A 56,407-nucleotide genomic window follows, 5' to 3' on the forward strand; every position below is an offset into this window, starting at 1 on the left:
TGAGCGCCAAGCCAACGTTAAGCAAGCCCATCGGTTCAGGTGAGGCGTCGTCGCCCTCCGTCATCTTTCGACGCTTGTGGCCGTATATCAAGCCGCTGCTGTGGGTTCTGATCGGCGCGATCGTCGCCATGGCGGTCAGCGCCGCGACCGACGCGGCCATCCCGGCCTTGCTCAAGCCCTTGCTGGACAAAGGCTTCGGCGCACATGCCAACGACAAGACCAAGTGGTTCGTGCCGGGCGCGGTGATCGGCCTCGCGCTGATTCGCAGCGTGTCGCAATACGCTTCCGGCTATCTGCTGGCCTACGTGTCGAACAAGATTCTGCTCGACCTGCGTCTGAAGATGTTCGACCGCATGATCCACACGAGCGTGGCGTTCTTCCAGCGCGAAACCGCCAGCACGGTGATCAACGCGATCGTCTTCGAGGTGAACCAGATTCTCAACGTGCTGCTGAGCGTGCTGGTCACGCTGGTGCGCGATTCGCTGACCGTCGTCTTCCTGCTGGGCTATCTGTTTTATCTGAACTGGCGTCTGACGCTGATCGTCGCGGTGCTGCTGCCGGCCATCGGCTGGCTGGTCGGCAAGATCAACCGCCGGTTGCGGCGTCTGAACCGCGAGCATCAGTTGCTGACCAATGAGCTGTCGTACATCGTGGAAGAGTCGGTGGGCGGCTACAAGGTCGTCAAGGTGCACAACGGCGAGCAGTACGAGACCGAACGCTTTACGTCGATGAGCAAGCGCCTGCGCGGCTACGCCATGCGCATGACGGTGTCCGGCGGTCTCGCGCAACCGTTGACGCAGTTTCTCGCGTCGATCGCGCTGGCCGTCGTGATTACGATCGCAGTCGTGCAGTCGTCGACGGATCAGACCACCGTCGGTGGTTTCGTCGCTTTCGTCACGTCCATGCTGCTCATTATCTCGCCGCTCAAGCACCTGATGGACGTGAACCAGCCGCTGCAACGCGGCATGACGGCGTGTGAACTGATCTTCGGCCTGATCGACGAGCCGTCCGAGCCGGAAGGCGGCGGCAAGCCGCTCGAGCGGGCGCGCGGCGAAGTGGAGTTCCGCGACGTCTCGTTCACCTACGGCAGCACCGCCACACACAGCCGTCATACGCTCGACCAGGTGTCGTTCAAGGTCGCGCCGGGCGAAATGGTGGCGCTCGCGGGCCCGTCGGGTAGCGGCAAGACCACGCTGGTCAATCTGCTGCCGCGCTTTTTCGATCCGACCGCCGGCGAGATTCTGGTGGACGGCGTACCCATCGGCGAATACGGCCTGCACGCGTTGCGCAGCCAGATCGCGATGGTGAGTCAGGACGTGGTGCTGTTCAACGACACCGTCGCCAACAACGTCGCCTACGGGCAGCAGGCCGATGCCGACAAGGTCAAGGCAGCGCTGCGGGCGGCGAATCTGTGGGACACGGTCGAGGGTATGCCGAACGGCATCGACACGCTGATCGGCGACAACGGCTTGATGCTCTCGGGCGGTCAGCGCCAGCGTCTGGCCATCGCGCGCGCGATCTACAAAGATGCGCCGATCCTGATCCTCGACGAAGCGACGTCGGCGCTCGATTCCGAGTCCGAACGTCACGTGCAGGCGGCCCTCGAAACCTTGATGAAAGGTCGCACGACGCTGGTCATCGCGCACCGTCTGTCGACCATCGAGCGCGCCGACCGGATTCTGGTGATGGAAGCCGGGCGTATCGCCGAGCGGGGCAGCCATCGTGAACTGCTGGCGCAAAACGGCCTGTATGCCCATCTGCACCGGATCCAGTTCCAGCAGAACGCGGCCTGAAAAAAAACAGAAAGATTCGGCAAGACCCGCGCGCCGTTGGCGCGCCCATCCGTGCAGTAGTATTGACGACCCGCTTGCACCGCCCGCGCGAGCGGATCGTGCTGATCGACCTCTTCTCTACGTTTGAACGCGCGCTCGCGCGCCGTCGTCGCCATCATGAAAATCGGCTTGTCCAGTAACGCGCTCAAACACAGCGGCGGCCTCGAACGCTACGCCATGGACCTCGTGCGCGGTTTCGCCGGCATGGGTATCCGCCCAGCGTTCTTTGCGCGGCGCTTCGATCGGTCCGTGCCGGAAAGCCGGCTGGTCGAAGCGCATCGCATCAACGTGTCGTTCCTGCCGGGCAAGCTGCGCGACGGCTGGTTTTCATGGCGTCTGCGCCAGGCGCGCCGGGCCGCCGGTGTCGACGTGCTGATCGGCTGCAATCGGGTCGATTCGTCCGAGATCGCGATTTGCGGCGGCACGCACCTCGGTTTCCTGCGCGCCAGCGGCCGGCCGCAACGCAGCTCCGATAGCTGGCAGATCGCGCTGGAGCGGCGGCAATACGAGCGGGCGCAAGTGATCGTCGCTCACTCCGAATTGATGCACAGCGAACTACGCGAACTATATGGCGTCGCCGACGCGAAAATCCGCGTGCTATATCCGCCGGTCGACGGCGCGCGCTTCACGCCGGTCGATAGCGCGCAACGCGCCGCGCTGCGCCACAAGTTCGGCTTCGCGGATCACGAGATCGTGCTGCTGTTTCCGTCGAGCAGTCACGAGCGCAAGGGTTTGCCGCTGATCGAAGCGGCCTTGCGCGACACCACCTTGCCGGTGGTGCTGGCCGTTGCGGGGCGGCCGCCCGAACGTACCTCGGAGCGGGTGCGCTACGTCGGCTATATCAAGGAAATCGAAGAGGCCTATCGGGCCGCGGACTTCACCATTCTCGCCTCGAAATACGAGCCGTTCGGCCTGGTGGGCGTGGAGTCGGTGATGTGCGGCACGCCGGTGATTTTTCCGTCGAGCATCGGTTGCTGCGACGCGATCGCGGACCACGCGAAATTCGTGTTCGCACCGGGCGACGTCGCCGGTCTGCGCGCGACCATCGAGCGCGCAGTGCAACAGCGGCTCGCCGATCCCACGCGGATGTCGCCGGAGTCGACGCGTCACGCGGTGCTTTATGACACGCGCGTCGCAGGCCACGTCGAAGAACTACTCACGCTGGCGACGGGCATCGCCAGGCGCCAGTAAGGCTGGTTGACCGGCGCGAGGCCGCTCGGGCAACTCCGCTCAAGACCTCAAAACGTCACGCTGACCGGCTCTTCGCATCCACCAGACGCTGGTAGACCGCTTCGGTTCCGTCGATGAAATGCCGGTCGCTGAACTCGTGTTCTGCGCGAAGCCGCGCGCGCTGCCCCATGGCCGCCACTTTGGCGCGGTCGGCCACGATTTGCGCGAGCTGCGCCGACCATGAAGCGGGCGATTGCGCTTCGACGATCCATCCGTCGACACCGTCGTTGATGTTTTCCGGCAATCCGGCGTATCGCGAGACGATCACGGGCTTGGCCATGGCCATCATTTCCCGGCAGGCGAACGACACGGTTTCGATCGCATACGAGAGCACGAAGCCGAGATCGAACGCGGCGATGTACGGCCGCACGTCGTTCACGAGGCCGACCACCGAAATCGCGCTGCGCATATTGAGCCTGTCGATGATGGCCCACTGCTCAGGCGACGGCTCCGGGCCCACCACCACCAGCTGCACCTGGTCGCGCAACGGCGCGGGCAGGGCCGCGATCGCGGCGACCATGTCCATGCTGCCCTTGTACCATTCGAAGCCTGTCACCGTGCCGATGATCAGCTTGGCGGCGTTGTCGTCGCCGACGATCTCGCGACGTCGTTGCAGGACCGTTTGCTCGCCGGGCGGCGAGAAATGCGCGATGTCGATGCCGTTCTTCACGACCGTGACGCCGCACCCGCCGTAAGGCGTGGCGCGCATCATGGCAGCGGTGAAATCGGACACGGCGATTACGTGATGGGTCGCGAGCCGGGCGCGGAGTTTGTTCGCCAAGCCCCGGCCGACGGCAATGGAATTGTGTTTCGTGAACACGATGCGCGGTTTTCTACGTCCGAGGCCTGCCGTCGCGATCATCACCAGCCGATGGTCCGCGGAGCCGTTCACGTGCACCACGTCGATATGGTCCTGCGTAATCAGTTGACGCAGACGGCGGGCCGCGCGCCCCATGCTGCCGAGCTGATTGATCTTGCCCGGGAAATCCATCGGCACCAGACTCACGCCCTGCAGTTCACGAGCCTGTGCATAGAGCGTGCTGGTGACGGGTGTCGCAATCGAGACGGTGTGATGCCGTGCCAAGGCTCTGGCGATGGCGATCACATACGTCACGTGGCCGCCGCCCCTTCCAGAGTGGAAGTTGGTGAGTAAAATCTTCATGGTCTCGAGGCTCGTATCACGCGCCGCTGGTCGGAGCCGTTGTCTGTCCAGCGAGGATGACGCTTTGTTTTAGCGTGTCGGGACGATTCATGACGGCGCCGATCGCTTCGCGTACTTCGTCGATCGAAGCGGGGCGTCCCTCGTCACCCACGGACTTCGACAGGCCCGGCCGGTCGATGCCGAAATGGCGCCGCGACGTGGCCGTGAAAATCATCACGGTGGGTTTTTGCAGCGCGCTCGCCAGATGCACGAAGCCGGTGTCCGTGCCGACGATGACCGCCGCCATTTCGATATGCTGTGCGACCGCCTCCACGCTCAGGCGAGGCAGCACCACGGCGCCCGGAATGCCGTCCGCGATCGCGATCGCGTCCTGGCGTTCCGCCTCGCCGCCCCACGGCAACAACGGCGTGATGCCGAGTGCGGTCATATCGCGGCCGATACGGTGCCAGTGCTCGATCGGCCACTTCTTTTCGGCACTCGACGTGGCGTGGAAAAACAGCGCGAACGGCGCGTGCTTCGCCGCTTCGGGCAGGACGGCGGGCGCGGGGATGCGCAGGCCGAAATCCGGCGCAGTGTCGATCGAATAGCCGAAGGTCTGGCTGACCGTGCTTCTGAGTCCGTCCCATGCATTGAGATCGCCGCGCGGCTCGAAGCGCTCGTTATAGGCGAACGCCGCGCCGGTTTCGCCGAGGTCGGCGTTGCGGTAACCGTAGCGGCGGCGGGAGCGGGCGAGAAAGGCGATGATCGCGCTCTTGTAGACGCCGTGGACGTCGATCACGGCGTCGTATTTTTCGCGACGGAGTTCGCCGATCGATTCCCAGATCGTCTTCAGGCCGGCGAGGCTGCGTTGCTTCTTGAAGCCGCGCAGCGGTGCGCACAATACCCGGTCGATGCCGGGATTCCAGCGCAGGATGTCGGCAAACGCCGCGTCTGCGGCCCAGTCCACCTTGATGCCGGGGAAGGCGCGGTGAAGGTCCGAGACGATGGGTTGACCGAAAACGATGTCGCCCAGTGAAGTGACCTTAACAATTAGGATTCTGTTCATCAGCGCAGTGGGTCGTGCATGTCGGCGGCGGTGGGTCCGGTCGGAACTGCGCCCGTGGTGTCGCCGCATGGCGGATAGGGTCGCTAAAGGTCGGCGTGCAACGCCGTGCATCCGTACGATCGGCTCGACAGAGAATCGGCGCGAGCCAGTGAACAAACGGTCGGGTCGGCGCAATCTCTAATCGGACGATTATACCGGAACGTGATTGTGCGGCGCTTTCGGACCCGCCGTGCCCAGGCGACAAAAAAGCGGGCGTGCGCTCAGGCTTTTCGTTTCAGCCGCTTGAGCCACAACGACGGCGCGTACACGGCGGGGCAGGTGTTGTACACGAACATGCGGATGCGCAAGCCGAGCTTCACATTGCGCGTTTGCGTCAGCAACGCGAGGCGCTGGCCGAGGCCGCCGGCGTTGAACATGGCGTGAATGAACTGCTCGCGCGCCAGCTTCGGTTCGAGCGCCGCACGCATCCGGTCGCCGACGCCGGCAATGTCGGCATCCTGCTGGATCTGCGCGGCCGTCGCGAGCGCGAAGCCGTTGCCCTGGCGCATGCGCGCGACCATTTCGGCGGTGGTCTGGTAACGGCGTTTGCGCGACAGGCCGCCACGCCGATAGCGCACGAGCGGCTCGCGCAGACTCAGCGCGCCGCCCGAGACGATCGCGCGAAACGTCATGATCTGATCTTCGGCCGCCGAGCCCGGCATCATCGGACCGAAGCGTTCGAACAGCCGGTGCGACCACGCGTGCGCCGCGCCGATCAGCCACGGATTATTGGCGAGCCAGTCGTCGATGCCGCGATAACCGTCGAGTTCGGTCGGCGCCATCAACTCGTGCACGTTGCCGGTTTCGTCCATGTCGGCGAGGTCGGTGGCGATCAGGTCGGGCTTCTTGTCGTGTGCCAGCCAGGTGTCGACCACCCGCTCGCAGCGGATCGGCACCGACATGTCGTCGCCGGCGGCGACGAACAGCAGTTCGCCGCGCGCCATGGCCGCGAGGCGCGACAGGTGCGCGCTGATGCCTTCGTTGGCCGCGTTGCGGCGCGTGATGACCTGATGCGGACCGCTATAGCCAAGCGTCGCGGCTTCGATGGCGGCGTAGGTGGCGTCGCTGGAGGCGTCGTCGGAAATGATGATTTCGAGCGGCGAGTACGTTTGGGCGAGCACGCTGCGCACCGCGTCCGCGATGATCTTTTCCTGGTTGAACGAGATCAGCAGCACCGAAACCAGCGGTTTGGCTGGCGAGGAGGACGGCTGGGACGGAACGCTAGGAGTCATGGTGCGATTCGGTTGACGATCATGGCGCGAGGCTTAAGCCGCGCGCGCCAGCTCGCGTTTGCGCGAGTCGATGATGGCCAGGAAAGTGGCGCTCAGCAGCGCGAGCAAGGCCGTCACCATCACCGGCACCAGCACGTCGATGGTGAGTCCGAAGATCAGGGTGCTCGACGAGACGGCCAGGCCCGAATACGCCGCGGCGCGAATCGCCGGGTCGTTGGACAGGCGGTTGCGCCAGAAATAGACCGACAGGCTGAAATACAGCAGCACGAGGCACAGCACGCCGATCACGCCCTGTTCGGCGATGGTCGAGAAGAAGTCGCTGTGTGCGCGCTCGTTGACGATTTCTTTCTTGGCTGCCCCACGTTGCGCGAGTTCGCCCAGCGCTTTCTCCAGCTTGCCTTTACCCACCCCATACACCGGATGTTCGGTGAACAGCTGCCACGAGGCTTGCCACAACTGGAAGCGCAGGCCGACCGAGGTGTTGTCGTCGCCGCGCTCGAACTGCGAGAAGTCGGCGGTGACCGCGTCCATGCGGGTCGCCACACGTCCGGTCGACAGCAGCGCGCCGCCGCCGATCACCAAAGCGAGCCCATAGATCAACAGACGTTTCTTATGCGCGAGCCAGCCGTATTGGGCGCTCAGCATGACCGCGAAGACGGGGATCGCCAGCCAGCCGCCGCGTGTGCCTGACAGATAGGACGCGTAGCCGCCGCTCACGAGCGCCAGTAGCTTGATCGTCAGCGTGCGCCAGTCGCGCGGGCTGTCCCAGCCGAACGTGAAGACCGACAGAAAGGCCAGCAGCAGGGCGGTGTCGCCAAACGGAATCGCGTTCGTGTAGTAGTTGTTCAGGCGGCTTGCGTCGGTCCAGCCGCCGCGCAGTTGATCGAGCAGCGCCCAGCCGCCCACGACGATGGCGCCGGCCGCGCAACCCCAGCCGACCACGCGCAGATTGCGCGACGGAAACTGGCGCAGCAGCAGGAACAACGGCAAGGCGAGCGCGAAGCGGGACAGCGCGTCGAACTGACGCGGTAGCCAGTAGTGCATGAAGAGCTGCTGCAGGCCGACGGCGACGAGCCATGTCAGCATGCCGGCGGTGTACCAGCGATAGGTCCGCAACGCAGTGAAGTAACCGGGCGTGCGCCGGTTGGCGACAGCCGCGCCGAGCGCAAACAGAACCAGCGCGAAAAAACAGTAGCCAGTGCCGCCACGCCACGCGAGGTTGATTGCCGGGGCGAGAAACAGCAGTGCAGTGCTAAGCCAGATCAGGCTGGGGGCAAAAATCATAGGCCAAAAATTCGTGTGAACATTACCGTTCCGGGCTGCCGGTGCCATGGCCGGGCGTCCGGTGCATTACTTTCAAGATAGAGGGCGACGGCGATTATAACCGTGCGGCCAGGTCCGTTACCCGAATTGGGCGTCGGATTAATCGACGGTAAGGCGGCATATCGATGGGACGAGCCACGCGGCGCCGTGATGGTGTTCAGGCGCGGCCAGGCGAGCGCAAGGGCAATGGCAATGGCCCGGTGGCGCTTGGTGGGATGGTTTTGCGCCGGCGCCGGGCGGGCGGCGCCGGGTGCCGTTCAGGCGATGAAGGCCAGCGCCTGCGCATCGCCTCGGATCGCGCCGGCTAAACCCCGCCGGTCACGAGCGGCAACACCGTCAGATCGGGATGGGTGCCCTCGACGATGCTGCGGCCCACGTGCACCCCTTCGTAGAGCGCCTCGTCCCTGCCGGCGAAGCTTTCTTCGCCGTCCGCGTGAAACGGCACAGCGTGACCGGGGATGCCAGGGTCGGCGCCCGGATGACAGACATAGCCGACGTAGGTGTAGCGGTTATCCGCCGCGGCGGCCGCGTTTGCCTCGCTGGGCGCGTTTTTCGGAAACGGCGCCACGTGAATCTCGAAACCTTCGTATTCCACCATCTGCCAGGGTGCGCTTTCCTCGGCCATGGCCGCCTCCGTTCAGCTCGCCTGCCTGACAAAAGTCTAGGTGATTTCGGGATGATGCGCGGCCAAAGACGGCTACGGCAAAACCATTAGGGCTTGACCGCGCCGAGTTGCTTGAGCAGCGTCAGGTTGTCTTCGAGGTGCCGGTTTTCGACGATGCGGCCGTCCGGCAAGGTACGGTCGATGAAAGCCGGCGACAGCGCCTGCTTTGCGTAGGCTTCGTCGCCGGTATTCCAGAAGGCGGCGTAGCGGCGCGCGGTCTGGATTTTCATTTCTTATTTGAAAATGCCGGGCGCCAGGCTTTTTCCGCCGTCGGATAGAATGACGCGCTTTGCCCGAACACGACCCCTCGCCCATGTGGTTCAAAAACCTTCAGTTGCACCGTCTTCCCGCTCCGTGGTCCGTCACCCCTGAACAGATGCAGAAGTGGCTGGCGCCGCACGCGTTCGCGCCCGGCAACAGCGTCGAGATGCAAAGTCACGGCTGGGCTTCGCCGCGCGACGACGACTCGCTCGTGTACGCGCTCAACGGCCAGATGTTGCTGGTGTTTCGCGCCGAAAAGAAACTGCTGCCGGCCTCCGTCGTCACTCAGGTGACCAAGGCGCGCGCGCTCGAACTCGAGGAGCAGCAGGGTTTCAAGCCGGGCCGCAAGCAGATGCGCGAACTCAAGGAGCAGGTCACCGACGAACTGCTGCCGCGCGCCTTCAGCATCCGCCGCGATACGCGGGTGTGGATCGACTGCAAGAACGGCTGGCTGGTGATCGACGCCGCCTCGCAGGCAATCGCCGACGAAGTGCGCGGCCTGCTGGTGAAATCGATCGACCAGTTGCCGCTCGGCACCGTGCGCGTCACGCAGTCGCCGGTGGCTGCGATGACCGGCTGGCTGCTCTCCGGTGAAGGTCCCGCCGGCTTCACGCTCGACCAGGACACCGAGTTGCGCTCGCCCAGCGAAGGCAACGCGACCGTGCGCTACGTCGGACATACTTTGGATGCCGAAGATATGCGCCGCCATATCGAAGCCGGCAAGCAATGCATGCGGCTCGCCATGACGTGGAACGATCGCGTCTCGTTCGTGCTCACGCCGTCGCTGGTGATCAAGCGCATCGCGGCGCTCGACGTGCTGAAAGAAGCGAGCGCCCCCACCGCGCAGAACGACGACGAGCGCTTCGATTCCGACGTCACGCTGATGACCGCCGAACTCGACCGCATGCTGAGCGATCTGCTCGACGCCCTGGGCGGCGAGCAGGGCGCGGCGCTGCCACAAGCCGCGGCTGCCTGAGCCGTCGCGCCAGGCGGAACCCGGCGCGTCGTACACAGCGCGCCGGCGCTCGTCGTGAAAATGGTTAAGATGACGCTGAGCAACGTGCATCGGTCACGGAGGGCTTGCGATGGTTCGCTTGGTCATGATCCTGCTGGGCGTCGACTACCTGCGTACGCGCTGGCGCTCGCTGCGGCTGATCGGCTGCGTGAGTCTGCTGCTCGGGGTGGTGATATTCATCGACGCGCTCGATAGCGCGCTCTATTTTCCGATCACGCCGTTTTGCCTGCTGCTGCTGCTCGAAGGCCTCGCCACGCTGGCGGTCGCCTGGACCGGCATGGGCGGCCAGCGCACGCTGCGCTACGTCAAAGGGCTCGCGTTCTGCGTAGCGGCGGCGCTGATTCTGGTCGGCCATCAGCACGGCAACTTCATTCTGTCGATGATCTTCGGCACGCTGTTCATGGCCGACGGACTGTTGCAGATCGTGTCGGCCCGAGTGGTGCGCTATCGCACCTGGCGGCTCGCGGTGATCGGCGGCGCGGTCGAGATCGCGATAGCGGTTTTCTTCTATCAACCCTATCCCACGCATTACGTCGGCACCATGCCGTACTGCCTCGGCCTCGGCCTGATTTTCGCTGGCTGGAACATGATCCTGCTGAGCACGCGGGTGCGCCGTCTCGCGTCGAATCCCGCCGTGGCCTCGAGCGATCCGAGCGCCAATCGCGCCAACGCATCGGCCAGCGCGGCGGGGCTCGGCCAGGCGGCCGTGCGCGAATGGGACGGTCCGCCCACGGCCGACGAAGCCGCCTTGACCGTGCATGTGTGGACGCCGGTCGGCTCGGCCAAGGGCGAAGCGCGCCGTCAGCTGATCGTGGATCGCTACATCGCGGCGGTGGATCGCAACGGCGTGATCTCGACCGGACATGCCGCGCTCGAATCGCCCGAAGGGGTGTACATCAGCCTGTATCCGGGCGTCGAGATCGACCGCTCGCCTGACGATTTCGCGCGGCTGTTGCGCGCGACCCGCGAGAACGACATACCCGGCATCTTTCAACCCGACTACCCGACCGAATCGAAAGCGTGGTGTCCGTCCACGGTGCAGGTGCGGATCCGCAACTACGATCCGGTGCGCCTGCGCCACTTCTGGGACACCTATCGCCAGGACACCACCTACAACCTCACGCACCGCAACTGTTCGAGCAGCGTTTCGCGCGCGCTGGAGGCGGCGATCGAAGGCGCGTCGGCCCGCGTGTGGGGCAACCTCGGCGGCTGGCGGCCGTTCGTGCGGGTGATCACGACCCCCGAGTTGTGGGTCGCCGCGCAACTGCGCAAACGAGCCGCGACGATGGCATGGACGCCCGGCCTCACGCTCGACTACGCTCGCGCGCTCAGTATGCTGGCCGATCCGCGTCCTTCGGGCTGGGTGAGGATGGCGCGGCTCGCCGTGCGCAGAATGGTTCGCTCGCGTCAGCGATGGCGCGAAGAAGCGCGCCAGGCACCGCTCCCACCGGACAGCGCAGCGGGCCACGCCACCGATACGGTACGCGAATGACGCACACTCGCCGCGCGCGCTGCCCAACTTCGGTGTGACGGTAAAAATGGCTATTGCTTCAACGGCTTGCAGATTTTGCCGGATAGTTATGCACAGCCTTGCGAACATTTTCTGTTGATAACTTCGCCTTGCGTCGTTCTCTGCCAAATGAATGATTTCAACCAATATGGCGGGTGTATGCTGGCTTCGCACGCTTCTTGTCGAAAGCATCCGGTTACGCTGCCGTCACAGCGCCAGCCCATTCAGAATCAGGCCGAAGCCGGGCGCTTGCCGCGCGCGGCGCCAGCGGCCCTTTTACAAGCGCGAATGCACATGGACACGATCCGTCCGGCGACCTCCCGCGGGCGCTCAGATGACTGAGCCGCAACGCTTCACGGTGCGTCACGTCAGCATCTATCGCTATTCGGAGCCAGTGCGTTTCGGCGAACATCGCATGATGTTCCGGCCGCGCGCGAGCCACGATTTGCGCCTCGTCACCAATCAGCTGGTGATTACGCCTACGCCGTCGCGGCTGCACTGGCTGCATGACGTGTTCGACAATTCCGTGGCGGTGGCGAGTTTCGACGGACGGGCGAGCGAATTGCGCTTCGACAGTGAAGTGACGCTCGAGCACTTCGAAACGCCGATGCCCGACTATGCCCTCGAACCGTACGCGACCCACTGGCCGTTCGCGTACACCAACGAGGAAGCGTCGGATCTCGTCAATGCGCGCAGCCGTCAGTATCCCGACAGCGATGTCGACGAATGGGCGCGCCGCTTCGTGCCGCTGCCGGCAATCGGCAAAGCACCCGCCGGCAACGGTAAGGGCGGCACGATGGCACTGCTGCGCGCCATGACGCTCGAGATCAAGAGTTCGTTTGATTACGTACGCCGCACCGAAAAAGGGGTGAACCGTCCCGGCGACACGCTGCGCAGCCGCCGTGGCAGTTGCCGCGATTTCGCGGTCCTGATGATCGACGCGGTGCGCTCGCTCGGTCTCGCGGCGCGCTTCGTGAGCGGCTACATCTTCGTGCCGGAGCACGACGCCACGCAAGGTGGCGGCGCGACGCACGCATGGCTGCAAATCTATTTGCCGGGGGCCGGCTGGGTCGATTTCGATCCGACCAACAGCATTGTCGGCAATCGCCATCTGATCCGGGTGGCGGTCGCCTGGAATTCCTACCAGGCGTTGCCGTTGTGGGGCACATGGCATGGCGCGCCGCATTCGTTTCTCGGCTTGCAGGTCGATGTGAGCGTGACCGAAGGCAAGTGAGCCTGCCGCATATCAATTGAATGTTTCAACGGGACGAGGGCGGCAAGATGAAATTGCGCGTTGGCTACGAGCTGGTCTATGAGTGCGTGCAACCGACGCCGATGATGTTGATGTTGAACACGCACTATTCCCACGCGAAAGAGGTGCTGCAGCCTGATCTGCTGGCGGTGGACCCGGGCGTGCCGATCTTCCAATACCGCGATGGCTTCGGCAATCTGTGCAGCCGGCTGGTGGCGCCGGCGGGCAGGATCGCGTTCTCCACGAGCGCCGTGCTCGACGTGTCGGGCGAGCCGGAAACGCGGGCCGCCGGGACCGAGCAGCATCCGGTGGAGAGCCTGCCGGACGACACGCTGGTGTTTCTGCTCGGCAGCCGTTATTGCGAAACCGATCTGCTGTCGGAATTCGCCTGGCAGACCTTCGGCAAACTGCCGCTCGGGCGCGCGCGGGTCGACGCGATCTGCGACTACGTGCATCAGCACATCACGTTCGGCTACGACTTCGCGCGGCCGACCAAGACCGCGTGGCAGGCCTGGCAGGAGAAACAGGGTGTGTGCCGCGACTTCACGCATCTGGCCGTGACGCTGTGCCGCGCGATGAATATTCCGGCGCGCTATTGCACCGGCTACATCAGCGACGTCGGGCTGCCGCCGCCTTATGCAGCGATGGATTTCGCCGCGTGGTTCGAGGCGTACATCGGCGGAAGCTGGCAGACCTTCGACCCGCGCAATAACGCGCCGCGCACCGGCCGCGTCCTGATGGCGCGCGGGCGGGATGCGGCCGACGTCGCGCTCAGCAATGCTTTTGGGCCGACCCAGTTGCTCAAGTTCGCGGTGGTGTGCGAGCCAGTCTAGGCGGCGTGAAAGGCCGTGTTACTCGCCGAGTGCCAATGCGTGCTTGCGCCGCCAGATCGCCGAAGCGACTGACACGGCCACGCCCATGCCGCCCATTGCGAGCGAGAGCGCCACGATCAGCGGTCCGGTTTGCGTGCGCGCCGAAAAGACGCTGACCAGCAGGCCGGCGAGCGGCTGCGTCATGTTGTTGAGCAGAATCACTACGCCGGTCGTCTTGCCGTAATCCTGCGGAGGAATGATGCGTTGCCGCGTGCTGCGAATGTAGACGTTGAACATCTTGTCGAAGCCGACGATTATCAGGAAGCCGAGCGCGTAGCCCCACGGCGCCGCGCTCGCGCCGGCAATCACACCGCCCAGGCAAATCGACACGAAGGCGACGAGGCCCAGACGCCGGGTCGGCCAGGCGGCGCGCGCGACCATCAGCAGGATCAGCACGGTGGCGACGGCGCCGGCCGTTTGCAGTCCAGCGTAGTAACGGTTCGATTGCGCGTGAATGCCGGTCACCATCGCGGCGGAGGTGGCGAGCGTCACACCGATCACGAGATTTTCAGCGGCGGCCAGCAGGACGACCTGTCTCAGGGCGGGGAGGGCCCAGACGTGGCGCAGCGCGATACGCAACGGCAGCGTCCAGTGACCGGACACGGGCACCGGTGGATCGTCGGCGCGAAAACCGCTGCTGCGTTGCCACAGGAGCAGGGCGCCGTCGGCAAGCAGGAACAGCAGGCCGGTGGCGCCCACCACCCATTCCCAGCGCCACAGACCCAGCAGCAGCGCGGCAAGCACGGGACCCAGCACCATGCCCAGTTGATCCGCCAGCTGCGAGTAGGCGAGCACGCGCTGGAACTGCTGTGTGCTGAAGATGCGCGGCAACATGACCTCGCGCGCGACCAGTCCCTGGCTCGTCAGAACGCCGCACGCGGCCGACAACGCGATCAGCCAGCCAATTCCGCCGAACAGCGCATACGCCGCGACGCCGCCGAAACATACGATCGCCCGCACGGTCTGACTCACGCGCATCAACTTGAGCGGCGAGACGCGATCGCACAGGGCGCCGAAGAACGGGAACACGAGATAGCGCGGCAGCGTTTCGATAAAAAACGCCAGGCCGGACCACGCGACCTGATGCGTGGTCTGGAACACGACGAGCGGCACCAGAAATAGCAGCACCTGATCGGCGAGACGCGCGACGAACAGCGAGCAGAAGAAAGCCTGATGGTTGACGCGCACCGTTGATGTCCCGCCGTTTATGAGTCGAGACCGATCCTATCAAAGATGAGTCGTGCGCGGTCTGGCGGGTTGGTCACCCCCTCAGTCGGCGCGATACGCCGCTTCCAGTTGCGCGACGTCCAGCTTGCCCATCTGCATCATCGCTTTCATCACGCGACTCGCTTTGGCGGCGTCCGGATCGCGCAGCATCTCGGGCAATACGTCGGGGACGATCTGCCACGAGACGCCGAACCTGTCGCGGATCCAGCCGCATTGCCAGGGCGCGCCGCCGTCGCCGAGCTTCGCCCAGAAGCTGTCGATCTCTTCCTGCGACTGGCAATGCACGAAGAGCGAAATGGCCGGCGTGAAAGGAAATTGCGGGCCGCCGTTCAACGCCATGAACTCCTGGCCCTCGATCTCGAACGTGATCGCCAGAACGTTGCCTTTCGGCCCCGGACCGGCGTCCGAGTAATGCATCGTGGTGACGATGCGGGCGTTCGAGAAAATGGCGGTGTAGAAGCGGGCGGCTTCTTCCGCATTGCCGTCGAACCACAGACAAGGTGCGATCTTTTGCATGACGACTCTCCTCCTTGGCGGCGCGGGCCGCGCGTCACTTCATGGCGGCGCCCATGGCCTGCTGGATTTCTTCCGGGCTGAGGTCGCGTATGTGCGTGGCGAGCGACCAGCGATGACCGAACGGGTCTTGCAGCTGCCCGTAGCGGTCGCCCCAGAACATGTCGGTAACGGGCAGAAGTACGGTCGCGCCGGCTTCGACGGCCTGTTTGAAACTGGCGTCCACATCCTGCACGTAATGGTGGACGGTGACCGGCGTGCCTTTCAGCGATGCCGGGCTGAACACGTGATGTTCCGGCCATTCGTCGGTCAGCATCAGCATGGAGTCGCCGATCTTCAGGCAGGCGTGCATGACCTTGCCGTCCGGGCCCGGCAGGCGGAACTGTTCGACGGCGTTGAAGGCTTTGGTGTAGAACGCGATGGCTTCGGCGGCGTTGGCGCAGATCAGATACGGGGTCAGCGAGTGCATCCCGTCGGGGATCGGCTTGACAGCATTGCTGGACATGACGGCGGCTCCTTGAATTAAGAGGTTCGTGAGTGGAAAGACCGGCTCGATGGGCAGGCCTTCAACGTTACGACGAGTCCGCCTCCCCCGGATCGACACTCCGAAAAAAATATTTTCGAGCGACTTCAGCTGGCCGGGTTGTCCTCGTCTGGCGGCGTGCCGGTCCCCAGGGGCGCGCCGAGAATGCTGATCTGGAAAATCGTCGTGCCCGCGAGCGATTGCAACGTCGCATCTTCGGAAATGTGTTCGAACATCGGCAGGATCACCGAGCCGCCGATCACCACGCGCCGGCTGTTGTCGGCGGGACGCAGGCCCCACACGTCCTGATAGACGACCGGCACGGCGAGACCGTTGCGAGTCGTGTTGCCGATATACAGCATCACGTGGCCGCCGATGTAGATCAGCGTGCGCAGGGGCACGCCATGCTGGGTCAGATAGTCGAGCCGCTGCGCCGGCGTGGAGGCCGACAGGTCGGTCATGCGTCCCGCGCTCATCTGCGTCGAGGAATGACGCGGCAGCCAGACGCCGAACGTCGCGAAGATGCTTTGCAGTTCCGAGGAGCAATCGTTGTTGAGGCCGCTATTGCCCCAGCCATAGGGCCGGCCGATCAGCGCCTTCATCAGCATGGCCAGATGACGCGGCGTGGCGGCGAGCGGGGTCGGCGCGATCTGCGTGTCGGTCAGGGCGGCGGTGCGGATCAGCGCCTGGCCGTCGGCATCGCGGGCGGGGACGAGGACCTCGCGGGCGATGGACGTTTCGGTGACAGCTTCCGGTGGATTCGCCGACGAGGCCGATGAGGCCGTCCCAACCGGCGCCGCGACCGAAGCCGCCGACGCAACTGAAGCAACTGACGCAACTGACGCAACTGACGCAACTGACGCAACTGAAGCAAGCGGCAACAACGTGCCGGCCGGCGCGTCGAAGCGGAATACACCGCGGCTGTCACGCACGGCCACCGAGGCCACCGTCACCGCGCCCAGCGAGCGGGCGGCCGCCGCTCGCCAGGTGTCGACGAAGCGCGCATCGGTCATGCCGACGCCGTCGCTGCGCACCCAGCCCTGGACATCGGGCGTCTGCACGTATTGCCACGCACCGTCCACGCTGCTGCCGAGCACGTATAACGGCGTGCCCGGCCGCACGGCGGAAATCTGCAGGTTGTCGAACGGATAGCCTTCGCCGGCGAGACGGTGGTCGTAGAACGATGGGTCGGTGGTCGGCAGTTCGCGCACCATCAGATTGCTGGTGGCGATGGCGCGGCGCTCCGGCCGGTAGACCGGCGCTTCGTTGAATTGCGCGGCATTGACGTTGTGCGCGATGGCGTCGATCCACCCCTTGTCGTGGGGCCGGAAGTTTTCGCCGTAGCCCAAGGCGGCGCCGCTTTTGCCGGTGTTGTCGAACTTGTCGAGGCGGCGCTGCTGCAGCGCCACGATTTCCGTGCCCTGTTGGCGATAGACGCGCATCGTCACATAGGCGGCGTTCCACGGCGACGGCGCACTCGTGCCGGTGCCGAAATAGCGCGCGAGCAGGGCGCTGAAGTGGGCCTGTTGGTCCGCGGGACTCAGGAACGGCTTGTCGTAATCCGGACTGTCGGGTTCGAGCCAGTGATCCACGTTCTGGTCGTACCCGGCGATCGGAAACAGCGTGACGGTGTCGAGTGGCGCTCGGGTTTCATGCGGCGGCGCCGGATTGCCACACGCGCCGAGGGTTGCAACAGCGGCGCACAGCGTGACGGCGCGGCGCACCGTCGACCAGCGGGCGGCAAGGCGGGAGAGGACGGCAACGGGCATGAGATTCGGCGAAGTAGGTCCAGGGCACGATGATACGGCGTCGGCGGATTGTGCCGTATGTTGTGCCAGCGCCTCGTTACGAAAATCTATATACGACGTTTATGTGGTTTCATTGAGGTCTGTCGTCATCTCACATTCTGGAGACCCTCATGCAAACGAGCGCACGCAATCAATTCGCAGGCGAAGTCATCGAACTCAAGCACGGCGCCGTCAACGACGAAGTCACGCTGCGCACGCAGCAAGGTCTCGACGTCGTCGCGATCATCACGCACGGCAGCGCGGCCTCGCTCGGTCTCGCCGTGGGCAAGAAGGCGTTCGCGCTGGTCAAGGCGTCGTCGGTGATCGTGATGGTGGACGTGTCGAGCAATCAGGTGTCGGCGCGTAACTGCATCTCCGGTACCGTTTCGGCAGTCACGAAGGGCGCGGTGAATTCGGAAGTGTCGATCAGCGCCGGCGCTGCGCAGATCGCGGCGATCATCACCAATGAGAGCGTCGACCGGTTGGGCCTCGCGAACGGCAAAGCGGCCACGGCGATCTTCAAGGCGTCGAGCGTGATCATCGGCGTCGAGTGATCGCCGTGATGGCCGATCCGTTGGCGTCGTCTCGCGCCGGGCAGCGGAGGTGACGGCCTCGAACGGAAAGAGGGCGCGGCCTGAAGGAAACGGCTGCTTGCTTTAAAATGCACGCCTCGCGGTCCCTCTTTCCGCTTTCCTCACGGACGCCGTCATGTTCGAAGTTTCCACTTCCTCGCATCTTTCCAAAGCCGCGCAGTACGAAGAACTGGTCGCCCAGGCGCGCTCGCTGCTCGCCGACGAATCCGACTGGATCGCCAACGCCGCGAATTTTGCCGCCTTCGTGTTTCATTCGCTCAGCGATCTGAACTGGGCAGGCTTCTACTTTCACGACGGCAAGGAACTGGTCGTCGGACCGTTCCAGGGCAAGCCCGCCTGCGTGCGCATCGCGCTCGGCAAGGGCGTGTGCGGCACGGCCGCGCAAACCCGCCAGACGCAAGTCGTGCGCGACGTGCACGAGTTTCCCGGTCATATCGCCTGTGATTCCGCGTCGCAATCGGAAATCGTGGTGCCGCTCGTTGCGCCGGACGGCACGCTGATCGGCGTGTGGGACGTGGACAGCCCGAGCGTCGCGCGCTTCGACGAAGCAGACGCGAAGGGCATGGAAGCCTTGTGCGCGGTGTTTATCGAAGCCGCGTTGCCGCGCGTCGCCTGAACGCTCACGCCTGAACGGCATGGCGAGGGTGCGGCAGCACCCTATGTCTTTCCCTGCATAGACTAGATGCCTTTCAGGGGATGGGTCGGCGGACCTCATCCCGCTATCGTTGTCTTCACGCGCTCAGTACGCCATTCGAGCGCGACGAACCCCCACCAGGTTTTGGAGACACGCATGAGTTCCGCCACCGCTTCTGCTTCCGCCATCGCTGCCACCGCGCCGCTCACGTTCCAACGTTCCCCCGCGCTGCCCCGCCATTGCACCTTCGATAGCCACGACTGGGAGATTCTCAGCCGCTACTGGCATCCCGTCGCATTCGCCGCAGAAGTCGCCGACAAACCCGTCAGCGTGACGCTGCTCGACGAGCCGCTCGTGGTGTTCCGCTCGAACGGCCAACTGGTCAGCGCGCGCGATGTGTGTCCGCATCGCGGCGCGCCGCTCAGCCAGGGTTGGGTCGATAACGGCAACATCGTCTGCCCATATCACGGCCTTGCTTATGGCAGTGACGGCAAGTGCAAACACATTCCCTCGCAAGCGGATGGCACGATTCCCGAGCGTCTGAAACTCGTCACGTATGCCACCCAGGAAGCGTATGGGCTCGTATGGGTCTCGCTCGGCGGCGGCGCGGAAGCGTTGCCCTCGTTCCCGTCTTGGAACGATCCCGACTTCCAGCAGATCCTGCCGCCGTCGATCGATATCAACGCGTCGGCGGGACGTCAGACCGAAGGCTTCATCGACGTCGCGCATTTCGCCTGGATTCACCACGACAGCTTCGCCGACCGTCACAACCCGGTGGTGCCGCAGTACTCCGTCGAGCGGCGCGAACGCGGCATGCAGGCCGAGTACGTGAGCACGGTCAGCAATTTTCCGAAGTCGATGCAACACCGCGCGCCCGAGGGTTATCTGTGGCGCCGCACGTTCGAAGTGGACGTCCCGTTCTTCGCGCGTCTGACCGTGCAATTCCCCGAAAACGGACGTCTGTCGATTCTGAACGCCGCGAGTCCGGTGTCGGCGCGCAAGACGCGTCTGTTCGTGCCGATCGTGCGCAACTTCGACAAGGATCTGCCGCTCGAGGACGTCTATGCATTCAATCGCCAGGTATTCGAAGAAGATCGCGCCATCGTCGAGCTGCAATGTCCCGAAGATCTGCCGATCGATCGCGCGGCGGAAGCGCCGATTCTCGCCGATCGTTCGTCGGGCGCCTATCGACGTGCGCTGGCCGAGATCGGTCTCGGCCAGGCGTATGTGCGTTGACGCGTGTTGGCGCGTGCGGCGAACTGGATTCGGGAGAGAAGTCATGAAAGTATGGGAATGCGTGATCTGCGGCTTTCGCTATGACGAAGCCATGGGCCTGCCCGAAGCGGGCATTGCAGCGGGGACCCGCTGGGAGGACGTGCCGGACGACTGGTTGTGTCCGGACTGCGCGACCGGCAAGCACGACTTCGAAATGCAGGTGATCGCATGACGGCCGCTCAGGAGGAGAATGGCGCGGCGCCGGTCGTGATCGTCGGCACGGGTATGGCGGGCTACACGGTGGCGCGCGAACTACGCAAGCTCGATAGCGTCGTGCCGATCGTGATGATCAGCCGCGACGGCGGCAGCTTCTATTCGAAGCCGATGCTCTCGAATGCGCTGGCGATGAAGAAAGAGCCGCAAGCATTGGCGAGTTTCGATGCGATGGCGATGGCGGCGCAACTGGGCGCGTGGATTCGCGTGCGACAGGAGGTCGAGCGGATCGTGCCGGCCGAGCACACGCTGGTGGTCGATAACGCCTTGATCGGTTACAGCAGACTGGTGCTGGCGACCGGCGCCGACCCACGCCGCTTGCGACTGGAAGGCGACGGTGCCGCCGACGTCCTGTCGATCAACGATCTCGACGACTACGCGCGCTTCAGGCTTGCACTGACGCGCTGCCGCTCGGTGGCGATTCTGGGCGCCGGGCTGATCGGTTGCGAGTTCGCCAACGACCTCGCCGCCGCCGGTTACGCGGTGCATCTGATCGATCCGGCGCAGACACCGCTCAACCGTCTGCTGCCGGAGCAGATCGGCGAGATTTTTGCGCGTGCGCTCGGCAATGGCGGCATCCGTTTTCATCCGGGCCGCAGCGTGAATCGTATCGACCGTTCGTCGGATAGTTACCGGCTGAGTTTCAGCGAAGGCGAGCCGATCGACGCGGACCTGGTGGTGTCCGCCATTGGACTCGCCCCGCGCACGTCGCTCGCGGCGGCGGCGGGACTGGAGATCGAGAATGGCATCCGTACCGACGCCTGGTGCCGCACGAGCGCGCCGGATATCTACGCGCTCGGCGACTGCGCGGCGATCGAGGGCAAAGTGCAACCGTACGTCTTGCCGATCATGCATGCCGCGCGAGCCCTGGCGCGCACCCTGGCCGGCGAGCCTACGCGCGTGAGCTTCCCGGTGATGCCGGTCACGGTGAAGACGCCGGCGAGCCCCGCCGTCGTCGTTGTGCCGGAAGGCGAGGGCGCCTGGTCGATTGAAGCCGACCCGGATGCCTCGGTCCACGCGGCACGTGCTGTCTGCGTGCATCCCACGAATGAACGGACTGTGGGCTTCGCTCTGCTCGGTGCGGCGGTGGCGGGCAAGGCCGACCTCGTCAAAACAATGACGGCCGCGCCGCTCGCCAATTCATAACAACGCAGATCAGGACATGCTTTCCGTCTGACCGACCTCATCTGTGATCTACCGGTGTCCGAAGGGACCTGTCACCTGCAAGACCACCGCTGATTGCATTCGCGCCACAAGCTCCCGCTCGTGGCGTTTTTTTTGATCAGGAGGACAGATCTTTGGCGACGCCCGCGATCAGGCGGCGCAGCCACACCGCGGCCACGCTGCGGTGCGTGCGATCGTGCCAGAGTTGATAGTAGGTGAGCGCGCGCAGTTCACCGGGAACCGGCTCGATGCGCAAGGGCAGCAGTTTGGTGTAATGCGTGGCGAGTGCACGCGTGGTGGTGAACAGCAGGTTCGAGCGCGCGAGGACGTAGGGCGCCATGCCGAAGTAGGGCAGCGTCGTCGTGACCGTGCGCGACAGGCCGTTGCGTGCGAGTTCGACGTCGACGGTCCCCCAGGCGGTCGTGTTGTACGTGGTCACGGCCAGATGATCGGCTTCTTCGTAGACCGGCTGGGTGAGCCGCCCTGGCTTGATCGGATGGCCGTTGCGCAGCAGGCATACCAGTTCGTCCTTGCACAACGGCTGCAAGTGCAGATGCTCCGGCGGCGTGCCCCAGTTGCCGATCACCAGATCGAGAAAGCCGCTTTCCAGCCCATGTTCGTAGCCGCCGTCCACCATCATCAGATGCCGGAACTCGAGCTTCGCGTGTGGTGCTTCACGATGAAAGGCGTCGACTACAGCAGGCACGAAGAACGCGTCGAGGTAATCCGGCGAGCCGATGCGGAAGGTCTGGCTCGTGCTGGCCGGATTGAACGAGGTGGTGGGATGCAGGATCGCCGCGATGTGGCTCAGTGCCTGCGCGGCGGGTTCGATCAAGGTCAGTGCATGCGCGGTCAGCACCATCCGGCTGCCGCTGCGCACCAGTAACGGATCGCCCGTCATGTCGCGCAGCTTGCGCAGCGCCACGCTCACGGTCGGCTGCGATTGTCCGAGCAGGGTCGCCGTACGCGACACGCTGGACTCGGTCAGCAACGTGTGCAACACCTTCAGAAGGTGTGAGTCGATGATTTCCTTGGACATGAAAAACAGCACTCCATTTCGCGCGAAGCCGTGCGGCGGAGCGGCGGTTTTAATCGGGGAACGGTGTTCGAAATATATTCACGGATATAGCGGTCGTCAATCCGGCGTGGCCCTGTGTGGGCAACGCGAAGGCCTGTGTGGATTGACTCATGGGAGGTTGAATATCCTGGCCATAGAGCCCGAGGTATGGCGCGCACGCGGAGACGTCGTTGATCGGGGATTGGGGATTACACCGAGAGAAACGCAGGATGCGAAGAAAGCGCCGCTGCCGCGGTTGAGCGAGGCGGGAAAGCCGCTATCATAAGCGGGGTTTTCAGCACGGTATGGCCGCCCTACCGGAGCGAAAAGCGGCAGGGCAGAACGTGAGCGCCCCGGCGTCGAAAACCCAACACTCGCTGTCAATACTCAGGACACTCAAAGGCCGGCGCGATGCACCCACCACTCTACGCCGAAGCGCAAACGCGCGACGCCGCGCTGGCGTCGGCGCCGTACGCCATGTTCGTCTGCACCGCGGATGGTAGGTTCGAAGCGGTCAACCCGGCTTTCGAAAAGCTGACCGGCTACGCGGCGGAAGAACTGTTGAGCCGGCGTGATCTCGAATCCCTGCACGATCCGGCCGAACTCGGCAAGCGCCGCGCCGAATGGCCGCAACTGTCTGCCATCACCTCGCGCTACGAGGGCGAGTGGAACTTCGTGCGGCGCAACGCTACGTCGGTTCGTATCGTGCTCGCGCTGGCGCCGCTCGTGGACGACCCCGCGCAGCGCAGCCCGCGTACAAGCGGCGCGGCCCGCTATGTCGGCATCGCCATCGACATGACCCGCTATGCGCAGTCGGAAGCGCGCCTGTGGTACCTCGCGCATCATGACGGCATCACCCGTTTGCCCAATCAAACGCTGTTTACCGAACGGCTCGAACTGACGATCGCGCGATGCCAGCGGGGCGGCTCGGGCTTCACCGTGCTGATCGCCGAGCTCGATCATTTGCGCAAGCTGCGTGATGCGCTCGGCCTGCACGCGGCCGAACTCGTGTTGCAGATCGTCGGCGAAAGGCTGCGCGGGCTCTTTCCGAACGACGGTACGATCGCCTCGATCGGCGGCACGCAGTTCGCGCTGTTGATCAACGAAACCGGCGCGGCGGCCGATGCTTTTGCGGCCGAGGCGCTCGAGCGCATCGCCGAATCGATCGATTGCGCCGGCACGGCGTTGAACATTACCGCGAGCATCGGCATGGTGGCCTATCCGGCCGACGGCAACGACGCGCCGACGCTGATGCGCCGCGCGGGCGTCGCGCTATCGGCGGCATCGGGGGTGAGCGGCAATGCGGTGCGGCGCTTTTCCACCGCGCTCGAAGGCCGGGCTGCACGCCGCTTCGAACTGGCGACGCTGCTGCGAGATGCGCTCGAGCGTCAGCAATTGCACCTCGTGTATCAGCCGCAGGTCACGCTCTCCAATGGACGCATTGCTCAAGTCGAGGCGCTGCTGCGCTGGAATCATCCGCAGCGTGGTTTGATCAGCCCGGTCGAATTCGTGCCGGTCGCGGAGGAGTCGGGGCTGATCGAACGGATCGGCGAATGGGTCATCCGCACGGCGTGCCGGGACGCAGGCAAGTTGCTGCGGCTCACCGGTCACTTGCCGCGCATTGCCGTGAATGTATCGCCGCAACAATTCCAGCGCCACGATCTGTTCGAGACGATTCGCGACGCCCTCGAACAAGCCGCGCTCGACCCCTCGTATCTCGAAGTGGAGATCACTGAAGGCGTATTGCTGGGCGACACCGACCAGGCGCTGCAGACGCTGCATGCGTTGCGCGATCTGGGCGTCGAGGTCGCGGTGGACGACTTCGGCACCGGCTATTCGAGTCTCGCGTATCTCACGCGCTTCCCGCTGAATCGCCTGAAAATCGATCGCTCGTTTGTGATGCGCATGAGCACCGATCCGCAATGCGCGGCGCTGGTGGGGGCGATCATCGCCATGGCGCATGCGCTCAAATTGCGCGTGACGGCCGAGGGTGTCGAGACGGCCGAGCAGGCTGCGCAACTGGAAGCGCTCGGTTGCGACGAAGCGCAGGGCTTCTGGTTTTCTCGCCCGATCACCGCGGCGGCATTGCGCAATCTGTTGCGGCCGTTGGGCGCGAGCTAGCCGCTACGAACGAACCCGCATCACTTCAATCGTCGAGCCGACGCAGCGCGTCGCCTCGGTGCACGGCATGCTTGCCGCTTTTCTCGCTTTCCACCTCGTAATGCGGGTCGGTCGTCGTCGCCGCGACGGTGTGGCCATCCACGCTTGTATGCGTAGAAATGACACGCACGATCTTGCCCTGCGTGGGACCTTGCGGCGTATTCCAACTGACGCGATCGTGTAATTTCAGGGATGAGCTCATGGGGCACTCCTTGCGCTGAGCGGCTCGACACGCCTGTCGGACAAGCCATCCGGCGATTAGCAAGCCGCGTGCCGGCCGCACGCAACGAGAAAGGCGGGAACGCATCCTGCTTGTATGCATCAGAATCTTATTGCAACGGAAAACGCACACTCACATGAACGATCTCCTTGCGCGTCTCTTTCACTTTCAGCCATCGTTGTTCGTCACGTTGACGCACGATGTGCTTCATATCGTGCTGGCTGTGGCGATCCTATGTGTCGGCTGGTGGCTGTCGAACCGCGTCGGTTCGATGTTCGCGAGGGCGCTTGCGCGCACGCACGCCGACCCCACGCTTGCGCCGATGCTCGCGGCCATGAGCACCTGGGCCGTACGGGTGCTCGTCTTCATTGCGGCGCTCAGCGAAGTGGGTATCGCGACGGCCAGCGTGCTCGCGGTGCTCGGCGCGGCAGGTCTGGCGATCGGCCTCGCGCTGCAAGGCACACTGCAGAACATCGCCGCCGGCATGATGCTCCTGATGCTGCGCCCGTTTCGCGTCGGCGACGTGATTGAAGGGAGCGGCGCGGCCGCCGGTATCGTGCGCGAAGTGGGTCTGTTTACCACGCGCATCGAGCGCGGCGACGGCAACGCGGTGTTCGTGCCGAACAGCCAGATCTGGAGCAATCCGGTGATCAACTACAGCAGCGGCGGTACCCAGCGCATTGAGGTCGAAGTCGATCTCGCGCAGCGCAAGGACGTCGATGCGGCTATCGGCGAATTGAAGAAGGTGGTGGCCGACGAACCGCGCGTGTTGAGCGGCTCGACGCTCGCGCCGGTCATCACGGTGGCCGACTATCCGGACGACGGCGGCGCAAAACTGCGCATCGCTGCGTGGGTGCGCACGCCCGACGCGTCGCTCACCAGCGGCGACCTGCAGGAGCACGCGCAGAGCGCGCTGGAGCAGGCCGGTTGCGCGGTGGCGGCCTAAGCTTTCCTTCGATCGCGCCGCTGCGCGAGCACCTTTATAATTGAACTCTGCTCCATCATGTCGAACAGGACTCGCTTGATTCCCACACCTGAATCCGCCACTCGTCTGCCGGGTGAAGCAGACACCGGCTCCGGCGTCCTCAACGCGCTGCGCGTCAGCACGGCGGAGCGTCATGAACTGCTGCACGAGATCATGCCGTTGTCGGTCGAAAGCGTCGCGCTGCGCGATTACCTTGCGCATCTGGCGATTCTGCGTGCCTGGCTCGAGCCGATCGAGACGTGGTTCAAAGGCTTTTGCGATGGGCCGCAATCGGCGACGCTTGCCGCGCGAATGAACCGTCTCGCACTGATCGACGCCGACCTCTCGCATGGTTCGATCGATCCGTGCGACCAAATCGGCGCGCTGGTGTCGACGGCGGCCGATCACAATTGGGCCGGTGCGCAAAGCGCGGCTTATCGCTGGGGCGTCTGCTATGTCATCGAAGGCTCGCAACTGGGCGGCGCGGTCCTGTACGCCCGCCTGAAAAATCGTCTCGCGCCTCACCCGCTCGGTTTTCTCGACGCGGGCCGCGAGGCCCTCGGTCCGCGCTGGCAAGCCTTCGTCCGCACGATGTCGGCCGAGGTGCAAACCCCCGCCATGATCGACGAAGCGTGCCGCGGCGCGGCCGATGCGTTCGACCGTCTGATCGATCTCGCGCAAGCGCCCACCCGGGCCGGCTGCGCGAACGTCGTTTGAAGCGCGCCGGGACCATGCTCATGGACAGCCTTCACGAGAATCTCGCCGTGCCGCTGCATCGATTCGATGCGGCCAGCGCATTCGAGCTGCTGCCTGATGCCTATCTGATCCTCAATCACCGCTACGAAATCCTGCTGGCTAACTCGCGCTACCTTGCCCTGATGGGACAGTCGTTGTGCGACGTGCAAGGCCGGTCGATTCTCGACGTCAATCAGTTCGGTCCGCCGGAGCAGCGGGAGGCGCGGCGGGAATGGTTGCTCGGCGCCTTGCGCGAGGTCACGGCGGGCGATGCAAAATGGTCGCCGATGTTTCGCTACGAGATGCCAGGACAACGTACCGGCGGCGCGGATGGCGAGGCTGCGAGCGAGCCGGCTACGCCGCGCTACTGGAAGGTCAAGGCGAGCCTGCTCGACGCGCATCACGGGCAAAGCGGCACGATCGCTTTGCGCGTAAGCGAAGTGACCCGACGCGTCTCCGATTACGAGCGCGAACAGCGCGAGCGCGCCAAGCTACGCTCACAAGCCCAGTTGCGCCAGTTGCTCGCCGACGAAGCCAAAGCTCAACTGCGCGAACATCAGGAACGTTTCCAACTCGCGCTGGCTTTCTCGCAACTGGGGGCGTGGGAGCTCGATCCCGCGACAGGCGCGATCGAATGCACTGAGCAATGCAAGACCAATCTGGGTTTGGCACAGAACGCGACGCTCACCGAGCAGCGTCTGTTCGGCGAAATCGTGCATCCCGAAGATCGTGCCCGTTTGCGCGACACGATGAACCGCGCACTGGCGGCACGCGAGCATTTCGAGGTGGATTACCGGGTCGGTTGGCTAAGCGGGGAGATTCGCTGGATTCTGGTGCGCGGCGTCGGACGCTTTCTGGTGGACGGCACCCTGAGTTCCATCAGCGGTTTCACGCTCGACATCACGGCGCGCAAGGAAGCCGAACTGGAGCAGCGCGAAATCGCCGCTGCCGAGAAGCGGGCGCGCGAACACAGCGAGCGTCTGACGATGGCGATGGATCATTTCGTGACCACCGTCAGCCATGAATTGCGCTCACCGCTCTCGGCGATCATGTCGTGGACCGATCTGTTGCAGCGGGCAGCGGACCCTTCGCATCTCGCGCGTGCTACCGGCGTGATCAGCCGCAATGCGCGGCAACTTTCGCATATGGTGGACGATCTGCTCGACAGCGGCGCAATCGTGACCGGGAAACTCTCGGTGAGTCTGCAGCCGGTCGATCTGGGTGCGCTGGCGGGCATCATCGCCGAAGACATGCGCATGCATGCCGAAGCCAAGGGCTTGCGGCTGATTGCGGACGATCTCACCTCCGCCACGGTGCTCGCCGACGAAAACCGCATTAAGCAGGTGGTCTGGAATCTCGTTTCGAACGCCGTGAAGTTCAGCCCGCAAGGCACGATCGAACTCTCGGTGCGGCCCCACGGCGAGTATGTCGAGCTGGCTGTGCGCGATACGGGAATGGGGCTGGACGGCGCCTCGCTGGAGCGGATTTTCGAACGCTTCCAGCAGTTCGGTGCCGAAGGGTCGGGGCGCGTGGCCGGGCTGGGCCTCGGTTTGTGGCTCGTGAAAAATCTGGTGGATCTGCACAACGGCACGATTGCCGCCGAAAGCGCCGGCTTGGGGCAAGGCGCCATTTTCCGGGTGCAACTGCCGGCTTACCGCTGAACGCGGCCGCAGCGAGCCGGCGCGTCCGGCCGGCGGCAAGTCGAATCGTACTGCGGACTCAACGTGGGTAGGGCGGCGGTTCGTTAAGGACCGCCCAGAACATGCCGAGGTCGTTGATCGCGGCCATGAAGTCGTCGAACGCGACGGGCTTCACCACGTAGGCATTCACGCCGAGATCGTAGCTGCGCAACAGATCCGTTTCCTCGCGCGACGAGGTGAGCATCACCACTGGAATGCGCTTGAGCTGGTCGTCGCCGCGCACCACTTTCAGCACCTCGTGCCCGTCGATCTTCGGCAGCTTCTTGTCGAGCAGAATCACGGCGGGATTTTCTTCCGTGCGATCCGCCCAGCGTCCCTCGCGACGCAGATATTGCAACGCCTCTTCGCCGTCGCGCACCGATACGACCGGATTGGCGAGGCGCGTTTTCTCAAGCGCGATCAGCGTGAGTTCCACGTCGTTAGGATTGTCTTCCACCAGCAGGATCGGTCTTAGCACGCTCTTTCCTCAGTTCGATTCATCTTTTGATTCCTTCGGCACCGGGCGAAAGCGCTTGCCCGGCAACAAAGCTGTCAGTCTCGCCACAGCCGCGGCAGCGGATTCTTCGCCTTGACTCGCGTCGGCAACGAACACGCGGGGCAACGAAAAATAAATGGTTGCGCCCTGATCGGTTTCGCCGACGGCCCAGGCTTTGCCGCCATGACGCTCGACGATACGTTTGACTCCCGCAAGCCCGATGCCCGTGCCGGCAAAATCCTCACTGCGATGCAGGCGCTGAAATACGCCGAAGAGTTTGTCGACGTAACGGGGATCGAAACCCACGCCGTTGTCTTTGACGAAGAACACGTCTTGACCCAAGAGTTCGTTTTCGCCCACGTAGCGGCCTATTTCGACCACAGCCTGCTCGCGCGTCGAGGTGAATTTTACTGCGTTCTCGATCAGGTTGCGCAGCACCACGTGCAGCAGAACGGCGTCGGCGGTGATGCTGCCGAGCTCGCCGATGCGCCACTCGATCTTGCGCGCGGCGGCGTCCTTCACCTCGTCGGCGATCAGCGCGTTGGTCATATTACGTAGATCGACGGTCTGTGGATGCAGCGCAGCGCGTCCCATCTGCGAAAACGCGAGCAGATCGTCGACCAGCTTGCCGCCGAAGGTGGCCGACGAGATGATCCGATCGAGGAAATGGACGGCGCGCACGGACAGGCGCTCGCTTTCCATTTCGCGCAGCAAGTCGGCGAATCCGACGATGTGCCGCAACGGCGCGCGCAAGTCATGCGACACGGTGTACGAGAAACCTTCGAGTTCCTTGTTGGCGCGGCCGAGTTCGAGCGCCAGTTGCGCCAGTTCTTCCGCGCGGCGCAGCACGATGCCGAGCAGCGCCGTGCGGAACTCGACGGCGATTTCGAGTTCGGCGGGCCGCCAGGCGAGCGAACGGCCACGCACGGTGTCGGTCCACACATCGAAGCTCTGACGCGGCGAGAGGGAGTCGGACAGGGCCGCCAGTTTCGCGCGCGGATCGCCCGCCCACTTGATGGTCTGCACGACCTCCGCGCGAAACCACAGCACGTAGTTGCGGAACAGTTTCGAAATCGACACCGCGAGCAAGCCAGCGTGACGCGGATTGGCCGGCAGGACAGGGCAGGTCTCGCCGAGTGCGTCGGTGTCGAAGCTGTCATCCACCCTGGTGTCGAGCCATTCGACCAACGTCGCCACTTCCGCTTCCGGCGGCGTGGCGCCGACCAGCAGAATGCGGCCGTCGAACACGATCGCCGCGCCGTCCGACGCGGTGAGCCCGAGCAGATCCTTCGGGTCGTTCGCCAGCGAATCGGCGAAGCTCTCCGAATTGGCCATCGACGCGAGCAGGCGCGCGAGCGTGTCGCGCAACTCGAGCCGGTATTGCGCTTCGGCGTAATCCTCTTTCGCTTCGATTTGCAGCGACAGCATTTGCGCGATGTGTTCACACGCGGTGCGCACTTCGAACGGCGGCACGCGGGCGCTGTCGTGGTGGCAGGAAATCAGGCCCCACAGCTTGCCGCGCACCACGATCGACATCGACATCGAGGCCAGCGTGCCCATGTTTTTCATGTACTGCACGTGCACCGGCGAGACACTGCGCAGTGAGGCGTAGGTGAGGTCGGTGGGCTTGCCGGTCGACGGATGCAGCGGCGGCACGAGCGGCGCGGACCGATAGTCGGCGTCGGCGATCAGGCGGATGCGATTGCGCACGTAAAGCGAGCGCGCTTGCGCGGGAATGTCGGAGGCGGGGAAGTGCTGGTCCGCGTACGACGCATAACCCGGCTCGATATGCTCGGCAATTACATGGCCGCTGCCGGTGGCGTCGAAGTTGTAGACGAGCGTGCGGCCAAAGCCAGTGATGCGCTGCACTTCGTCGGCGGCGAGCTGCGCGAGACCCTCGATGCTCGCGACGTCCTGCAGGCGGTTGATGAAGGTGCGCACCAGCGGATACATCGACGCGAAGACGTCGAGCGTGCCGCGCGCCGGTTCCAGTTCGACAACCGCGATGCCCTGATGACGATGCACGATCACCGCAAACGGCCGGGCGTGCGCATCGGCTCCGTTGGCTTCGTGCGCACGCGGGTCCTCCATTGAACCGACGTAAAGCGGAATGCCGTCGTCCTGATGCGCGGCCAGCGCCGCGACGATGCGCGCGGCCCATTCAGCGCCGACGATGTGGGCGATCGGCTGGCGCAACGCCGCCTCGGCGGGTGAGCCGGTCAGCGCCGCGACGTTGGCGCTGACTTGCAGCAGGACGCCGTCGGTGTCGATGCTGAACAGAAAACCGTGCGGCTGGATGCCGCCAGGAATATGGATGGGTTCTCTTGCGCAATCGGCCTCGATGCTCGACGGCGCAGAAGTGATCAAGTCTGCCATGCGTGCTCCACGAACGGTACCCGAGCATTTTCGCATAGGGCGCGCGGGCTCGTTGGTCGGCGGCCTGTCACGACGCCGTGTGCCGGCAAGGTCGATGCCGTGAGCTACGATCGAAGCGGATGGGCAAGAAAAAAGCGCACCATTTCCTCCGCCGCGTCCGGGCCCGACGGGTCGGTGTAGGAGCCGCGCGAGTTGCCGCCCGCCCACGCGTGACCCGCACCGTGAATCGACCAGAGCTCCGCTTCGACGCCGTTCGCCGCGCTCAGGTGTTGCCGCGTGTAGCCGCGCCGGCCGCTCGCGGCTGGCGTCGCGTGTGGCGCGAGCGTGGCGCCGCCGCTGTTGAAGGGAGCAACGAGTTCGATTGCGTTCGACGGATGGACGGTCGTATCGGCGTCGCCGTGAAACACGATGAGCGGTCGTTGCGGCGTGACGGCGGCACGGGTGCGCGAGGCTTTGCCACCCTTCATCGCGGCCAGCGCCGAGGGCAGGTCCTTCGCGCATCCGCAGGGCAGGCCGGAGTGCACGCCTGCGGCGGCGTAGAGCTCGGGCGACGTCTTGAGCATGATATCGGCCATGGCGCCGCCGGCCGAAAGACCGGCCACGTAGACCCGCGCCGGGTCGACGCGATAGCGGTCCATCACCTCGCGCGTGATGCCTGCAATCAACGACGCTTCACCCTGATCGCGCTGCTGGTCGGCAGGCTTGAACCAGTTCCAGCAGGTCGACGGATTGGCCGCCTGCGATTGATTCGGATAGACGACGAGCAAGCCGTGACGCTCGGCCAACTCGTTCATTCGCGTGCCGGCCGCGAAGTCGTCGGCGTTCTGCGTGCAGCCATGCAGCATCACGACGAGCGGCAGCGGCTCGCCCGTGTAGACGGCCGGTACGTAGAGTTTGTATCGACGCTGGCCCGCGTGGTTGCTGAAAGTGTGCGTGCTGAAAGCGCCGGGCGTTTCGGCGTCGATCGTCTGCCCGGCGTTGCCCGTGTTGCCCGTGTCGTCGGACGAGGTGTAGGGCGCCGTGCTGTGTTGCGGTTGCACGTGCTGGGTCCACGCGCGGACCCACTCGCGAGCGCCTTCGCTAGCGGCCTGTCCCGGCGATGGGTGTGTCGCGCCCGCCGGTTTTTTGTCGCCGGCCAGCGCGCGTTGAACGGCTGCGGTCGCTTCCTTCGGACCTTGGGTGCGCAATAGCTCGAATGCGTCTTTCATCGACTTCAGGAAATCGTCGTTCATGTTCATGATGGTTCGCGTTGACCTGCATAAGAGGGATTGTGGATGCGGCGCCTGGCGTGTCACCGCTTCAGCCACGGGACGAGTCGAAGCCAGTGGCCTAGCTGATGCGCCCCGCGAGCGCCGCCTTCACCGCCGGTGACGCGTGAAACGCGCCCAGCACCACCACCGATGCAATCGTGGCCGCCGCGAGTTCGGGCGGGACGTCGGCGGCAATGCTGGCGAGGCCGAGCACATGTATGTCGAGTTGCTCGTGCGCCGCCTGGGCTGTCTCCAGGTCACGTCGCGAAAAATGCTGCAGGCCGAGCACCAGGGCGCGGCGCGTCACCGTCTCGGTGACGACCTGCGCATGCACCGCGAGTTGATTGCGGATCGCCGTGCGAATCAGGTCGGTGCGGTTCGAGTAAAAACCCTCTTCGACCAGCAGGTCGATCTGGCCAAGGTCGATCGGACCCAGGTTGATGGTGATTTTTTCGGTTTCGCCGCCTTTCGGTCGAGCGGTGTCGATCAAGCTGACTTTGGGCATTTTTCCTCCCGTTGGCATCCGTGAGCCATCCAAATAACATCCAATGGGATGGTTATACGCCATCGGGCGCCACGTGGTCAATAACGAAAAGCGGGGCGCGTACGTCGATCGCGCCGGGCGGAATTCACGCGGAAGTCACGCGGAAGACTCGGCGCGCTCAACGCACTCGACGCCGCAAAGAAGAGGCGGGCGGGCTTGGCCACGCACCAGGAGCGAGTGAAACGCGCCAGCGCACGCCTTTTGCTTAACAGGTAAATCGTTCGCCCAAGCAGCGATACGCCGACCGGCGCCCAGCCGGCAACCCAAAGCGCACAAGCCCGACCAGCCCAACCAGCCAAGCAGGAGAGAAGCGATGCGAGGAACCCACGCCAAGGCGCGCGTTGCAATTTTTGCCGCGCTGATTGTTCTGCTTACCGCATGCGGCGGCGGTGGCGGCTCGAGTAGCGGCAGCAGCACGGCCACGCCGGCAGGCGGCGTGCATCTGCAGATCGTGTCGTTCGGCGACAGCCTGTCGGATGTCGGGACTTATGCGCCGGTCGCGGGCGCGGTCGGCGGTGGACGCTTCACGACCAATCCCGGCCAGGTGTGGACACAGAATGTCGCGCAGTACTACGGCGATACGCTGAGCGCGGCATTCACGATCGACCTCGCGCACGAGCTGAAAGCGCAAAGCGGTTTTGGCTATGCGCAAGGCGGCTCGACCGTCGCCACGCCGGCGAACCAGTACGACTTCCTGACCGATGTGATCGGCAATGTCGAAATGCCCGTGAACCAGCAGGTCTCGAGCTATCAGTCCGCGCACGGCAGCTTCAATTCCAGCCAGCTGATCCTCGTCTGGGCAGGTGCGAACGACGTGCTGCGCGCCGGTACCTTGCCGGCCGCGGCGCCGACCGTGCAGACGGCGGCGACCACTCTCGCGCAGCTGGTCGGGCAGATCGTCCAGAACGGCGCGACGCATGTGGTGGTGGTCAATCTGCCGAATATCGGCTTATCGCCGAAGGGCCTCGCCGAGTCCGATGGCGGGGCGAATCTGACCCAGTTGTCGCAATTCTTCAACAGCACGCTGAACAGCGCCCTGCAGACCGATGGCCTGCAAGGCAAGGTGATTCAGGTGGATGTTTACGACTGGTTGAACGGCATCATCGCGAACTTTCAGTCGAATGGATTTACCGTGTCGAACACCGCTCAGGCGTGTGATCCGTCGAAAACGCCCGATGACACGTCGTTGCTGTGCTCGCCGTCTACCTACGTGACGTCCAATGCCGACCAGACCTACATGTTCGCCGACGACCTGCATCCGACAACGCATGTGCACGCCCTGTTCGCGCAATACGTGGAGCAGCAGATTGCGGCGAGCGGCCTTGGTCATTGAGATCGCCGCGAGCGGCTGGCGGGTGGCGCGCTAGTCGTTATCGCCGGCGACGGCCGCGCCCGCAATGTGATGTCTGGCCAGCGACGCAGCGACGAAGCCCGACGACTTCATATCGTCGACGAATTTCGACAGGTATGTCGCTGCTGCGTCACCCTTTGCTTTGGGGACGCCCATCGCCTGACGGATCACCATGAAGCGCTGATCCAGCAGCCTCACGCCGCCTGCCTGCGCGGCGTCCTTTTCGAGTTGCTGCTTCACACCGGCCGCGACGTCGAGATGCTGATCCAGAAATCCCTGAACGACGGCAGGTGAAGTGGGGATGCGAACCAGCGTCGCATGATGCAACTCGCGTGTCAGAAACAGATCGTAGGCACTGCCTTTGCCGACTGCGACCGTCACACCGGGTTGATCTACCTGCTCGTTGGTGGTGATCGGCGAGTTGGCGCGCACGAGATAAAAGCCTTCGATCAGCACATACGGGCGGGTGAAGGCGATTTCCTGTCCGCGCTTCGGATCGATGGCGAAGAAGCCGATGTCGGCTTGATCGCGATCGACGTTCTCCACCGAGGCGCCCGCCGACTTGACCGCGACGAGTTGCAGCGGCACACCGAGTCGTTTGGCGAACTCGGTGGCGAGGTCCACGGACACGCCGACTGGTTTGCCTGTCTGCGGATCGAGACTGGCCAATACGGGATTGCCGAGATTGATGGACGCGCGCAGCGTGCCGCCCGGCGCGAACACCGCGGCCATCGATGGATTCGCGCCGCCGGTCTGCGCGAACCCCGACGTCGACATGGACAGCGAGAAGACCGCGCCCGAGGCAAGCGCGGCCGCGAAGGTTTTGATCGTAGCGCTGCGGCGTTTTTTCGTAGCCATCCCGGCCATCTCGGTTGCCTGCGATTAGCGTATCTGAGTGACTATTTCAGCATGAAGAGGATCGAGCGGTGGTGTCGATCGACTTACATCAGCACGATGTCGTATTGCTCCTGACTCAGGTTCGACTCCACCTGCAACGACACCGGCTTGCCGATGAAATCGATCAGCATGGCCAGATGCTGCGACTCTTCCTCGAGAAACAGATCGATCACCTGCTGCGACGCCACCACGCGGAATTCACGCGGATTGAACTGCCGCGACTCGCGCAGAATTTCGCGCAGCACGTCGTAGCACACCGTGCGCGGCGTCTTCACCTGGCCCTTGCCCTGACACACCGGGCACGGTTCGCACAGTACGTGCGCCAACGATTCGCGCGTGCGCTTGCGGGTCATCTCCACCAGCCCGAGCTGCGAGAAACCATTCACGGTGACACGCGTACGATCGCGCGACAACGCCTTCTTCAATTCGCCGAGCACCTGATCGCGGTGCTCGATGTTTTCCATATCGATGAAGTCGATGATGATCACGCCGCCGAGATTACGCAGGCGCAATTGCCGGGCAATCGTGTGCGCGGCTTCGAGATTGGTCTTGAAGATCGTGTCGTCGAAGTTGCGCGCGCCGACGTAACCGCCGGTGTTCACGTCGATGGTGGTCATCGCTTCGGTCTGGTCGATCACCAGATAGCCGCCCGACTTCAGATCCACGCGGCGCGACAATGCGCGCTGAATCTCCGCCTCGATGTTGTACAGATCGAAGAGCGGCCGCTCGCCGGTGTAGTGATGCAGTTTCGACGACACCGCCGGCGTGAACTCCGCGGCGAAGTCGGCGAGCATCTGATACGTCTCGCGCGAGTCGACCTGAATGCGCGAGGTCTCGTCGTTGACGAAATCGCGCAGCACGCGTTGCGCAAGATTCAGATCCTGGTAGAGCAGGCTGGTCGGCGGCATGCGCTGACCTTGCGAAATGATCGTCGCCCAAGTCTTGCGCAGATACGCGACGTCGCCGGCCAGCTCTTCGCTGGTCGCATCTTCAGCGATGGTGCGTACGATGTAGCCGCCTTTTTCATCGACAGGCAGCACGGCAGTGAGACGCGCGCGGACGGCTTCACGTTCGGCCTCGCTCTCGATCTTCTGCGAAATGCCGATATGCGGTTCCTGCGGCAGATACACGAGCGTACGCCCGGCAATGCTCACTTGCGTGGACAGACGCGCGCCCTTGGTGCCGATCGGATCTTTGACGACCTGCACCATCAGCGTCTGCCCTTCGAACACGATCTTTTCGATCGGCTGATGCGGCGTCTGATGTTGCGGCTCGCCCGCAATGCGCGGGTGCCAGATATCGGCTACATGCAGAAACGCGGCGCGTTCGAGACCGATGTCGATGAAGGCGGATTGCATGCCCGGCAACACACGTACGACCTTGCCGAGATAGACGTTGCCGACGCGGCCGCGTGACAGCGTTCGTTCGACGTGAAGTTCCTGGACGGCGCCTTGCTGGACCAGCGCGACGCGCGTTTCCTGCGGCGTGACATTGATCAGGATTTCTTCATTCATGATGTTGTTTTAGAAGTCGATGCGCGCTGCACGCAGGAGGGCAGCGGATTCATAAAGCGGCAAACCCATGATACCTGAATAGGACCCGTCGATATGCTCGATAAACTCGGCGGCGCGTCCCTGTACGCCGTAGGCGCCTGCCTTGCCGAGCGGCTCGCCGCTTGCGGCATAACGTCGGATCGCGTCTGCGTGCAGTGCAGCAAAACGCACCTTCGACACCGACAGCGCCGTGGGCAGCAACACGCCTTGCGCGTCGACCACGGCGACGGCGGTCAGCACTTCGTGGTCGCGGCCCGCGAGGCGGGTGAGCATCGCGACGGCGTCGTCGGTATCGACGGGCTTGCCGAGAATCGCGTCGTCGATCGTGACGGTTGTGTCCGCAACGAGGATCGGCCGCGCCGCGTGAGCGCCTGCAACCAGGCGTGCGCGCGCCGCCTGTGCCTTGGCGACGCAGACGCGCTGCACGTAGTCGCGCGCGCGTTCGCCGGCGAGTTCGACTTCGAGCGCTTCGGCGTCTTCATCGGGACGCGGCAGCAGCAACTCGAAGCGTACGCCGAGCTGTTGCAGCAACTCCTGACGGCGAGGGCTTTGCGAAGCGAGGTAGACGAACGGATGCAACGAGGCGGCAGACGTGGGCATGAACGGATCTCGATGAGGCGAATGGCTCGAGCGTGTGATGAGCGCGCGATGAAGGTGGCAGCCAGCGTCGCCGATGCGGCCCGAAGGCGCAACCGGAAAAACGCTGGGCGCCAAACAAAAAACGCACGACGAGCCGTGCGTTTTTCGTCAGCCGTCCGGTTCGCTCACACGCGATGATAGGGATGATTTTGCGTGATGGTCCACGCGCGGTAAAGCTGTTCGGCGAGCAGCACGCGCACCATGGCGTGCGGCAAGGTCAGGCTCGACACGCGCAACAGCATGTCGGCGCGCGCTTTGAGGTCGGGATCGAGCCCGTCCGCGCCGCCGATCAGGAAGGCCACGTCGCGCCCATCCTGCTGCCAGCCGGGCAGGGCGCTCGCGAGTTGCATGGTGGTCCAGTCCTTGCCGCGTTCGTCGAGCGCGACGATGCGCGCGTTCTTCGGCAACGCGGCTTCGATCTTGGTGCGCTCGGCGGCCATCACGCTTTCCGCCGGCCGCCCCGACGAACGTTGCTCGGGCTTGATCTCACGCAGTTCGATACGCAACTCGGGCGGCATGCGCTTCGCGTATTCGTCGAAGCCCGTAGCGATCCAGTCCGGCATCTTATGGCCGACGGCGAGGATATGCAGTTTCATGACGGAGCCAGGCGCGGACTTTTACGATGAAGCGGCAAAACCGCTTACTTGCGACGTGCGGCCGTCTTGCGCGCAGGCTTCTTCACGGCCGGTGCGGCTTCCTCTTCTTCCTCGTCTTCGTCGGGCTCGCTCGAACGCGCGCCGCCGAACGGGTCCGGCGTGGACAGCTTGATGCGCACCGGCTTGTCGCCCCAGATTTCCTCGAGGTTGTAGTACTGGCGCAGCGCCGGTTGCAGGATGTGGACGACCGCGTCGCCGCAGTCCACCAGCACCCATTCGCCGACGTCGTCGCCTTCGGTGCTGATCACGTCGCCGCCGTTTTCCTTGACGCTGTCGCGCACGTTGGAGGCCAGCGCCTTGGTTTGCCGGTTCGAGGTGCCGCTCGCGACGATCACGCGATCGAACAGCGAGGTCAGGTGGCTGGTGTTGAACACCTTGATGTCTTGCGCCTTGACGTCTTCGAGAGCGTCGACGATCACGCGTTGTAGTTTGCGAATATCCATGGGGTTACCGGTGGTACAGATGATGTTGAAGAATATAGTCCCACACCGCGGTGGGGACATGGCTTGCGGCCCGGGCCTGGCCTTGGTTCTGCGGTTCGCCGCCCGCAAGGGCGAGTCGCTGGCTCACCTGTTCGCGCAGATGCGCGCGAATGTCGGTGGCCGAGACGTTGAACGCGAGGGTCGTATCGATCAGCAAGTGGCCGCAGGGCGTGGCTTGCAGAACGTCGGCGCGGGCCCGGCGCGCGTCGATTTCATGTGCGACCACCGGTGGAATCGACGCGAGGTCGAAACCGGGCCGGGTGGCCGCGCAAATGTGCGCAAACTCGAACAGACTGCGCCAGTCGCGCCATGTGTCGAGATGCACCAGTTGATCCGCGCCGATCAGCAGCGCGATCGAGGCGTCGTCGCCTTCCCGCTCCCGCCAGCGACGCAGCGTGTCGACCGTGTAGGTCGGGCCGTCGTGATCGATCTCGTCGGTCGCGACGGTGACGGTCACGCCCGGCAGCACCAGTTCGCTCGCCGCCGCGCGGGTCATGGCGAGGCGGTGCACGGCCGGCGACACGTCCGACTTCTGCCAGGGCTGGCCGGCCGGCAGCAGCACCAGTTCGGTCAGCCGCAGCACCTCGGCGAAACGCTGGGCGAGCGCGAGGTGACCGTCGTGGATCGGGTCGAAAGTGCCGCCCAGCAGACCGATCCGGCGAGGCAGGGCAACAGGGTGAGCGTTCGGCTTCAGGTGAAGATCCTTTGTCGTGGCTAGCTGTGCGGTGTCGTAAGGGCGAGGCGCCCCTCACACCCACTCGCGCGGCACGAGAAAATCGCTGTAAAGACGCGCTTCCGGCGTGCCCGGTTCGGGCTGCCAGTTGTAGCGCCAGTTCACCACAGGCGGCATGGACATCAGGATCGACTCCGTGCGTCCGCCGCTTTGCAGCCCAAACAGTGTGCCACGGTCGAAGACCAGATTGAACTCGACGTAGCGCCCGCGCCGGTAGGCCTGGAAATCACGCTCGGCTTCACCGTACGGAATGTTGCGGCGCTTTTCGATGATCGGCAGATACGCTTTGAGGAATCCGTCGCCGACGCTCTTCATCATCGCGAACGATTGATCGAAGCCGGGCGCCGAAAAATCGTCGAAGAAAATCCCGCCGATGCCGCGTGGTTCGTTGCGGTGCTTGAGGAAGAAATACTCGTCGCACCAGCGCTTGAAACTCGGGTAGAGGTCCGCGCCGTAGGGCTGCAGGGCGTCGCGGCAAGTGCGATGGAAATGCTGCGCGTCTTCCTCGTAGCCATAATACGGCGTCAGATCCATGCCGCCGCCGAACCAGAACACCGGCTCTTCGCCGGCCTTGGTGGCGATCAGCAGGCGCACGTTCATATGCACGGTCGGGCAGTGCGGATTGTGCGGGTGCAGCACGAGCGACACGCCCATTGCTTCGAAACCACGCCCGGCCAGTTGCGGACGTGCCGCGCTCGCCGAACCCGGCAGCGCATCGCCCGCGACGTCCGAGAAACCGATGCCCGCGCGCTCGAAGAAGTTGCCGCCTTCCAGAATCCGCGTGCAGCCGCCGCCACGCAGTTTTTCGCCGGGGGCGCGCTGCCACGCGTCGGTGGCGAACGGCGTGCCGTCGAACGCGCCCAGCGTGTCCGCGATCTGCGTTTGCAGGCCTTGCAGCCAGCCGCGTACAGCCTGTACGTCGTAGCTCGAATCGGTCATGAATGCAGATGCTGAGGGCGGCACGCTCGTCGTACCGCAGGTTTGTCGTGAAGGGCGAAGGCCGGGTTTTCGTCAGGGTGAGCCCTGCGAAAACGCGGCATGACGGCTTGTTGCGCCGCCGGGCAAGACCAACTGGCCAAGGCAAGGTGCAGAGTCTTACAGGGCGTGAGCCCGTGCCGTGGCGGATCGGATCGGATCGGCTCGCGAGACAGACGCCGGCGCCGGATCGGCCCGAACCCGGCGCGAAAACCCGCAGTGTAGCGCTGTTGGCGCCGCACGCGGGCGGGTAAGGCGGGCTCAGTGCTTGCCGTCGGCCTTGGTGTCGTGCTTGCGGTTCAACGCGCGATAGCCGATGTCGCGGCGATACTGCATGCCGTCGAATGCGATCTGATTGATCGTTTCGTAGGCGACCGACTGGGCGCTGCGCACCGAATCCGCCAGGCCCACGACACACAGCACACGACCGCCCGACGTGGTCAGCTTGCCATCCGCGAGCGTGGTGCCGGCGTGGAACGTGACCGAATCGACGGTTTCAGCGGGAATGCCGTTGATGCGATCGCCTTTACGCGGCGTATCCGGATAGTTGTGCGCGGCGAGCACGACGCCCAGCGCGGTACGGCGGTCCCATTCCAGCTCGACCGTATCCAGCGTGCCGGCAATCGCCTGCTCGACCACCTTCGAAAAGTCGCCCTTCAGACGCGCCATGATCGGCTGCGTTTCCGGGTCGCCCATGCGGCAGTTGAATTCGAGCGTTTTCGGATTGCCTTGCGCGTCGATCATCAGACCCGCGTACAGGAAGCCGGTGAAGCGGATGCCTTCCTTCTCCATGCCGCGCACGGTCGGCAGAATGATTTCGCGCATCACGCGGGCATGCAGTTGCGGCGTGACGATCGGTGCGGGCGAGTAAGCGCCCATGCCGCCGGTGTTCGGGCCCTGGTCGGCGTCGAGCAGACGCTTGTGGTCCTGGCTCGACGCGAGCGGCAGCACATGCTTGCCGTCGACCATCACGATGAAGCTCGCTTCTTCGCCGGCGAGGAATTCCTCGATCACGACGCGCGCGCCGGCATCGCCCAGCTTGTTGTCCGACAGCATCGCGTCGACCGCTGCGTGCGCTTCTTCCAGCGTTTGCGCGACCACCACGCCCTTGCCGGCAGCCAGGCCGTCGGCCTTGATGACGATCGGCGCGCCTTTGGCGTCCAGATACGCATGCGCGGCGGCGACGTCGGCGAAGGTTTCGTATTCGGCGGTCGGGATCGCGTGGCGCTTCATGAAGGCCTTGGCGAAGTCCTTCGAGCTTTCGAGCTGGGCGGCCTCTTTGGTCGGCCCGAAAATCTTCAGACCGCGCGAGCGGAACAGATTGACGATGCCCGCCGCCAACGGCGTTTCCGGCCCGACCAGCGTGAAGGCGATCTGTTCTTTCTCGACGAAATCAGCGAGCGCGGCCGGCTCGGTGATGTCGACGTTACGCAGACGCTCGTCCTGGGCGGTGCCGCCGTTGCCGGGAGCAACATAGACGAGCTGAACCCGTGGCGATTGCGCGAGCTTCCATGCGAGCGCATGTTCGCGACCGCCGGAACCGACGACGAGTAACTTCATGTGAATCCCCGAGACTTAAAAACCATAAACGGCTCATGCAGCGTGCAGGAGCCGTGGAAAAACCGTCCGCCCGTTCAAGCACAACGCGAGGGCCAGCCGGCGGGGCGGGGCGGCGTGAGGTTCGCTGGGAACCTGCTGACGCTTGGCCGCGCGCCGCCGGGGCACGCTCACTCGTCGGCGATCGCGGCGTTTGTATAGACTTCCTGTACGTCGTCCAGATTTTCCAGCGCGTCGAGCAGCTTCTGCATTTTCAGCGCGTCGTCGCCGGTGAACTCGACTTCCGTCTGAGGTTTCATCGTGACTTCGGCCAACTCGGCCTTGAAACCGGCAGCTTCGAGCGCGCTCTTCACCTTCGGGAAATCGTGCGGCGGGCACAGCACTTCGATACTGCCGTCTTCGTTCGTGACGACGTCGTCGGCGCCGGCTTCGAGCGCGGCTTCCATCAGCTTGTCTTCCGCCGTGCCGGGCGCAAACAGGAACTGGCCGACGTGATCGAACATGAACGACACCGAGCCGTCCGTGCCCATGTTGCCGCCGTTCTTCGAGAACGCGTGACGCACATCCGCCACCGTACGGGTGCGATTGTCGGTCATGGTGTCGACGATCACTGCCGCGCCGCCGATGCCATAGCCTTCGTAGCGGATTTCTTCGTAGCTTGCGCCGTCGACGCCGCCCACGCCACGCTGGATCGCGCGGTTGACGTTATCTTTCGGCATGTTGGCGTCGTACGACTTTTCGACCGCGAGCCGCAAACGCGGGTTCGAGTCGATGTCGCCGCCGCCCATGCGCGCCGCGACCTGAATTTCCTTGATGAGCCGCGTCCAGACCTTGCCACGCTTGGCGTCGGCCGCTGCTTTCTTATGCTTGATGTTGGCCCATTTCGAATGACCCGCCATACCTTTCTCCGTCGCGCGCGCCAGTGGGGCGCACGCATTGTGCAATTGTCGTTGCGATGTCGGGCGCTTGCGCGTGTGACCGCGATTGCGCGCCTCGATGTCTAACTGTCTGGGGTGAGGCTGCCCGGCGATCGTCCGGTGGCTGCCCGTTTCCAAGCCGCTTCAGGCTGCCTGCGCCCGCCTGGCCCCGGCTAGCAGGACCGGCGCGCGACAGCGCGGTGCGGCGGGGCGGCTTGCGCCGGCGAACCTGGCGCCGGCCGGATCGGCCCCGCATGAAGACGCGCTGCGCGCGGCGCGGGTGCAGCTTGAACCGCTCTTTGAGCGGATTCGAATTTTATCACGGGGAAGAGGGGCGGCAGGGGGGCGAGTAGCCGGAAACTGCGCGGCGACGGCCTTTACCACCCGCCGCGGCGCCCAATTTTCACTTCGCGATCAGTTTTTCGTCCCAAACAACCGGTCGCCCGCGTCGCCGAGACCCGGCACGATGTACGCGTGCTCGTTCAGATGCGAATCGAGCGAAGCTACGTAAAGCTTGACGTCAGGATGGGCGTCCTGGAACACCTGCACGCCTTCCGGCGCGGCCACCAGCGCGAGGAACATGATGTTTTCGCCGGCCACGTTGCGCCGCTTGAGTACGTCCACGGCGTGCACGGCCGAGTAGCCGGTCGCGACCATCGGATCGCACAGAATGAATACGCGGTCTTCCAGATCCGGCAGCCGAACCAGATATTCGACCGGGCGATGATCCTCGGCGCGATACACGCCGATGTGCCCGACCCGCGCCGACGGCACCAGTTCCAGCAGCCCGTCCGACATGCCGATGCCGGCGCGCAGCACCGGCACGATCGCCAGCTTCTTGCCGGCGATCACCGGCGCGTCGATCTCGACGAGCGGCGTAGTGAGGCGGCGGGTGGTCATCGGCAGATTGCGGGTGATCTCGTAGCCCATCAGCAGCGTGATTTCACGCAGCAGTTCGCGGAACGTGCGAGTCGAGGTGTCCCGGTCACGCATATGCGACAGCTTGTGCTGGATCAGCGGGTGATCGAGGATGAAAAGATTCGGAAAACGGCTGTCCTGAGTCATGGCGGGGGCGCAAGCGGCGGCTAGAGGGATCGGTTCGGCGCGCCGCTCGCACCGGCAAACCGGCAAACAGGCGAACGCACCACGCCGCAAGTTTACCGAAAGAGTGCCGCCCGGCGATACCGGAGATTGAAGCGGCCCGGCACAGTCCGGCACCGATTCTTCTAGAATCGGAGAAACTTCGCCCGCAGAAAGGGCCACCGACCCTGCCGCTGCAGGCCAAGGCTTCCACGCGCCCGCAGCCGGGCGCGAACTTTGGGGGCCCGGCGTTTTCTCACGGGCGCGGGCACGACTTCACAAGGAGAACACACATGGACATGGGAATCGCCGGACGCACCGCGCTGGTCTGCGCGGCCAGCAAGGGCCTGGGACGCGGTTGCGCGGAAGCGCTCGCCGCCGAGGGCGTCAATCTGACGATCGTCGCGCGCACCGCCGAGACGCTGGAGGCCACCGCGGCTGGGATCCGCAAGCAAAGCGGCGTCGAAGTGAAGACGGTGGCTTGCGACATCACTACGCCTGAAGGCCGCGCCGCCGCGCTCGCCGCCTGTCCGCAACCGGACATTCTGGTCAACAACGCGGGCGGCCCGCCGCCGGGCGACTTCCGCAACTTCACGCACGAAGACTGGATCCGCGCGCTGGAAAGCAACATGCTCACGCCGATCGAACTGATCAAGGCGACCCTCGACACGATGAGCGCGCGCGGCTATGGCCGCATCGTCAACATCACGAGTTCCGCGGTGAAGGCGCCGATCGACGTGCTGGGTCTTTCCAACGGCGCGCGCTCGGGGCTGACCGGCTTCGTCGCGGGACTGGCGCGCAAGGTGGCGCCCACCGGCGTGACGATCAACAATCTGTTGCCGGGCCTGTTCGACACCGACCGCATCGCCGTCACCTTCGAGGCGCAAGCCAAGGGGCAAAACATTTCCGTCGACGAAGCCCGCCAGCAGCGCATGAAGACCATTCCCGCCGGCCGCTTCGGCACGCGCGACGAATTCGGCCGCGCCTGCGCGTTCCTGTGCAGCGTGCATGCCGGCTACATCACCGGACAGAACTGGCTGATCGACGGCGGCGCCTATCCGGGCACGTTCTGAGGCGGCCGCTTGGCCATTACAACAATCACAATCACAACGGTTTCAGGAGTCTTACGTCATGACCACCCGCATCGCGCTCATCGCGCACGATCATAAAAAAGACGACATCGTCAAACTGTCCGGCGAATACGTCGACACACTGCGGCGTTGCGACATCGTGGCGACCGGCACGACCGGCGGGCGCATCAGCGAAACGCATGGTCTGAAAGTGGAGCGGATGCTGTCCGGCCCGCACGGCGGCGACCTGCAGATCGGTGCGCAACTCGCCGAAGGACGAGTGGACATGGTGATCTTCCTGCGCGACCCGATGACGCCGCAGCCGCACGAACCCGATATCAACGCGCTGGTGCGAGCCTGCGACGTGCACAACATTCCGTGCGCGACCAATATCTCCACCGCGCGCATGATTCTCGACGTACTGACGATGCGTCTCACGCAACAGGTCTGAAACGCCCGCTCGCGGCGCGCTCAAACTGCACAACCCACCAAGGAGACATGATGGTCAAAGCGATCCGATTCGATAAAGCCGGCGGTCCGGAAGTGATGAAGTGGGTCGACGTCGAAGTCGGCGAACCGGGCGCGGGAGAGATCCGCATCCGGCAGACGGCGGTCGGCCTGAATTACATCGACGTCTATTTCCGCACGGGGTTGTACCCGTTGCCGCTGCCGGGCGGACTCGGCATGGAAGCCGCCGGTGAAGTGAACGCGGTCGGCCCCGGCGTGACGGATTTCAAGGTGGGCGATCGCGTCGCCTACGTGGCGCGCCCGCCCGGCGCTTACACGCAGGAGCGCGTGCTGCCCGCCGTGCAAGCGGTCAAGGTGCCGGACGGCGTGAGCGACGAAGACGCCGCCTCGGTAATGTTGCAAGGCCTCACCGCGCAATATCTCCTGCGCCGCACGTATCCGGTGAAGGCCGGCGACACGATCCTGATTCAGGCCGCGGCGGGTGGCGTCGGTTTGCTCGTCTGCCAGTGGGCCAAGGCGCTCGGCGCGACGGTGATCGGCACGGTCGGCTCGGACGAAAAAGCGGAAATCGCCAAAGCGCACGGCTGCGATCACGCCATCGTCTACACGCGTGAGAATTTTACGAAGCGCGTGCGTGAAATCACCAACGGCGCAGGCGTGCCGGTGGTGTACGACTCGATCGGCAAGGACACGTTTACCGCTTCGCTCGATTGTCTCGCGCCGCTCGGCATGTTCGTGAGCTTCGGCAATGCGTCGGGACCGCTGCCGCCGATCGATTCATCGGAGTTCGCCGGACGCGGTTCGCTGTTCTTTACGCGTCCCACGTTGTTTACGTATATCGGCAAGCGCAGCGATTACGAAGCCATGTCAACCGAACTGTTCGACGTGCTGGTGTCGGGCAAGGTCAAGACGAGCATCAATCAGCGTTACGCGCTGGCCGATGTCGGCAAAGCACATGCGGACCTCGAAGCCCGCCGCACAACCGGCTCGACGATCCTGTTGCCCTAAGCAAGCCGCGCAGTTCGAGCCGCATGCCCTCTGCATGCGGTGCCACGCCGACCAATCCAGGGCCGCTGCATTTCACCATGCAGCGGCCTTGTCCGTTTACGCGATTTTTATACGTACGTCGCCAGCTTTGACCAGGCCTTTACGCGCATCGGCATAACGTTGCACCTATCCAAAGTCCGTGAATGGAGAACAAAAATGGATGTGCTGTATGTCGGGGGAATGGTGCTGTTTTTCGCGCTGACCTTTGCATTGATTACCGGCTGCGAGAAGTTGATGCAGTTTCGTCGTGGGCAGGGAGCGCGGTCATGAACTGGATTCTCTGGTTGTCCGGCGCGGCGACCGCGCTGCTGTTTGCCTATCTGGTCTATGCGCTGTTGCGCGCGGAGGACATTGAATGAACTCGAACAATGTCCTGCAAGCGGGCCTCTTCATCGTCGTGCTGCTCGCAGCCGCGGTGCCGATGTCGCGTTATCTGAGCAATGTGATGGACGGCAGCTCGCGCGTGGTGCGCTTCGGCGGCCCGATCGAGCGATTGCTTTATCGCATTGCGGGTGTCGATCCATCGACGGAAATGAGCTGGAAGCACTACGCGATCGCCACGATTGCATTCAATGCGCTTGGCGCGCTGTTCCTGTACGGGCTGTTGCGCGTGCAACAGTGGCTGCCGGGCAATCCGCAGCAGTTCGGCCCGATGACGGTCGACGGCGCCTTCAACACGGCGATCAGCTTCGTCACCAACACGAACTGGCAGGATTACACGCCTGAGCAGACCGTCGGCTATCTGACGCAGATGCTCGGCCTTACCGTGCAAAACTTCTTCTCCGCAGCGACCGGCATCGTGGTGGTGATCGCGCTGATTCGCGGCTTCGCGCGTCACACCGTGCAAACCATCGGCAACTTCTGGGTCGATCTGACGCGCGTGACGCTCTACGTGCTGCTGCCGATGTCGGCGATCATCGCGGCACTGCTGATGAGCCAGGGCGTGATCCAGAACTTCAAGGCCTATCAGGACGTACCGACGCTGCAAACCACCACCTACGCCGCGCCGAAGCTCGACGCACAAGGCAATCCGGTGAAGGACGCGAAGGGCAATCCTGTCACGGTCGATACGCCGGTGAAGACGCAAACCCTCGCGATGGGTCCGGTGGCGTCGCAGGAAGCGATCAAGATGCTCGGCACGAACGGTGGCGGCTTCTTTAACGGCAACTCGGCGCATCCGTATGAAAACCCGACGCCGTTCTCGAACTTCCTGCAGATCTTCTCGATCCTGGTGATTCCGGCGGCGCTTGCGCTGGTGTTCGGTCGCATGATCTCGGACCGCAAGCAGGGCGTGGCCGTGCTCGCGGCGATGACGATCGCGTTCGCTGTCTGCGTGTTCGGCGAAATCAGCGCGGAGCAGAGCGGCAATCCGGCGATTACCGCCTTGCACGTCGATCAGTCGGCCACCGCGTTGCAATCGGGCGGCAATACGGAAGGCAAGGAAACGCGCTTCGGTATCGCGCAGTCGGGCATTTTCACGGTCGCGACGACAGCGGCATCGTGCGGCGCGGTCGCCAATACGCACGACTCGCTCACGCCGATCGGCGGCCTCTATCCGATGCTGTTGATGCAACTCGGCGAAGTGATCTTCGGCGGCGTGGGTTCCGGTATGTACGGGATGCTCGTGTTCGCTCTGCTGGCGGTGTTCGTCGCAGGCCTGATGATCGGCCGCACGCCGGAATACGTCGGCAAGAAAATCGAAGCGTACGAGATGAAGATGGTGTCGATCGTCGTACTGCTCACGCCGCTGCTGGTGCTGGTCGGCACCTCGATCGCGGTGCTCACCGATGCGGGCAAGGCGGGCATCGCCAACCCTGGTGCGCACGGCTTCTCCGAAATCCTCTACGCGTTCAGCTCGGCCGCCAACAACAACGGCAGCGCGTTCGCCGGCCTCACGGTGAGCACGCCGTTCTACAACTGGCTCACGGCGATCGCCATGTGGTTCGGCCGCTTCGGCACGATCGTTCCGGTGCTCGCGATTGCCGGTTCGCTGGCCGCGAAAAAGCGCATCGGCGTGACGGGCGGCACGCTGCCCACGCATGGCCCGCTGTTCGTCGTGCTGCTGCTCGGCACGGTGCTTCTGGTGGGTGCGCTGACTTATGTGCCGGCGCTCGCGCTCGGTCCTGGTGTCGAGCATCTGATGATGATGGGCGCGCATTGAGCGACCTCATCGGGATGACATGGCGAACCAACGATTGAACAGGCGCAAACGGGAAATTCGAGGATTCAATGACTGAACATAATGCAACGAGGTCCATGTTCGATCCGGCGCTGCTGCGCCCGGCGATCGTGGACTCCTTCAGGAAGCTCACGCCGCGCACGCAGTTCCGCAATCCGGTGATGTTCTGCGTGTATGTCGGCAGTATTCTCACCACCATCCTCTGGATCGCCGCGCTCGGCGGCCAGGCCGAGGCGCCGGCGGGTTTCATTCTCGCGGTCACCTTGTGGCTGTGGTTCACGGTGCTGTTCGCGAACTTCGCGGAAGCGCTCGCCGAAGGCCGCTCCAAGGCCCAGGCGGCGTCGCTGCGCAGCGCGAAGAAAGACGTGATGGCCAAGAAGCTCAACGAGCCGCATCCGAAGTCGCCGATCCGTATTCTGACGGCGTCGGATCTGCGCAAGGGTGACGTCGTGCTGGTCGAAACCGGCGACGTGATTCCGGCCGACGGCGAAGTGATCGACGGTGTCGCGTCGGTGGACGAATCGGCGATCACGGGCGAATCCGCGCCGGTGATCCGCGAGTCGGGCGGCGACTTTTCATCGGTGACGGGCGGCACGCGGGTGCTGTCGGACTGGATCGTCGTGCGAGTGACGGCCAATCCGGGCGAAGCGTTCCTCGACCGCATGATCGCGATGGTCGAAGGTGCGAAGCGTCAGAAGACGCCGAACGAAATCGCGTTGACGATTCTGCTGGTCGCGTTGACGATCGTGATGCTGCTCGCCACCGCGACACTGCTGCCGTTCTCGATGTTCTCGGTCGACGCCGCCAAAGCGGGTCACGTGGTGACGATTACCGCGCTGGTCGCGCTGCTGGTGTGCCTGATTCCAACCACCATCGGCGGCTTGTTGTCCGCCATCGGCGTCGCCGGCATGAGCCGGATGATGCAGGCCAACGTGATCGCCACCTCGGGCCGCGCGGTGGAAGCCGCCGGCGACGTCGACGTGTTGTTGCTCGACAAGACCGGCACGATCACGCTCGGCAATCGTCAGGCTTCGCAATTCGTACCGGCGCCGGGTCTCACTGAAGAAGCGCTCGCGGATGCCGCGCAACTGTCGTCGCTCGCCGACGAAACGCCGGAAGGCCGCAGCATCGTCGTGCTGGCGAAGCAACGTTTCAACATCCGTCAGCGCGACATGGCTTCGCTACAGGCCGTGTTTCTCGCCTTCACTGCGCAGACGCGGATGAGCGGTGTCGATCTGCCCGGCCGTGAAATTCGCAAGGGCGCGGCCGACGCAGTCAAGAACTACGTCGAAGCCAACGGTGGCCGTTTCCCGAACGAAGTCAGCAACGCCGTGGCCGAAGTCGCACGACGCGGCAGCACGCCGCTGGTGGTCGCCGAGAAAGGCGAGCAGGGCGCACGCGTACTCGGCGTGATCGAGTTGAAGGACGTGGTGAAGGGCGGCATCAAGGAGCGCTTCGCCGAACTGCGCAAGATGGGCATCAAGACCATCATGGTGACCGGCGACAACCGGCTGACCGCCGCGGCGATCGCCGCTGAAGCGGGCGTCGACGATTTCCTCGCCGAAGCCACGCCGGAAGCGAAACTCGCCACGATCCGCGCGCACCAGGCCGAAGGCCGTCTGGTGGCGATGACCGGCGACGGCACCAACGACGCCCCGGCGCTTGCGCAAGCCGACGTCGCGGTGGCGATGAACACCGGCACGCAGGCCGCGAAAGAAGCGGGCAACATGGTCGACCTCGATTCGAATCCGACCAAGCTGATCGAGATCGTCGAAATCGGCAAGCAGATGCTGATGACGCGCGGCTCGCTCACCACCTTCTCGATTGCCAACGACGTTGCCAAGTACTTCGCGATCATTCCGGCCGCATTCGCCACGACCTATCCGGCGCTCAATGCGCTGAACGTGATGCATCTGGCCACACCGGCCTCGGCGATCATGTCGGCGGTGATCTTCAATGCGCTGATCATCGTGCTGCTGATTCCGCTGGCGCTCAAGGGCGTGCGTTATCGCGCGCTGGGCGCGGCGATCCTGCTGCGCCGCAATCTGCTGATTTACGGCTTGGGCGGGATCATCGTGCCGTTCATCGGCATCAAGCTGATCGATATGGTGCTGGCCGCGTTCGGCTGGGTTTGAGAAGCGGTCTGTTAAAAGGAATTGCCAGTCATGAAAAATCTGTTCCGTCCGTTGATCGTGATCTTCGTAGTGCTCGCCGCCGTCACCGGACTCGCCTATCCCGCGGTGATGACCGCTGTCGGCCAGGCCGCGTTCCACGATCAGGCCAATGGCAGCATGCTCGAGCAGAACGGCAAGGTGGTCGGCTCGAAGCTGATCGGCCAGCAGTTCGACGCGCCGCAGTATTTCTGGGGACGTCTGTCGGCCACCAGTCCGATGCCGTATAACGCCACCGGTTCGAGCGGTTCGAATCTCGGGCCGACCAACCCGGCGCTGCTCGACGAAGTCAAAGGCCGTATCGACGCGTTGAAGGCGGCGGGCACCGATATGTCGAAGCCGGTGCCGGTCGATCTGGTGACGTCCTCGGGCAGCGGTCTCGATCCTGAGATCAGCCCGGCGGCGGCTGCGTATCAGATCGAGCGGGTGGCGAAAGCGCGCAAACTCTCGGCTAACGACGTACAGGCGCTCGTCGATCGTTATACGAGTGGCCGTCAGTTCGGCGTACTGGGTGAGGCGCGCGTCAACGTGCTGCAACTGAACCTGGCGCTCGACCAGATGAAACAGGGCTAAGCGCTCAGGTAGCCGGAAGAGGGCGGCGTCCGGGTGACGCCGTCTTTGCCTTTTTGGCGTTGTACTGTTGCGCCGGGCATCGATAGGCCGGGCGTCGATAGGCCGGGCGTCGATACAGTTCAGCGGGTTGCCACGCCATTTGCGGCCTGGCCGCCGCCGTGCCACCATGCACACACTGTCGCTCGCCTAACTACGAAAACGATTGAGCATGAACCGCCCTGATCCAGATGAACTGCTCGACAAACTGCAACGTGACGAAGAAAAGCGTCAACGCGGCAGGCTGAAGGTTTTCTTCGGCGCGTCGGCGGGCGTCGGCAAGACTTATGCGATGTTGCAGGCCGCGCGTCGTCGTTACGACGAGGGCACGGACGTGGTGGTCGGCATCGCCGAAACGCACGGGCGCAGCGAAACCGCCGCGCTGCTCGAAGGGCTCGACGTGCTGCCGCTGCAGCCTATCGAGTATCGCGGCCGCAAGCTCGGCGAGTTCGATCTCGACGCCGCACTCGTCCGCAAACCTCAACTGATTCTGGTCGACGAACTCGCGCATTCGAACGTGCAGGGCGCGCGCCATCTGAAGCGCTGGCAGGACGTCTACGAACTGCTCGATGCGGGCATCGACGTCTACACCACGGTCAACGTTCAGCATCTCGAGAGCCTGAACGACATAGTCGGCCAGATCACCGGCATTCGTGTCTGGGAGACGGTGCCCGACCGCGTATTCGACCGCGCCGACGAAGTGACGCTGGTCGACTTGCCCGCCGAAGAATTGCTCGACCGGATGCGCGACGGCAAGGTGTATTTGCCGCAGCAGGCCGAACGCGCGGTGCGCAACTTCTTTCGCAAGGGCAACCTGATCGCGCTGCGCGAACTGGCGCTGCGCCGCACCGCCGATCGTGTCGATGCACAGATGCGTGAATATCGCGCCGATCGTTCCATCGAACGTATCTGGCAGGCGCGCGAACGCTTATTGGTGTGCGTCGGTCCCGGCCCGGAAGCGCCGATGCTGGTGCGCGCGGCGGCGCGACTCGCTGCGAGTCTGAAGGCCGACTGGATCGCCGTCTATGTGGAGACACCCGCGTTGCAGCGCCTACCCGACGCGCGCCGTGAACGCACGCTCAATGCGCTGAAACTGGCCGCCGAACTCGGCGCGGAAACCGCCACGCTCGCGGGCGCCGATGCGCTCGTCGCGTTGATCGGCTACGCGCAGGCGCGCAACGTCTCGAAGCTGGTGGCGGGCGCGTCGGCGCGCACGGGGCTGCAACGCTGGTGGCGCCGGCCGCTGGGCGATCGCATCGCCGAGAAGGCGGGCGAGCTCGATCTCACGCTGATTCGCGCTTCGTCCGAGCGCGATGGCGGTGAGCATCGGCATCTGTTGAACACGACCGCGAATGCGTGGCGCGAGGCACTGAGCGCGGCGCGCGAACGCCGCTCGCCGCCGCGCGCTTATGGTTTCGCACTGGCGATTTGCGCGGGCATCACGTTGCTGGCGAGTCAGTTGATCGACCACATCGATCTGACCAACCTCGTGATGCTGTATCTGCTCGGCGTGATTTTCGCCGCGGTGAAACTCGGACGCGGGCCAGGCGTCGTGTTGTCGTTTCTGAGCGTGGCCGCCTTCGATTTCTTCTTCGTGCCGCCGCGTATGTCGTTGTCGGTATCTGACACGCAGTACTTGCTGACCTTCTTTGGCATGCTGCTCACCTCGCTCGTGATCAGCCATCTCACGTCGAGTTTGCGCCGCGAGGCGAGCGTGGCGCGACGTCGCGAGCAACGCACCGGCGCGATGTATGCGATGGCGCGTGAACTGGCCGCCGCGCTCGCCACCGAACAGATCGTCGAGATCGGCAGCCGGCATGTCAGCGAGGTGTTCGGCGCGCGCGTCGCGATCCTGCTGCCCGACAGCGCCGACCAGGTGAAGCAGAAGATCGAAGACCCCGACGCAGCGGTCACGCTCGAAGGCGAGATGCTCGATAGCGACGTCGGCCAATGGGTCTACGATCAGCAGAAGCCGGCGGGGCATGGCACCGATACGTTGCCGGCCGCTGCAGCGCTCTATCTGCCGCTCAAGGCGCCGATGCGCACACGCGGCGTGCTGGCCGTCGTGACGCGCGACGACGGCGAACTGGACGTGCCCGAACAGCAGCGCATGCTCGACGCGTTCGCCGCGCAGATTGCGCTCGCGCTCGAACGCGTGCATTACGTCGACATCGCGCGCGATGCGCTCGTGAACATGGAGTCGGAGCGTTTGCGCAACTCGCTGCTGTCCGCGATTTCACACGACTTGCGCACGCCTTTGACGACCATCGTCGGCTTCTCGTCGATGCTGGCGCAATCGCGCGAAACGCATGCCGAGGCGCAACCCGGCGACGATCTCGTCGAAGCGATTCACGAGGAGGCGTTGCGCATGACCGGCATCGTCACGAATCTGCTCGATATGGCGCGTTTGCAGGCCGGCAGCCTGCAACTGAATCAGCAGTGGACATTGCTGGAGGAGACCGTCGGCGCTGCATTGCGGGCGTGCCGGCGCGTGCTGGCGAAGCATCCCGTGCAGGTCAGACTGCCGGCCGATCTGCCGCTGCTGCATCTCGACGCCGTGCTGATGGAACGGCTCTTTTCGAACCTGTTCGAGAACGCGGCCAAGTACACCGCGCCCGACACGCCGTTGACGATCGGCGCGCAACGGCTGGATACGGACGGCAAATCGTTCGTGCGCGTCACCGTCGACGATCAAGGCGCGGGCCTGCCCGCCGGGATGGAAGCCCGCGTGTTCGAGAAATTCACGCGTGGCGAAAAAGAGTCGGCCAAGCCCGGCATCGGTCTCGGACTCGCGATCTGCCGCGCGATCGTCGAAGCGCACGGCGGTACAATCGGCGCGCTCAATCGGGTCGCGGCGGACGGTCGCCTGGAAGGCGCGCGCTTCTGGTTCACGTTGCCGGTCGACACGCCACCCGAGGCGCCGGACACGCTCGAAGACGAAGGCGCCGATCTCTTGCCGCCTGTCGATATCGACGACGATTCATCGCCTGCGGCACCGCTCGACGCATCGCCTGACGTATCGCCTGCCGCACCGTTCAAGCTGCCGTCTAACCCACCGCTTTCCAAGCCTACCCATGAGTGACCCGAGCATTACCGTCGTCCTGATCGAAGACGAAAAGCAGATTCGCCGCTTCGTGCGCACCGCGCTGGAAGGCGAGGGCATCGTCGTGCACGACGCCGAAACCGGCAAGCAGGGTCTCGTCGAGGCCGCGACGCGCAAGCCGGATCTGGTGATCGTCGACCTCGGCCTGCCCGACACCGACGGCCTCGACGTGATCCGCGAACTGCGCGGCTGGAGCGAACTGCCGGTGATCGTGTTGTCGGCGCGCACGCAGGAGAGCGAGAAAGTCGCGGCCCTCGACGCCGGCGCGGACGATTACCTCACCAAGCCGTTCGGCGTGTCGGAACTGCTCGCGCGGATTCGGGCGCATATGCGGCGGCGCAACCAGGGCGGCGCGAACGAGTCGCCGCAAATCCACTTCGGCGCGGTGATGGTCGATCTGGCCTTGCGTCAGGTGACCCGCGACGGCGCAGCCGTCCATCTGACGCCGATCGAATACCGGTTGCTCGCCACGCTGGTGCGCCATGCCGGCCGCGTGCTGACGCATCGGCAGTTGCTGCGCGATGTGTGGGGGCCATCGCACGTCGAGAGCCATCACTATCTGCGCATCTATATGGCGCATCTGCGCGGCAAACTCGAGCGCGATCCGGCGCAGCCGGAGCACATCATCACGGAAACGGGTGTCGGATACCGGTTGGTTGGGGTGACCTGAGTCGCTGCCGACCCGCTAGATGCCTTTTTGATATAATTACAGACCGTAAGGACGACCTTACGCATCCGATACGAACGGGGACGGCCCCATCTGACCATGGAGCTGTCTCATGTCCTGGATTCTTCTATTGATTGCTGGTTTGCTCGAAGTTGCCTGGGCCGCCGGTCTCAAAACTTCCGAAGGTTTCACCCGCCTCTGGCCGTCCGTCTTCACGATCGTGACCGCGCTCGGCAGTTTCGCGCTGCTGGCCGTCGCCATGCGCCAGTTGCCGTTGGGCACCGCCTACGCCGTCTGGACGGGGATCGGTGCCGTGGGCGCGTTCATCTTCGGCATTGTCATGATGGGCGAGGCTTTGACCGTCGCGCGAGTCGCCAGCGCGGCGCTGATCGTGATCGGACTGATCGGGCTGAAGCTGTCGTCGGGGCACTGAGCCTGCGGTGGTTTGCGCGCCGCGTCCCGTTGGAAATCGCCGTCAGATTGCGCCAAATGTCCACGTCTCTGCGTTCTGCGAATTAACGTGGCTATAATGAGATCAAATCCAACCTGACATTGCCCGCGGCCCATTTGGCGCGGCCGGCTTGGCGCGGGTCTGACGACTTCGTCGCGGCGCTTCCCCTGCATTTGCCCGTCGAAGCGCCCGGCACGCACAGCGCGCCTGGAGGCGGCCATGCTTGAATCTCTTTCGCTCGCTGCGGGCCTCTCGTGGGGCAGCGGTCTGCGCCTCTATCTGACGGTTCTGCTGGCCGGTGTGTTCGCCCGTCTCGGCCTCGTCCACCTGCCCGATACGCTCTCCGCGCTGGCTTCGCCTTGGGTCATCGGCGTGGCGGGCGTGCTGACCGTCACCGAATTCCTCGCCGACAAAATCCCCGCGTTCGATTCTTTATGGGACGCGGTTCACACTTTCATCCGCATTCCGGCTGGCGCCGTGCTGGCCGCCGGCGCGCTCGGCCATGCCGATCCGGCGCTGCTGACCGTCGCCGCGCTCGCGGGCGGCACGCTGGCGGGCACCGCGCATCTGGCTAAAGCGGGCACGCGCGCGCTGATCAACCTGTCGCCGGAACCGGTCTCGAATGTAGTGACCTCGACCGCTGAAGACGGCCTCGTGTTCGGCGGCATGCTGCTCGCGCTGTTCGTGCCGCTGCTCTTCCTCGTATTGATGGTGGGCTTCCTGATGCTGGCCGGCTGGGCGTTGCCGAGACTGTGGCGCGGCGTGCAGGGCGGTTTTCGCGGCATGGCGACCCATATGGTGTCGCGCTTTGCCAGGAGCAGGCACGATTGAGCGATACGGCACGGGGTAACACGTCGAACGCGACGGCGCACGCGCAACCCGCGCGCCGGTTGGGCGGCGCGGATCTGGTGCGCCAGGCCATCCGCATGACGGCGCGCGACTGGCGCGCGGGCGA

General features: G+C 64.3%; 55 protein-coding genes (2 of these 55 cut by a window edge). 29 read left to right on the plus strand and 26 right to left on the minus strand.

Annotated elements, in window-relative coordinates:
• Positions 1–1,793 carry the 3' portion of a lipid A export permease/ATP-binding protein MsbA gene (msbA, locus tag FQ705_RS24945; protein ID WP_144145430.1) on the plus strand. Its footprint begins 1 nt before the window's first position, so only the last 1,793 of its 1,794 coding nucleotides appear in the window; the start codon is cut by the window's left edge — 2 of its three bases fall inside, at positions 1–2; it ends in the stop codon at positions 1,791–1,793.
• Positions 1,794–1,949: 156 nt separating this feature from the next.
• Positions 1,950–3,023, plus strand: a complete 1,074-nt coding sequence (locus FQ705_RS24950) for a glycosyltransferase family 4 protein (protein WP_186307985.1) — start codon at positions 1,950–1,952, stop codon at positions 3,021–3,023.
• Positions 3,024–3,078: 55 nt separating this feature from the next.
• Here the strand turns inward: FQ705_RS24950 and FQ705_RS24955 are convergent, their stop codons facing one another.
• The 6 genes from FQ705_RS24955 to FQ705_RS24980 form a co-directional block, all read right to left on the minus strand.
• Positions 3,079–4,224: a glycosyltransferase family 4 protein gene (locus FQ705_RS24955; protein WP_144145436.1), complete on the minus strand. Its 1,146-nt coding sequence runs from the start codon at positions 4,222–4,224 to the stop codon at positions 3,079–3,081.
• A gap of 16 nt (positions 4,225–4,240) precedes the next feature.
• The gene (gene waaC / locus FQ705_RS24960) at positions 4,241–5,269 is read right to left on the minus strand and encodes a lipopolysaccharide heptosyltransferase I (RefSeq protein WP_144145441.1); all 1,029 of its coding nucleotides are present in this window, start codon (positions 5,267–5,269) and stop codon (positions 4,241–4,243) included.
• 260 nt (positions 5,270–5,529) lie between these two features.
• A complete protein-coding gene (locus FQ705_RS24965) occupies positions 5,530–6,540 on the minus strand; it encodes a glycosyltransferase (RefSeq protein WP_144145444.1) in 1,011 nt (336 codons plus the stop codon).
• A gap of 33 nt (positions 6,541–6,573) precedes the next feature.
• Positions 6,574–7,824, minus strand: coding sequence for an O-antigen ligase family protein (locus FQ705_RS24970; protein ID WP_144145450.1), 1,251 nt, complete (start codon positions 7,822–7,824; stop codon positions 6,574–6,576).
• A gap of 343 nt (positions 7,825–8,167) precedes the next feature.
• Positions 8,168–8,488: a hypothetical protein gene (locus FQ705_RS24975; RefSeq protein WP_144145456.1), complete on the minus strand. Its 321-nt coding sequence runs from the start codon at positions 8,486–8,488 to the stop codon at positions 8,168–8,170.
• An 86-nt stretch (positions 8,489–8,574) separates the two neighbouring features.
• A complete protein-coding gene (locus tag FQ705_RS24980; protein ID WP_144145459.1) occupies positions 8,575–8,757 on the minus strand; it encodes an ester cyclase in 183 nt (60 codons plus the stop codon).
• An 83-nt stretch (positions 8,758–8,840) separates the two neighbouring features.
• Between FQ705_RS24980 and FQ705_RS24985 the strand changes: the two genes are divergently transcribed.
• From FQ705_RS24985 to FQ705_RS25000, 4 genes are all read left to right on the plus strand, one after another.
• Complete coding sequence (locus tag FQ705_RS24985) at positions 8,841–9,764, plus strand: recombination-associated protein RdgC (protein ID WP_144145463.1); 924 nt, start codon at positions 8,841–8,843, stop codon at positions 9,762–9,764.
• A gap of 109 nt (positions 9,765–9,873) precedes the next feature.
• Positions 9,874–11,295, plus strand: a complete 1,422-nt coding sequence (locus FQ705_RS24990) for an HdeD family acid-resistance protein (RefSeq protein WP_144145466.1) — start codon at positions 9,874–9,876, stop codon at positions 11,293–11,295.
• Between the two features lie 352 nt (positions 11,296–11,647).
• Positions 11,648–12,547 (plus strand): transglutaminase N-terminal domain-containing protein, encoded by a 900-nt coding sequence (locus tag FQ705_RS24995; RefSeq protein ID WP_144145470.1) that lies wholly within the window; start codon positions 11,648–11,650, stop codon positions 12,545–12,547.
• A gap of 47 nt (positions 12,548–12,594) precedes the next feature.
• A complete protein-coding gene (locus FQ705_RS25000) occupies positions 12,595–13,398 on the plus strand; it encodes a transglutaminase-like domain-containing protein (RefSeq protein ID WP_144145476.1) in 804 nt (267 codons plus the stop codon).
• Between the two features lie 18 nt (positions 13,399–13,416).
• On the opposite strand, the gene FQ705_RS25005 is transcribed toward FQ705_RS25000, so the two are convergent.
• The 4 genes from FQ705_RS25005 to FQ705_RS25020 form a co-directional block, all read right to left on the minus strand.
• Positions 13,417–14,625, minus strand: a complete 1,209-nt coding sequence (locus FQ705_RS25005; RefSeq protein ID WP_144145480.1) for an MFS transporter — start codon at positions 14,623–14,625, stop codon at positions 13,417–13,419.
• 81 nt (positions 14,626–14,706) lie between these two features.
• Positions 14,707–15,180: a VOC family protein gene (locus FQ705_RS25010; RefSeq protein WP_144145485.1), complete on the minus strand. Its 474-nt coding sequence runs from the start codon at positions 15,178–15,180 to the stop codon at positions 14,707–14,709.
• Between the two features lie 34 nt (positions 15,181–15,214).
• Positions 15,215–15,682 carry a VOC family protein gene (locus tag FQ705_RS25015; protein ID WP_144145490.1) on the minus strand — a complete coding sequence of 156 codons (468 nt, stop codon included), beginning with the start codon at positions 15,680–15,682 and terminating at the stop codon, positions 15,215–15,217.
• Between the two features lie 125 nt (positions 15,683–15,807).
• Positions 15,808–17,469, minus strand: a complete 1,662-nt coding sequence (locus tag FQ705_RS25020; RefSeq protein ID WP_144145496.1) for an SH3 domain-containing C40 family peptidase — start codon at positions 17,467–17,469, stop codon at positions 15,808–15,810.
• 149 nt (positions 17,470–17,618) lie between these two features.
• On the opposite strand from FQ705_RS25020, the gene FQ705_RS25025 reads away from it, so the two are divergent.
• The 5 genes from FQ705_RS25025 to FQ705_RS25045 all read left to right on the plus strand — a co-directional run bounded on the left by FQ705_RS25025 (position 17,619) and on the right by FQ705_RS25045 (position 21,348).
• A complete protein-coding gene (locus FQ705_RS25025; RefSeq protein ID WP_144145500.1) occupies positions 17,619–18,041 on the plus strand; it encodes a molybdopterin-binding protein in 423 nt (140 codons plus the stop codon).
• A gap of 154 nt (positions 18,042–18,195) precedes the next feature.
• Positions 18,196–18,696: a GAF domain-containing protein gene (locus FQ705_RS25030; protein ID WP_144145506.1), complete on the plus strand. Its 501-nt coding sequence runs from the start codon at positions 18,196–18,198 to the stop codon at positions 18,694–18,696.
• Positions 18,697–18,870: 174 nt separating this feature from the next.
• On the plus strand, positions 18,871–19,950 hold the full coding sequence (locus FQ705_RS25035; RefSeq protein WP_144145510.1) for an aromatic ring-hydroxylating oxygenase subunit alpha: 1,080 nt from the start codon (positions 18,871–18,873) through the stop codon (positions 19,948–19,950).
• 43 nt (positions 19,951–19,993) lie between these two features.
• Positions 19,994–20,161, plus strand: coding sequence for a rubredoxin (locus tag FQ705_RS25040; RefSeq protein ID WP_144145514.1), 168 nt, complete (start codon positions 19,994–19,996; stop codon positions 20,159–20,161).
• Positions 20,158–21,348, plus strand: coding sequence for an NAD(P)/FAD-dependent oxidoreductase (locus FQ705_RS25045; RefSeq protein ID WP_144145518.1), 1,191 nt, complete (start codon positions 20,158–20,160; stop codon positions 21,346–21,348). The genes FQ705_RS25040 and FQ705_RS25045 overlap by 4 nt, the downstream gene beginning before the upstream one ends.
• 136 nt (positions 21,349–21,484) lie before the next feature.
• Here the strand turns inward: FQ705_RS25045 and FQ705_RS25050 are convergent, their stop codons facing one another.
• Positions 21,485–22,405 carry a LysR family transcriptional regulator gene (locus tag FQ705_RS25050; protein ID WP_144145523.1) on the minus strand — a complete coding sequence of 307 codons (921 nt, stop codon included), beginning with the start codon at positions 22,403–22,405 and terminating at the stop codon, positions 21,485–21,487.
• A 429-nt stretch (positions 22,406–22,834) separates the two neighbouring features.
• Between FQ705_RS25050 and FQ705_RS25055 the strand changes: the two genes are divergently transcribed.
• Positions 22,835–24,544 carry a putative bifunctional diguanylate cyclase/phosphodiesterase gene (locus FQ705_RS25055; RefSeq protein ID WP_144145527.1) on the plus strand — a complete coding sequence of 570 codons (1,710 nt, stop codon included), beginning with the start codon at positions 22,835–22,837 and terminating at the stop codon, positions 24,542–24,544.
• A gap of 25 nt (positions 24,545–24,569) precedes the next feature.
• Here the strand turns inward: FQ705_RS25055 and FQ705_RS25060 are convergent, their stop codons facing one another.
• Positions 24,570–24,785 (minus strand): DUF2945 domain-containing protein, encoded by a 216-nt coding sequence (locus FQ705_RS25060; RefSeq protein ID WP_144145532.1) that lies wholly within the window; start codon positions 24,783–24,785, stop codon positions 24,570–24,572.
• Between the two features lie 154 nt (positions 24,786–24,939).
• On the opposite strand from FQ705_RS25060, the gene FQ705_RS25065 reads away from it, so the two are divergent.
• From FQ705_RS25065 to FQ705_RS25075, 3 genes are all read left to right on the plus strand, one after another.
• A complete protein-coding gene (locus FQ705_RS25065) occupies positions 24,940–25,749 on the plus strand; it encodes a mechanosensitive ion channel family protein (RefSeq protein ID WP_144145538.1) in 810 nt (269 codons plus the stop codon).
• A gap of 75 nt (positions 25,750–25,824) precedes the next feature.
• The gene (locus tag FQ705_RS25070; protein ID WP_260854607.1) at positions 25,825–26,484 is read left to right on the plus strand and encodes a biliverdin-producing heme oxygenase; all 660 of its coding nucleotides are present in this window, start codon (positions 25,825–25,827) and stop codon (positions 26,482–26,484) included.
• A gap of 20 nt (positions 26,485–26,504) precedes the next feature.
• Positions 26,505–28,163 carry an ATP-binding protein gene (locus FQ705_RS25075; RefSeq protein WP_144145554.1) on the plus strand — a complete coding sequence of 553 codons (1,659 nt, stop codon included), beginning with the start codon at positions 26,505–26,507 and terminating at the stop codon, positions 28,161–28,163.
• Positions 28,164–28,221: 58 nt separating this feature from the next.
• On the opposite strand, the gene FQ705_RS25080 is transcribed toward FQ705_RS25075, so the two are convergent.
• The 4 genes from FQ705_RS25080 to FQ705_RS25095 all read right to left on the minus strand — a co-directional run bounded on the left by FQ705_RS25080 (position 28,222) and on the right by FQ705_RS25095 (position 32,808).
• Positions 28,222–28,659: a response regulator gene (locus tag FQ705_RS25080; RefSeq protein ID WP_144145561.1), complete on the minus strand. Its 438-nt coding sequence runs from the start codon at positions 28,657–28,659 to the stop codon at positions 28,222–28,224.
• A gap of 9 nt (positions 28,660–28,668) precedes the next feature.
• Positions 28,669–31,053 (minus strand): ATP-binding protein, encoded by a 2,385-nt coding sequence (locus FQ705_RS25085; protein ID WP_144145566.1) that lies wholly within the window; start codon positions 31,051–31,053, stop codon positions 28,669–28,671.
• A gap of 104 nt (positions 31,054–31,157) precedes the next feature.
• Positions 31,158–32,291 carry an alpha/beta hydrolase family esterase gene (locus tag FQ705_RS25090; protein WP_144145570.1) on the minus strand — a complete coding sequence of 378 codons (1,134 nt, stop codon included), beginning with the start codon at positions 32,289–32,291 and terminating at the stop codon, positions 31,158–31,160.
• Between the two features lie 91 nt (positions 32,292–32,382).
• Positions 32,383–32,808: a CopG family transcriptional regulator gene (locus tag FQ705_RS25095; protein ID WP_144145573.1), complete on the minus strand. Its 426-nt coding sequence runs from the start codon at positions 32,806–32,808 to the stop codon at positions 32,383–32,385.
• Positions 32,809–33,160: 352 nt separating this feature from the next.
• Between FQ705_RS25095 and FQ705_RS25100 the strand changes: the two genes are divergently transcribed.
• Positions 33,161–34,180, plus strand: coding sequence for an SGNH/GDSL hydrolase family protein (locus FQ705_RS25100; RefSeq protein WP_144145578.1), 1,020 nt, complete (start codon positions 33,161–33,163; stop codon positions 34,178–34,180).
• Positions 34,181–34,210: 30 nt separating this feature from the next.
• Here the strand turns inward: FQ705_RS25100 and FQ705_RS25105 are convergent, their stop codons facing one another.
• The 10 genes from FQ705_RS25105 to upp all read right to left on the minus strand — a co-directional run bounded on the left by FQ705_RS25105 (position 34,211) and on the right by upp (position 43,672).
• Positions 34,211–34,930, minus strand: a complete 720-nt coding sequence (locus FQ705_RS25105) for an ABC transporter substrate-binding protein (RefSeq protein WP_260854613.1) — start codon at positions 34,928–34,930, stop codon at positions 34,211–34,213.
• A 209-nt stretch (positions 34,931–35,139) separates the two neighbouring features.
• A complete protein-coding gene (gene rng / locus FQ705_RS25110; protein ID WP_144145580.1) occupies positions 35,140–36,609 on the minus strand; it encodes a ribonuclease G in 1,470 nt (489 codons plus the stop codon).
• Positions 36,610–36,618: 9 nt separating this feature from the next.
• Positions 36,619–37,248 (minus strand): Maf family protein, encoded by a 630-nt coding sequence (locus FQ705_RS25115; RefSeq protein ID WP_144145586.1) that lies wholly within the window; start codon positions 37,246–37,248, stop codon positions 36,619–36,621.
• A 164-nt stretch (positions 37,249–37,412) separates the two neighbouring features.
• Positions 37,413–37,883, minus strand: coding sequence for a 23S rRNA (pseudouridine(1915)-N(3))-methyltransferase RlmH (gene rlmH, locus FQ705_RS25120; RefSeq protein ID WP_144145592.1), 471 nt, complete (start codon positions 37,881–37,883; stop codon positions 37,413–37,415).
• A gap of 44 nt (positions 37,884–37,927) precedes the next feature.
• Positions 37,928–38,386 (minus strand): ribosome silencing factor, encoded by a 459-nt coding sequence (gene rsfS / locus FQ705_RS25125; protein WP_144145598.1) that lies wholly within the window; start codon positions 38,384–38,386, stop codon positions 37,928–37,930.
• Between the two features lie 4 nt (positions 38,387–38,390).
• On the minus strand, positions 38,391–39,119 hold the full coding sequence (locus FQ705_RS25130) for a nicotinate-nucleotide adenylyltransferase (RefSeq protein WP_144145603.1): 729 nt from the start codon (positions 39,117–39,119) through the stop codon (positions 38,391–38,393).
• Between the two features lie 54 nt (positions 39,120–39,173).
• Complete coding sequence (gene hemF, locus FQ705_RS25135; protein WP_144145607.1) at positions 39,174–40,097, minus strand: oxygen-dependent coproporphyrinogen oxidase; 924 nt, start codon at positions 40,095–40,097, stop codon at positions 39,174–39,176.
• Positions 40,098–40,394: 297 nt separating this feature from the next.
• Entirely contained in the window at positions 40,395–41,693 is a 1,299-nt protein-coding gene (gene purD / locus FQ705_RS25140; protein WP_144145612.1) for a phosphoribosylamine--glycine ligase, read from the minus strand.
• A 167-nt stretch (positions 41,694–41,860) separates the two neighbouring features.
• Positions 41,861–42,589, minus strand: a complete 729-nt coding sequence (locus tag FQ705_RS25145) for a YebC/PmpR family DNA-binding transcriptional regulator (RefSeq protein WP_144145615.1) — start codon at positions 42,587–42,589, stop codon at positions 41,861–41,863.
• 432 nt (positions 42,590–43,021) lie between these two features.
• A complete protein-coding gene (gene upp, locus FQ705_RS25150) occupies positions 43,022–43,672 on the minus strand; it encodes a uracil phosphoribosyltransferase (RefSeq protein WP_012432337.1) in 651 nt (216 codons plus the stop codon).
• Positions 43,673–43,980: 308 nt separating this feature from the next.
• On the opposite strand from upp, the gene FQ705_RS25155 reads away from it, so the two are divergent.
• From FQ705_RS25155 to FQ705_RS25215, 13 genes are all read left to right on the plus strand, one after another.
• Positions 43,981–44,760: an SDR family oxidoreductase gene (locus FQ705_RS25155; RefSeq protein WP_144145617.1), complete on the plus strand. Its 780-nt coding sequence runs from the start codon at positions 43,981–43,983 to the stop codon at positions 44,758–44,760.
• A 58-nt stretch (positions 44,761–44,818) separates the two neighbouring features.
• On the plus strand, positions 44,819–45,208 hold the full coding sequence (locus FQ705_RS25160) for a methylglyoxal synthase (RefSeq protein WP_144145619.1): 390 nt from the start codon (positions 44,819–44,821) through the stop codon (positions 45,206–45,208).
• A gap of 50 nt (positions 45,209–45,258) precedes the next feature.
• Positions 45,259–46,233, plus strand: a complete 975-nt coding sequence (locus FQ705_RS25165; protein WP_144145621.1) for a quinone oxidoreductase family protein — start codon at positions 45,259–45,261, stop codon at positions 46,231–46,233.
• Between the two features lie 195 nt (positions 46,234–46,428).
• Complete coding sequence (locus FQ705_RS25170; RefSeq protein WP_144145623.1) at positions 46,429–46,542, plus strand: potassium ABC transporter ATPase; 114 nt, start codon at positions 46,429–46,431, stop codon at positions 46,540–46,542.
• The gene (gene kdpF / locus FQ705_RS25175) at positions 46,539–46,631 is read left to right on the plus strand and encodes a K(+)-transporting ATPase subunit F (RefSeq protein ID WP_007583461.1); all 93 of its coding nucleotides are present in this window, start codon (positions 46,539–46,541) and stop codon (positions 46,629–46,631) included. The genes FQ705_RS25170 and kdpF overlap by 4 nt, the downstream gene beginning before the upstream one ends.
• Entirely contained in the window at positions 46,628–48,433 is a 1,806-nt protein-coding gene (gene kdpA, locus FQ705_RS25180) for a potassium-transporting ATPase subunit KdpA (RefSeq protein ID WP_144145625.1), read from the plus strand. Before kdpF ends, kdpA begins: the two co-directional genes overlap by 4 nt.
• Positions 48,434–48,501: 68 nt before the next feature.
• Positions 48,502–50,586, plus strand: a complete 2,085-nt coding sequence (kdpB, locus tag FQ705_RS25185) for a potassium-transporting ATPase subunit KdpB (RefSeq protein ID WP_144145627.1) — start codon at positions 48,502–48,504, stop codon at positions 50,584–50,586.
• Positions 50,587–50,616: 30 nt separating this feature from the next.
• Positions 50,617–51,195: a potassium-transporting ATPase subunit KdpC gene (gene kdpC / locus FQ705_RS25190; protein WP_144145628.1), complete on the plus strand. Its 579-nt coding sequence runs from the start codon at positions 50,617–50,619 to the stop codon at positions 51,193–51,195.
• Positions 51,196–51,403: 208 nt separating this feature from the next.
• Positions 51,404–54,313, plus strand: coding sequence for a DUF4118 domain-containing protein (locus tag FQ705_RS25195; protein ID WP_260854608.1), 2,910 nt, complete (start codon positions 51,404–51,406; stop codon positions 54,311–54,313).
• The gene (kdpE, locus tag FQ705_RS25200) at positions 54,306–55,004 is read left to right on the plus strand and encodes a two-component system response regulator KdpE (protein WP_144145630.1); all 699 of its coding nucleotides are present in this window, start codon (positions 54,306–54,308) and stop codon (positions 55,002–55,004) included. Before FQ705_RS25195 ends, kdpE begins: the two co-directional genes overlap by 8 nt.
• Positions 55,005–55,113: 109 nt before the next feature.
• Complete coding sequence (gene sugE / locus FQ705_RS25205) at positions 55,114–55,434, plus strand: quaternary ammonium compound efflux SMR transporter SugE (RefSeq protein WP_144145632.1); 321 nt, start codon at positions 55,114–55,116, stop codon at positions 55,432–55,434.
• Between the two features lie 237 nt (positions 55,435–55,671).
• Positions 55,672–56,283 (plus strand): DUF4126 domain-containing protein, encoded by a 612-nt coding sequence (locus FQ705_RS25210; RefSeq protein ID WP_144145633.1) that lies wholly within the window; start codon positions 55,672–55,674, stop codon positions 56,281–56,283.
• On the plus strand, positions 56,280–56,407 hold the start of the coding sequence (locus FQ705_RS25215; protein ID WP_144145635.1) for an FtsX-like permease family protein. 2,461 nt of this gene lie beyond the right edge of the window; the window shows 128 of its 2,589 coding nt (coding positions 1–128); its start codon is at positions 56,280–56,282; its stop codon lies off the right edge, out of view. Before FQ705_RS25210 ends, FQ705_RS25215 begins: the two co-directional genes overlap by 4 nt.

It is taken from the genome of Paraburkholderia sp. BCC1884 (assembly GCF_900996225.1).
In the GTDB taxonomy this organism is placed as follows: Bacteria; Pseudomonadota; Gammaproteobacteria; order Burkholderiales; family Burkholderiaceae; genus Paraburkholderia.

Bases quoted from the DNA above. Each gene is read 5' to 3' on its own strand.
- FQ705_RS25055 (WP_144145527.1), top strand. From the start codon at position 22,835: ATGCACCCACCACTCTACGCCGAAGCGCAAACGCGCGACGCCGCGCTG.
- FQ705_RS25095 (WP_144145573.1), bottom strand. From the start codon at position 32,808: ATGCCCAAAGTCAGCTTGATCGACACCGCTCGACCGAAAGGCGGCGAA.
- FQ705_RS25065 (WP_144145538.1), top strand. From the start codon at position 24,940: ATGAACGATCTCCTTGCGCGTCTCTTTCACTTTCAGCCATCGTTGTTC.
- kdpB (WP_144145627.1), top strand. From the start codon at position 48,502: ATGACTGAACATAATGCAACGAGGTCCATGTTCGATCCGGCGCTGCTG.
- FQ705_RS25085 (WP_144145566.1), bottom strand. From the start codon at position 31,053: ATGGCAGACTTGATCACTTCTGCGCCGTCGAGCATCGAGGCCGATTGC.
- FQ705_RS24985 (WP_144145463.1), top strand. From the start codon at position 8,841: ATGTGGTTCAAAAACCTTCAGTTGCACCGTCTTCCCGCTCCGTGGTCC.
- hemF (WP_144145607.1), bottom strand. From the start codon at position 40,097: ATGACCGATTCGAGCTACGACGTACAGGCTGTACGCGGCTGGCTGCAA.
- FQ705_RS24980 (WP_144145459.1), bottom strand. From the start codon at position 8,757: ATGAAAATCCAGACCGCGCGCCGCTACGCCGCCTTCTGGAATACCGGC.
- FQ705_RS25160 (WP_144145619.1), top strand. From the start codon at position 44,819: ATGACCACCCGCATCGCGCTCATCGCGCACGATCATAAAAAAGACGAC.
- rsfS (WP_144145598.1), bottom strand. From the start codon at position 38,386: ATGGATATTCGCAAACTACAACGCGTGATCGTCGACGCTCTCGAAGAC.
- rng (WP_144145580.1), bottom strand. From the start codon at position 36,609: ATGAATGAAGAAATCCTGATCAATGTCACGCCGCAGGAAACGCGCGTC.
- FQ705_RS25020 (WP_144145496.1), bottom strand. From the start codon at position 17,469: ATGCCCGTTGCCGTCCTCTCCCGCCTTGCCGCCCGCTGGTCGACGGTG.
- FQ705_RS24995 (WP_144145470.1), top strand. From the start codon at position 11,648: ATGACTGAGCCGCAACGCTTCACGGTGCGTCACGTCAGCATCTATCGC.
- FQ705_RS24970 (WP_144145450.1), bottom strand. From the start codon at position 7,824: ATGATTTTTGCCCCCAGCCTGATCTGGCTTAGCACTGCACTGCTGTTT.
- FQ705_RS24950 (WP_186307985.1), top strand. From the start codon at position 1,950: ATGAAAATCGGCTTGTCCAGTAACGCGCTCAAACACAGCGGCGGCCTC.
- upp (WP_012432337.1), bottom strand. From the start codon at position 43,672: ATGACTCAGGACAGCCGTTTTCCGAATCTTTTCATCCTCGATCACCCG.
- rlmH (WP_144145592.1), bottom strand. From the start codon at position 37,883: ATGAAACTGCATATCCTCGCCGTCGGCCATAAGATGCCGGACTGGATC.
- FQ705_RS25015 (WP_144145490.1), bottom strand. From the start codon at position 15,682: ATGTCCAGCAATGCTGTCAAGCCGATCCCCGACGGGATGCACTCGCTG.
- kdpE (WP_144145630.1), top strand. From the start codon at position 54,306: ATGAGTGACCCGAGCATTACCGTCGTCCTGATCGAAGACGAAAAGCAG.
- purD (WP_144145612.1), bottom strand. From the start codon at position 41,693: ATGAAGTTACTCGTCGTCGGTTCCGGCGGTCGCGAACATGCGCTCGCA.
- FQ705_RS25025 (WP_144145500.1), top strand. From the start codon at position 17,619: ATGCAAACGAGCGCACGCAATCAATTCGCAGGCGAAGTCATCGAACTC.
- FQ705_RS25060 (WP_144145532.1), bottom strand. From the start codon at position 24,785: ATGAGCTCATCCCTGAAATTACACGATCGCGTCAGTTGGAATACGCCG.
- FQ705_RS25170 (WP_144145623.1), top strand. From the start codon at position 46,429: ATGGATGTGCTGTATGTCGGGGGAATGGTGCTGTTTTTCGCGCTGACC.
- FQ705_RS25040 (WP_144145514.1), top strand. From the start codon at position 19,994: ATGAAAGTATGGGAATGCGTGATCTGCGGCTTTCGCTATGACGAAGCC.
- FQ705_RS25145 (WP_144145615.1), bottom strand. From the start codon at position 42,589: ATGGCGGGTCATTCGAAATGGGCCAACATCAAGCATAAGAAAGCAGCG.
- FQ705_RS25100 (WP_144145578.1), top strand. From the start codon at position 33,161: ATGCGAGGAACCCACGCCAAGGCGCGCGTTGCAATTTTTGCCGCGCTG.
- FQ705_RS25045 (WP_144145518.1), top strand. From the start codon at position 20,158: ATGACGGCCGCTCAGGAGGAGAATGGCGCGGCGCCGGTCGTGATCGTC.
- kdpC (WP_144145628.1), top strand. From the start codon at position 50,617: ATGAAAAATCTGTTCCGTCCGTTGATCGTGATCTTCGTAGTGCTCGCC.
- waaC (WP_144145441.1), bottom strand. From the start codon at position 5,269: ATGAACAGAATCCTAATTGTTAAGGTCACTTCACTGGGCGACATCGTT.
- FQ705_RS25195 (WP_260854608.1), top strand. From the start codon at position 51,404: ATGAACCGCCCTGATCCAGATGAACTGCTCGACAAACTGCAACGTGAC.
- FQ705_RS25075 (WP_144145554.1), top strand. From the start codon at position 26,505: ATGGACAGCCTTCACGAGAATCTCGCCGTGCCGCTGCATCGATTCGAT.
- FQ705_RS25035 (WP_144145510.1), top strand. From the start codon at position 18,871: ATGAGTTCCGCCACCGCTTCTGCTTCCGCCATCGCTGCCACCGCGCCG.
- FQ705_RS25090 (WP_144145570.1), bottom strand. From the start codon at position 32,291: ATGAACATGAACGACGATTTCCTGAAGTCGATGAAAGACGCATTCGAG.
- FQ705_RS25115 (WP_144145586.1), bottom strand. From the start codon at position 37,248: ATGCCCACGTCTGCCGCCTCGTTGCATCCGTTCGTCTACCTCGCTTCG.
- FQ705_RS25030 (WP_144145506.1), top strand. From the start codon at position 18,196: ATGTTCGAAGTTTCCACTTCCTCGCATCTTTCCAAAGCCGCGCAGTAC.
- FQ705_RS25105 (WP_260854613.1), bottom strand. From the start codon at position 34,930: ATGGCCGCGGTGTTCGCGCCGGGCGGCACGCTGCGCGCGTCCATCAAT.
- sugE (WP_144145632.1), top strand. From the start codon at position 55,114: ATGTCCTGGATTCTTCTATTGATTGCTGGTTTGCTCGAAGTTGCCTGG.
- FQ705_RS24955 (WP_144145436.1), bottom strand. From the start codon at position 4,224: ATGAAGATTTTACTCACCAACTTCCACTCTGGAAGGGGCGGCGGCCAC.
- FQ705_RS24965 (WP_144145444.1), bottom strand. From the start codon at position 6,540: ATGACTCCTAGCGTTCCGTCCCAGCCGTCCTCCTCGCCAGCCAAACCG.
- FQ705_RS25165 (WP_144145621.1), top strand. From the start codon at position 45,259: ATGGTCAAAGCGATCCGATTCGATAAAGCCGGCGGTCCGGAAGTGATG.
- FQ705_RS24990 (WP_144145466.1), top strand. From the start codon at position 9,874: ATGGTTCGCTTGGTCATGATCCTGCTGGGCGTCGACTACCTGCGTACG.
- FQ705_RS25050 (WP_144145523.1), bottom strand. From the start codon at position 22,405: ATGTCCAAGGAAATCATCGACTCACACCTTCTGAAGGTGTTGCACACG.
- FQ705_RS25210 (WP_144145633.1), top strand. From the start codon at position 55,672: ATGCTTGAATCTCTTTCGCTCGCTGCGGGCCTCTCGTGGGGCAGCGGT.
- FQ705_RS25000 (WP_144145476.1), top strand. From the start codon at position 12,595: ATGAAATTGCGCGTTGGCTACGAGCTGGTCTATGAGTGCGTGCAACCG.
- FQ705_RS25155 (WP_144145617.1), top strand. From the start codon at position 43,981: ATGGACATGGGAATCGCCGGACGCACCGCGCTGGTCTGCGCGGCCAGC.
- kdpF (WP_007583461.1), top strand. From the start codon at position 46,539: ATGAACTGGATTCTCTGGTTGTCCGGCGCGGCGACCGCGCTGCTGTTT.
- FQ705_RS25010 (WP_144145485.1), bottom strand. From the start codon at position 15,180: ATGCAAAAGATCGCACCTTGTCTGTGGTTCGACGGCAATGCGGAAGAA.
- kdpA (WP_144145625.1), top strand. From the start codon at position 46,628: ATGAACTCGAACAATGTCCTGCAAGCGGGCCTCTTCATCGTCGTGCTG.
- FQ705_RS24975 (WP_144145456.1), bottom strand. From the start codon at position 8,488: ATGGCCGAGGAAAGCGCACCCTGGCAGATGGTGGAATACGAAGGTTTC.